The 55846-nt window shown below is 69.5% G+C and carries 54 protein-coding genes, 1 tRNA gene and 3 pseudogenes (2 of these 58 cut by a window edge); 28 read left to right on the plus strand and 30 right to left on the minus strand.

Annotation, left to right across the window (positions count from 1 at the left end):
• The 3 genes and pseudogenes from pstB to EXE45_RS06000 form a co-directional block, all read left to right on the plus strand.
• On the plus strand, positions 1-150 hold the end of the coding sequence (pstB, locus tag EXE45_RS05990) for a phosphate ABC transporter ATP-binding protein PstB (protein WP_092920927.1). 687 nt of this gene lie to the left of the window's left edge; the window shows 150 of its 837 coding nt (coding positions 688-837); its start codon lies beyond the left edge, outside the window; its stop codon occupies positions 148-150.
• Positions 151-852, plus strand: a complete 702-nt coding sequence (phoU, locus tag EXE45_RS05995; RefSeq protein WP_092920928.1) for a phosphate signaling complex protein PhoU — start codon at positions 151-153, stop codon at positions 850-852.
• A gap of 130 nt (positions 853-982) precedes the next feature.
• Positions 983-1267, plus strand: a pseudogene (locus tag EXE45_RS06000) (sodium:calcium antiporter); the annotation flags it as partial.
• Between the two features lie 68 nt (positions 1268-1335).
• On the opposite strand, the gene EXE45_RS06005 reads toward EXE45_RS06000, so the two are convergent.
• Positions 1336-2259, minus strand: a complete 924-nt coding sequence (locus tag EXE45_RS06005; protein ID WP_092920929.1) for a VOC family protein — start codon at positions 2257-2259, stop codon at positions 1336-1338.
• A 130-nt stretch (positions 2260-2389) separates the two neighbouring features.
• Here EXE45_RS06005 and EXE45_RS06010 point away from each other — a divergent pair, with 130 nt between their 5' ends.
• From EXE45_RS06010 to EXE45_RS06020, 3 genes are all read left to right on the plus strand, one after another.
• A complete protein-coding gene (locus tag EXE45_RS06010) occupies positions 2390-2809 on the plus strand; it encodes a cobalamin B12-binding domain-containing protein (protein ID WP_004595202.1) in 420 nt (139 codons plus the stop codon).
• Entirely contained in the window at positions 2810-3988 is a 1179-nt protein-coding gene (gene meaB / locus EXE45_RS06015) for a methylmalonyl Co-A mutase-associated GTPase MeaB (protein WP_137693801.1), read from the plus strand. It begins immediately after the preceding gene.
• A gap of 184 nt (positions 3989-4172) precedes the next feature.
• The gene (locus EXE45_RS06020; RefSeq protein ID WP_092920931.1) at positions 4173-5126 is read left to right on the plus strand and encodes an alpha/beta fold hydrolase; all 954 of its coding nucleotides are present in this window, start codon (positions 4173-4175) and stop codon (positions 5124-5126) included.
• 27 nt (positions 5127-5153) lie between these two features.
• Here EXE45_RS06020 and EXE45_RS06025 read toward each other — a convergent pair whose 3' ends face one another.
• On the minus strand, positions 5154-5672 hold the full coding sequence (locus tag EXE45_RS06025; RefSeq protein ID WP_092920932.1) for a DUF4442 domain-containing protein: 519 nt from the start codon (positions 5670-5672) through the stop codon (positions 5154-5156).
• Between the two features lie 624 nt (positions 5673-6296).
• On the opposite strand from EXE45_RS06025, the gene EXE45_RS06030 reads away from it, so the two are divergent.
• Positions 6297-7307, plus strand: coding sequence for a TIGR00269 family protein (locus EXE45_RS06030; protein WP_092920933.1), 1011 nt, complete (start codon positions 6297-6299; stop codon positions 7305-7307).
• Positions 7308-7371: 64 nt separating this feature from the next.
• Here the strand turns inward: EXE45_RS06030 and ftsZ are convergent, their stop codons facing one another.
• The 3 genes from ftsZ to EXE45_RS06045 all read right to left on the minus strand — a co-directional run bounded on the left by ftsZ (position 7372) and on the right by EXE45_RS06045 (position 9651).
• Positions 7372-8619 carry a cell division protein FtsZ gene (gene ftsZ / locus EXE45_RS06035; RefSeq protein ID WP_092920934.1) on the minus strand — a complete coding sequence of 416 codons (1248 nt, stop codon included), beginning with the start codon at positions 8617-8619 and terminating at the stop codon, positions 7372-7374.
• 4 nt (positions 8620-8623) lie between these two features.
• On the minus strand, positions 8624-8803 hold the full coding sequence (locus EXE45_RS06040) for a ribbon-helix-helix domain-containing protein (RefSeq protein ID WP_004595187.1): 180 nt from the start codon (positions 8801-8803) through the stop codon (positions 8624-8626).
• A gap of 215 nt (positions 8804-9018) precedes the next feature.
• Positions 9019-9651 (minus strand): zinc ribbon domain-containing protein, encoded by a 633-nt coding sequence (locus tag EXE45_RS06045; RefSeq protein ID WP_092920935.1) that lies wholly within the window; start codon positions 9649-9651, stop codon positions 9019-9021.
• A 158-nt stretch (positions 9652-9809) separates the two neighbouring features.
• On the opposite strand from EXE45_RS06045, the gene EXE45_RS06050 reads away from it, so the two are divergent.
• Genes EXE45_RS06050 through EXE45_RS06060 form a run of 3 tightly spaced genes read left to right on the plus strand, consistent with a single transcriptional unit; the run spans position 9810 to position 14917 of the window.
• Positions 9810-10301: a hypothetical protein gene (locus EXE45_RS06050; protein WP_092920936.1), complete on the plus strand. Its 492-nt coding sequence runs from the start codon at positions 9810-9812 to the stop codon at positions 10299-10301.
• A 16-nt stretch (positions 10302-10317) separates the two neighbouring features.
• On the plus strand, positions 10318-13902 hold the full coding sequence (smc, locus tag EXE45_RS06055) for a chromosome segregation protein SMC (RefSeq protein WP_137693802.1): 3585 nt from the start codon (positions 10318-10320) through the stop codon (positions 13900-13902).
• A complete protein-coding gene (locus EXE45_RS06060) occupies positions 13895-14917 on the plus strand; it encodes a ScpA family protein (protein ID WP_137693803.1) in 1023 nt (340 codons plus the stop codon). Before smc ends, EXE45_RS06060 begins: the two co-directional genes overlap by 8 nt.
• A 345-nt stretch (positions 14918-15262) precedes the next feature.
• Here EXE45_RS06060 and mtnP read toward each other — a convergent pair whose 3' ends face one another.
• The 3 genes from mtnP to EXE45_RS20360 form a co-directional block, all read right to left on the minus strand.
• Entirely contained in the window at positions 15263-16144 is an 882-nt protein-coding gene (gene mtnP, locus EXE45_RS06065; protein WP_137693804.1) for an S-methyl-5'-thioadenosine phosphorylase, read from the minus strand.
• A 64-nt stretch (positions 16145-16208) separates the two neighbouring features.
• Entirely contained in the window at positions 16209-17207 is a 999-nt protein-coding gene (locus tag EXE45_RS06070; protein WP_092920940.1) for a YeiH family protein, read from the minus strand.
• The gene (locus EXE45_RS20360) at positions 17204-17365 is read right to left on the minus strand and encodes a hypothetical protein (protein ID WP_199233597.1); all 162 of its coding nucleotides are present in this window, start codon (positions 17363-17365) and stop codon (positions 17204-17206) included. Before EXE45_RS20360 ends, EXE45_RS06070 begins: the two co-directional genes overlap by 4 nt.
• A 124-nt stretch (positions 17366-17489) precedes the next feature.
• Here EXE45_RS20360 and EXE45_RS06075 point away from each other — a divergent pair, with 124 nt between their 5' ends.
• Positions 17490-18914, plus strand: coding sequence for an HD domain-containing protein (locus tag EXE45_RS06075; protein ID WP_092920941.1), 1425 nt, complete (start codon positions 17490-17492; stop codon positions 18912-18914).
• Positions 18915-18971: 57 nt separating this feature from the next.
• Here the strand turns inward: EXE45_RS06075 and EXE45_RS06080 are convergent, their stop codons facing one another.
• The 3 genes from EXE45_RS06080 to EXE45_RS06090 form a co-directional block, all read right to left on the minus strand.
• Positions 18972-20366, minus strand: coding sequence for an FAD-dependent oxidoreductase (locus EXE45_RS06080; protein ID WP_137693805.1), 1395 nt, complete (start codon positions 20364-20366; stop codon positions 18972-18974).
• A gap of 151 nt (positions 20367-20517) precedes the next feature.
• Positions 20518-21807: an MFS transporter gene (locus tag EXE45_RS06085; protein WP_137693806.1), complete on the minus strand. Its 1290-nt coding sequence runs from the start codon at positions 21805-21807 to the stop codon at positions 20518-20520.
• 2 nt (positions 21808-21809) lie between these two features.
• The gene (locus tag EXE45_RS06090) at positions 21810-22922 is read right to left on the minus strand and encodes an MBL fold metallo-hydrolase (RefSeq protein ID WP_092920944.1); all 1113 of its coding nucleotides are present in this window, start codon (positions 22920-22922) and stop codon (positions 21810-21812) included.
• Between the two features lie 87 nt (positions 22923-23009).
• Here EXE45_RS06090 and EXE45_RS06095 point away from each other — a divergent pair, with 87 nt between their 5' ends.
• Both EXE45_RS06095 and EXE45_RS06100 read left to right on the plus strand, forming a co-directional pair.
• Positions 23010-23744: a helix-turn-helix domain-containing protein gene (locus tag EXE45_RS06095; protein ID WP_092920945.1), complete on the plus strand. Its 735-nt coding sequence runs from the start codon at positions 23010-23012 to the stop codon at positions 23742-23744.
• A gap of 132 nt (positions 23745-23876) precedes the next feature.
• Positions 23877-24686 (plus strand): nucleoside phosphorylase, encoded by an 810-nt coding sequence (locus tag EXE45_RS06100; protein WP_137693807.1) that lies wholly within the window; start codon positions 23877-23879, stop codon positions 24684-24686.
• Positions 24687-24688: 2 nt separating this feature from the next.
• Here the strand turns inward: EXE45_RS06100 and EXE45_RS06105 are convergent.
• The 8 genes and pseudogenes from EXE45_RS06105 to EXE45_RS21745 form a co-directional block, all read right to left on the minus strand.
• Positions 24689-25394: pseudogene (locus EXE45_RS06105) on the minus strand (HD family hydrolase).
• 12 nt (positions 25395-25406) lie between these two features.
• A complete protein-coding gene (locus tag EXE45_RS06110; protein WP_137693808.1) occupies positions 25407-26102 on the minus strand; it encodes a phosphoribosyltransferase in 696 nt (231 codons plus the stop codon).
• A gap of 86 nt (positions 26103-26188) precedes the next feature.
• Positions 26189-26809: a hypothetical protein gene (locus EXE45_RS06115; RefSeq protein WP_137693809.1), complete on the minus strand. Its 621-nt coding sequence runs from the start codon at positions 26807-26809 to the stop codon at positions 26189-26191.
• Positions 26749-28230, minus strand: a complete 1482-nt coding sequence (locus tag EXE45_RS06120; protein WP_137693810.1) for a DUF58 domain-containing protein — start codon at positions 28228-28230, stop codon at positions 26749-26751. The genes EXE45_RS06115 and EXE45_RS06120 overlap by 61 nt, the downstream gene beginning before the upstream one ends.
• A complete protein-coding gene (locus tag EXE45_RS06125; RefSeq protein ID WP_137693811.1) occupies positions 28227-28781 on the minus strand; it encodes a hypothetical protein in 555 nt (184 codons plus the stop codon). Before EXE45_RS06125 ends, EXE45_RS06120 begins: the two co-directional genes overlap by 4 nt.
• 52 nt (positions 28782-28833) lie before the next feature.
• On the minus strand, positions 28834-29784 hold the full coding sequence (locus tag EXE45_RS06130; protein ID WP_137693812.1) for a DUF4129 domain-containing protein: 951 nt from the start codon (positions 29782-29784) through the stop codon (positions 28834-28836).
• A 76-nt stretch (positions 29785-29860) separates the two neighbouring features.
• The gene (locus EXE45_RS06135; RefSeq protein ID WP_092920953.1) at positions 29861-30910 is read right to left on the minus strand and encodes an MBL fold metallo-hydrolase; all 1050 of its coding nucleotides are present in this window, start codon (positions 30908-30910) and stop codon (positions 29861-29863) included.
• Positions 30911-30991: 81 nt separating this feature from the next.
• Complete coding sequence (locus tag EXE45_RS21745; RefSeq protein ID WP_137693813.1) at positions 30992-32110, minus strand: ATP-binding protein; 1119 nt, start codon at positions 32108-32110, stop codon at positions 30992-30994.
• Between the two features lie 120 nt (positions 32111-32230).
• Here EXE45_RS21745 and EXE45_RS06145 point away from each other — a divergent pair, with 120 nt between their 5' ends.
• The 3 genes from EXE45_RS06145 (at position 32231) to EXE45_RS06155 (ending at position 36691) form a co-directional block, all read left to right on the plus strand.
• Positions 32231-32608 carry a hypothetical protein gene (locus EXE45_RS06145; protein WP_092920955.1) on the plus strand — a complete coding sequence of 126 codons (378 nt, stop codon included), beginning with the start codon at positions 32231-32233 and terminating at the stop codon, positions 32606-32608.
• Between the two features lie 490 nt (positions 32609-33098).
• Positions 33099-35369 (plus strand): phosphoribosylformylglycinamidine synthase subunit PurL, encoded by a 2271-nt coding sequence (gene purL, locus EXE45_RS06150; RefSeq protein WP_137693814.1) that lies wholly within the window; start codon positions 33099-33101, stop codon positions 35367-35369.
• Positions 35370-35527: 158 nt separating this feature from the next.
• Complete coding sequence (locus EXE45_RS06155) at positions 35528-36691, plus strand: ABC transporter ATP-binding protein (RefSeq protein WP_137693815.1); 1164 nt, start codon at positions 35528-35530, stop codon at positions 36689-36691.
• Between the two features lie 52 nt (positions 36692-36743).
• Here EXE45_RS06155 and EXE45_RS20365 read toward each other — a convergent pair whose 3' ends face one another.
• The gene (locus EXE45_RS20365) at positions 36744-36893 is read right to left on the minus strand and encodes a hypothetical protein (protein WP_167603354.1); all 150 of its coding nucleotides are present in this window, start codon (positions 36891-36893) and stop codon (positions 36744-36746) included.
• 253 nt (positions 36894-37146) lie between these two features.
• Here EXE45_RS20365 and EXE45_RS06160 point away from each other — a divergent pair, with 253 nt between their 5' ends.
• Positions 37147-38859, plus strand: a complete 1713-nt coding sequence (locus EXE45_RS06160) for an L-lactate permease (protein WP_137693816.1) — start codon at positions 37147-37149, stop codon at positions 38857-38859.
• 83 nt (positions 38860-38942) lie between these two features.
• A complete protein-coding gene (locus EXE45_RS06165) occupies positions 38943-39224 on the plus strand; it encodes a hypothetical protein (protein WP_137693817.1) in 282 nt (93 codons plus the stop codon).
• A 160-nt stretch (positions 39225-39384) separates the two neighbouring features.
• Here the strand turns inward: EXE45_RS06165 and EXE45_RS21800 are convergent.
• From EXE45_RS21800 to EXE45_RS06185, 4 genes and pseudogenes are all read right to left on the minus strand, one after another.
• Positions 39385-39884: pseudogene (locus EXE45_RS21800) on the minus strand (DUF3368 domain-containing protein).
• Entirely contained in the window at positions 39881-40171 is a 291-nt protein-coding gene (locus tag EXE45_RS06175; protein WP_137693818.1) for a hypothetical protein, read from the minus strand. The pseudogene EXE45_RS21800 and the gene EXE45_RS06175 overlap by 4 nt, the downstream one beginning before the upstream one ends.
• A 64-nt stretch (positions 40172-40235) precedes the next feature.
• Positions 40236-41042 carry a hypothetical protein gene (locus EXE45_RS06180; RefSeq protein WP_158294250.1) on the minus strand — a complete coding sequence of 269 codons (807 nt, stop codon included), beginning with the start codon at positions 41040-41042 and terminating at the stop codon, positions 40236-40238.
• 153 nt (positions 41043-41195) lie between these two features.
• A complete protein-coding gene (locus tag EXE45_RS06185) occupies positions 41196-41777 on the minus strand; it encodes a hypothetical protein (protein ID WP_137693820.1) in 582 nt (193 codons plus the stop codon).
• A gap of 468 nt (positions 41778-42245) precedes the next feature.
• Here EXE45_RS06185 and EXE45_RS06190 point away from each other — a divergent pair, with 468 nt between their 5' ends.
• From EXE45_RS06190 to EXE45_RS06220, 7 genes are all read left to right on the plus strand, one after another.
• Positions 42246-42848 carry a DUF1102 domain-containing protein gene (locus EXE45_RS06190; protein WP_137693821.1) on the plus strand — a complete coding sequence of 201 codons (603 nt, stop codon included), beginning with the start codon at positions 42246-42248 and terminating at the stop codon, positions 42846-42848.
• A gap of 4 nt (positions 42849-42852) precedes the next feature.
• The gene (locus tag EXE45_RS06195) at positions 42853-44517 is read left to right on the plus strand and encodes a DUF1102 domain-containing protein (protein ID WP_158294251.1); all 1665 of its coding nucleotides are present in this window, start codon (positions 42853-42855) and stop codon (positions 44515-44517) included.
• 138 nt (positions 44518-44655) lie between these two features.
• Positions 44656-45369 (plus strand): hypothetical protein, encoded by a 714-nt coding sequence (locus EXE45_RS06200; RefSeq protein ID WP_137693823.1) that lies wholly within the window; start codon positions 44656-44658, stop codon positions 45367-45369.
• 134 nt (positions 45370-45503) lie between these two features.
• Positions 45504-47036, plus strand: coding sequence for a CARDB domain-containing protein (locus EXE45_RS06205; RefSeq protein ID WP_137693824.1), 1533 nt, complete (start codon positions 45504-45506; stop codon positions 47034-47036).
• 115 nt (positions 47037-47151) lie between these two features.
• Complete coding sequence (locus EXE45_RS06210) at positions 47152-48048, plus strand: hypothetical protein (protein WP_092920962.1); 897 nt, start codon at positions 47152-47154, stop codon at positions 48046-48048.
• A 148-nt stretch (positions 48049-48196) separates the two neighbouring features.
• Entirely contained in the window at positions 48197-49360 is a 1164-nt protein-coding gene (locus tag EXE45_RS06215) for a signal peptidase I (protein WP_137693825.1), read from the plus strand.
• A 2-nt stretch (positions 49361-49362) separates the two neighbouring features.
• Positions 49363-50682: a DUF5305 domain-containing protein gene (locus EXE45_RS06220; protein WP_092920964.1), complete on the plus strand. Its 1320-nt coding sequence runs from the start codon at positions 49363-49365 to the stop codon at positions 50680-50682.
• Between the two features lie 70 nt (positions 50683-50752).
• Here EXE45_RS06220 and EXE45_RS06225 read toward each other — a convergent pair whose 3' ends face one another.
• Positions 50753-50947 carry a heavy-metal-associated domain-containing protein gene (locus EXE45_RS06225; protein ID WP_137693826.1) on the minus strand — a complete coding sequence of 65 codons (195 nt, stop codon included), beginning with the start codon at positions 50945-50947 and terminating at the stop codon, positions 50753-50755.
• Between the two features lie 115 nt (positions 50948-51062).
• On the opposite strand from EXE45_RS06225, the gene EXE45_RS06230 reads away from it, so the two are divergent.
• Complete coding sequence (locus tag EXE45_RS06230) at positions 51063-51653, plus strand: AsnC family transcriptional regulator (protein ID WP_137693827.1); 591 nt, start codon at positions 51063-51065, stop codon at positions 51651-51653.
• Between the two features lie 64 nt (positions 51654-51717).
• A tRNA-Gln gene (locus EXE45_RS06235) sits at positions 51718-51868 on the plus strand.
• A gap of 150 nt (positions 51869-52018) precedes the next feature.
• Here EXE45_RS06235 and EXE45_RS06240 read toward each other — a convergent pair.
• Both EXE45_RS06240 and EXE45_RS06245 read right to left on the minus strand, forming a co-directional pair.
• The gene (locus EXE45_RS06240) at positions 52019-52441 is read right to left on the minus strand and encodes a low molecular weight phosphatase family protein (protein WP_137693828.1); all 423 of its coding nucleotides are present in this window, start codon (positions 52439-52441) and stop codon (positions 52019-52021) included.
• A gap of 90 nt (positions 52442-52531) precedes the next feature.
• Positions 52532-53170, minus strand: coding sequence for a hypothetical protein (locus EXE45_RS06245; RefSeq protein WP_137693829.1), 639 nt, complete (start codon positions 53168-53170; stop codon positions 52532-52534).
• A 100-nt stretch (positions 53171-53270) separates the two neighbouring features.
• Here EXE45_RS06245 and EXE45_RS06250 point away from each other — a divergent pair, with 100 nt between their 5' ends.
• The gene (locus EXE45_RS06250; protein WP_137693830.1) at positions 53271-53774 is read left to right on the plus strand and encodes a hypothetical protein; all 504 of its coding nucleotides are present in this window, start codon (positions 53271-53273) and stop codon (positions 53772-53774) included.
• 435 nt (positions 53775-54209) lie between these two features.
• Here the strand turns inward: EXE45_RS06250 and EXE45_RS06255 are convergent, their stop codons facing one another.
• From EXE45_RS06255 to EXE45_RS06265, 3 genes are all read right to left on the minus strand, one after another.
• A complete protein-coding gene (locus tag EXE45_RS06255; protein WP_092920970.1) occupies positions 54210-55262 on the minus strand; it encodes a hypothetical protein in 1053 nt (350 codons plus the stop codon).
• Positions 55259-55744, minus strand: a complete 486-nt coding sequence (locus EXE45_RS06260) for a FlaD/FlaE family flagellar protein (protein ID WP_137693831.1) — start codon at positions 55742-55744, stop codon at positions 55259-55261. Before EXE45_RS06260 ends, EXE45_RS06255 begins: the two co-directional genes overlap by 4 nt.
• A gap of 96 nt (positions 55745-55840) precedes the next feature.
• Positions 55841-55846, minus strand: partial view of a phosphatase PAP2 family protein gene (locus EXE45_RS06265; RefSeq protein WP_137693832.1) — the final stretch only. It continues 831 nt past the right edge of the window; 6 of the gene's 837 nt are visible here — the last part of the coding sequence; its start codon lies beyond the right edge, outside the window — the gene reads right to left on this strand; the stop codon is at positions 55841-55843.

The raw sequence follows: 55846 nt of genomic DNA on the forward strand, positions 1-55846 counted from the left end.
CACAACATGCAGCAGGCGGCCCGTATCTCCGACCGGACCGCGGTGTTCCTCACCGGTGGCCGGCTCGTCGAGTACGACGACACCACCAAGATATTCGAGGATCCCGAAGAGCAGCGCGTCGAGGACTACATCACGGGGAAGTTCGGGTAGATGCCCCGCGAGAACTACCAGGAGCGGCTCGACGAGCTCCGGGACGGCGTGGTCGCGATGGGCGAGACCGTCTGCGGCCGGCTCGACGACGCGGTCGAGGCGGCGGTCTCGGGCGACGACGAGCTCGCCCGCTCGGTGATCGAGAGCGACCACGAGGTCAACGAGACGTACCTCGCCCTCGAAGACGAGTGTACGGAGCTGCTCGCGCTCCAGCAGCCGGTGGCCGGCGACCTCCGGCTCGTCGCCGCCTCCTTCAAAATCATCACCGACCTCGAACGCGTCGCCGACCTCGCGACGAACCTCGCGGCGTACGGCGGCCCGGAGGGCGGCGTTCACCCCGCGGTCGACGTACGCGACCTCGGCGATGGCGCCCGGGAGATGGTTGCCGACGCGGTCGCCGCCTACGCGGCCCGCGACCCGGACGCCTGTCGCGAGATCGCGGCGAGCGACGACGCGTTCGACGAGCGCTGTCGGGAGGCGAGCGAGGCGGTCGTCCGCGAGCTGCTGGAGGCCGACCGCGCCCGCAACGCGGCCCGAGACGGCGCGGCGCCGACGGACGGCGAGGCGCTCGAAGCCTCCCTCGACGACGTGTCGCAGGCGCTGCTCGCGGTGCGCGACCTCGAACGGATCGCGGACCACGCGGTCAACGTCGCGGCGCGGACGCTGTACATGATCGAGAACGACGACGAGCTGATCTACTGAGCGCGGCTCGCGGTTCGCCCCGGCGCGGGCGGACCGGCTTTCGTCTCGACGCCTTCGGGAGCGCTAATCGACTCCGGCCCCAGTGACCGTACTGTAGGAGCTCGTCGGAGCCCAGTCGCTCGCCGTCTGGATCGCCTTGGGCGCGATTGGGTTCCTGCTGACCTGGAAGGGCGCGAACGTCATCGAGTCGACGACCTCGAAGATCAGCGACCGCTTCGGCGTCTCGCAGGCGGTTCAGGGCGGGCTCATCGTCGCGGCCGCGACGTCGTTCCCAGAGCTCGCGATCATCATTATCTCGGTGGTCGTCCTCGGCGACTTCGGCGTCGGCGCGGGAGCGCTCATCGGGACGGCGGTGTTCAACATACTCGTCATCCCGGCCGCCGTCTCCATCACCACGTTCCTGACCGAGTCGACGCTCCGAACGATCGTCGGGTAAGCGGGCGGTGAGGCGGTTCGGCCCGCGATCGCGTACGAGCCGCTCGGCTACTCCCTCCGAACGCGGACCTCGATGCCGTCGGCGTCGGTGACGGCGATCCCGCCCTCGCGCTCCTCGACGGCGAGCTCGACGCGCCCCTCCTCCGCGACCGCGTCGAGTCGGTCCCGGACCGCGTCCAGCGCGGCCGCGTCGGGCACGACCACCTCGAACCACGCGAGCCCGCGCCCGGCGGCGGGGGTCGTCCGCCCCCGCCACGTGTTCGCGCCGAGGTGGTGGTGGTAGCCGCCGGCCGCGACGAACCGCACGTCCGGGCCGCTCATCCCCACCTCGAAACCGAGGCCGTCGACGTAGACGGCCTCGAACGCCGACAGCGAGGTCACTTCCAGGTGGACGTGCCCCACGTCGGTGCCGGTCGGGGCGCGGTCGACGAGGGCGGCGGAGTCAGCGCCGTTCCCGGTCGCCGCGGCGGCGGCGACCCCCTCGACGTCGAGCGGGTCGGTCGCCATTCGTACCGTTCCGCCGTCGTCGACGGGCCACTCCTCGCGGGGCCGGTCGCGGTATATCTCCACGCCGTTCCCCTCCGGGTCGTCGAGGTACAGCGCCTCGCTGACGAGGTGGTCGGAGGCGCCGTCGAGCCGCCACCGCTCCCGCACGCGCCCCAGCGCCTCGCCGAGCGCGGCCCGCGAGGGAACCCGGAACGCGGTGTGAAAGAGCCCGGCGTCGGTCCGGCTCCGGGCGGGGCGGTCGGCGTCGCGCTCCAGGAGTAACAGCGGCGTCTCGCCCGCCCCGAGCGTCGCGCGCTCGGCGTCGCGGTCGAGGACTGCGAGGCCGACCACGTCTCGGTAGAACGCGGTCGTCTCGTCGAGGTCGGCGACCCGGAGCGCGGCGCGGCCGATCCGCGCCTCGGCCGGGAGTCGGTCGTCGCGGTCGCTCGCGGCCGTGGCGGAGTCGCCCTCGGCGTTATCGGTCATTGGGCGGGGTACGGTCGCCCGCGCGTTCAACGCGTCGGTCGCGGATCCGGCTCGGACGACTCTGCCCCCCTCGCCCGAACCTTCCCCATCGTCCGTTAGAATCAAACCCGCACGCGACCCAGCATGAGGTATGAGCGCCGAACAGCAGGAACGGGCCGTCCGGTGTCTGGTCGCGAAGGTCGGGCTCGACGGCCACGATCGGGGCGCACACGTGATCGCACGGGCGTTCCGCGACGCCGGCTTCGAGGTCGTCTACTCCGGGCTCCACCGGGCGCCGGAGGACATCGTCCAGGCGGCGGTCCAGGAGGACGTCGACGTCCTCGGCATCTCGATCCTCTCGGGCGCGCACAACACGCTCGTCCCGAAGGTGATCGAGGGGCTCAAGGAGTACGACGCGTTCGACGACACCCTCGTCCTCGTCGGCGGGATCATCCCGGACGAGGACGAGGACGAGCTGAAGGAGCTGGGCGTCGCCGAGGTGTTCGGCCCCGGGACGCCGATGGAGGAGACGATCGAGTTCATCCGGAACAACGTCCCGGAGCGCGCGTAGATGGCCGGGCCGGACGCACCCGCGTTCGCGGACGCGCCGTCGCTCTCCGACGCGGACGCCGCGCTCGTCGAGGACCTCCTCTCGGGGAGCCACCGCGCGCTCGCCCGCGTCATCACCAAGATCGAGAACCGAACGCCGGGGTACCGCGCGGTCGTCTCCGCCCTTCACGAGCACACCGGCGGCGCGGACGTGATCGGTATCACGGGCTCGCCGGGCGCCGGGAAGTCGACGCTGGTCGACAAGCTCGCCGCCGCCTACCGCGACCGCGGCGACACGGTCGGGGTGATCGCGGTCGACCCCTCCTCGCCGTACACCGGCGGTGCGGTCCTCGGCGACCGGATCCGGATGGGGTCGAACGTCGGTGACATGGACGTGTTCTTCCGGTCGATGAGCGCGCGCGGCCAGCTCGGCGGCCTCTCGACCGCGACCGCGGACGCCGCGAAGGCGCTCGACGCCTTCGGGAAGGACGTCGTCGTCCTGGAGACCGTCGGCGCCGGACAGAACGAGGTCGACGTGGTCCGCACCGCCGACACGGTCGCGGTGCTGGTCCAGCCCGGCTCCGGCGACGACGTACAGACGCTGAAGGCCGGCATCCTGGAGATCGGCGACGTCTTCGTCGTGAACAAGGCCGACATGGACGGCGCACAGCGGACGGTCGCCGAACTGAAGGAGATGGTTCACCGGCGGGACGGCGGGACGACGGGCCGCGGGGCCGGTCACCACGGACCGACCTCGACGGCCTCGGCCGGTGCCGGCGGATCCGCGGCGGACCACCGGGACGGCGGTCGCGACGCGGATGGTTCCGCGGCCGCCGGGTCCGCCGACGACGGCTCGGACGCAGACGCGTCGTGGACGCCGGACGTGTTAGAGACCGTCGCGAACACCGGCGAGGGCGTCGAGGCACTGATCGAGGCGTTCGACGCGCACGCGACGTACCTCCGCGAGTCCGGCGAGATCGAAGCGACCCACCGCCGTCGGTACGCCGAGGAGATCCGAACGCTCGTGCGGGCCGACGTGGGCGCGCTCGCGACCGCCGAAATCGAGCGTCGCGGCGGGATCGACCGGCTCGCGGAGCGCGTCCGCGACCGCGAGACGGACCCGTACGCGGTCGCGGAGGCGATCGTGGGACCGATCGCCGACTGCGTCGACGAGGTCGCGGACAGCGAGCCCGACGACTGACGCGTCGGTCACCGCCCGGGGTCGCGGCGCCGCCGGGTTCGACCGCGCCCACGGGTTCGACCGCACCCACGGGTTCGACCGCACCCACGGGTTCGACCGCACCCACGAGTTCGACCGCGCCGCCGGACTCGACCGCGCCGCCGCGTCCCACGAGTATAAGTCGCCAGCGAACCAACAGTTTTCCATGAAGCTCAGGAACCTCCTCGGCAGCGCCGTCCTCGGCGTCGGCGCGCTCGCGGCGCTCAACACCGGTCTCCGGTACGAGGGCGAACTGGAGCCCCCGCTCGACGGCGACGACGGCGTCTTCCGTTGGCGCGGGATGGACGTCGCGTACACCGAGGCGGGCGACCCGGACGACCCGGACCTCGTGTTGCTCCACGGGATCAACGCCGCCGCCTCCTCCGGGGAGTGGCGCGCGGTGTTTGACGACCTGGCGGCCGACTACCACGTGATCGCGCCCGACTTCCCGGGGTACGGCCGCTCGGACCGGCCGCCGCTCCGGTACTCCGCCGCCCTGTACGAGGACTTCGTCCACGACTTCCTCACCGAGTTCGACGAGCCGGCCGTCGTCGCCTCCTCGCTGTCGGCGGCGTACGCGGTCGCGGCGGTCGACGACGGCGACGCGGACGGCGGCGTCGAGCTGCGCGGGTTCGTCGCCGTCTGTCCGACCGCGACCGCGGGACCGAGCCCGGCCAAGGGATGGCTCCGCGAGCTGCTCCGCGCGCCCCTCGTCGGGCAGGCGCTGTTCAACGTCATCTCGTCGAAGCCGTCGATCCGGTACTTCAACGCCGACCACGGCTACGACGACCCCGGGAATCCGAGCGCGGAGTGGACCGACTACGAGTGGCGCACCACTCACGCCGAGAACGCGCGGTTCGCGCCCGCCTCGTTCGTCTCGGGGAGCCTCAACAGTGAGGTCGACCTGGCGACCGCGCTCGCGGACCTCGACGTCCCCCCGACAATCGTCTGGGGCCGGGAGGCGACCGTGAGCCCGCTCACCGACGGGCGCGACCTCGCCGACGCGGCCGACGCCCGCCTCGTCGTCTTCGACCGCGCGCGGCTGCTCCCGCACGTCGAACACCCCGACCGCTTCGTCGAGACGGTCGAGGAGGCGCTCGTCGCCGGCAAAGCGGCGTAGGGGCCTTCCGCTCAGCGGCCGCCCCGCTCACGCGTCGCGGCGCACGTACAGCGTCTTCTCGCAGGCCGCGTGGACCGCCCCTTCCTCGTCGACGAGCGAGACGAGGTACTCGCGGTCGGTCGACTCTCTCGGCCCGAGCGCGTCGCGGATCGCCTCCGTCTCCGCGGTCGGCAGGTCGAACTCCGCGTACAGCGCCTCGCGGCCGGGCTCGATGAACTCCAGCGCGGCCGACTTGTCCCAGACCGTGAAGCCGTCCCCGAGGATCCGGCGGAGCATCGTCATGTACACCGGGTCGATCGCGCCGTAGATGCTGCCGCCGAAGATCGTCCCGACCGCGTTTCGGGTACGCCAGTTGAACGGCACCCGGATCCTGACGTAGCGCCAGTCGGCCGCGATGTGGTCGACGCGCGCCCCGGTACCCCGGTACGCGGGCAGAAGGTTGAATCCGAGCCGCCAGAGGCGGGTCCGCCCGCTCTCCGCCGGCGGGTCCTCGCGCAGGGGTCGCGGCTCGGGGTCGCGGTCGACCCCGGTCGGGGAATCGCTCACGGCGATCCGGGACGGCCCGCCGACAAACCGGTGTCGGAACCGGCGACAACCCGCCCGGAGTTGTCGACGTCTAACGCTCGGTTACACGGACACCGTGGCGCGTGCCCGCGAGTGGTCGCCCCCGGCGACCGCGAGACGGCACGCGCGAGGGAGTTAGTCGCCCGAAGCGGAGCGAGGGCGACTAACGAGGCTGGGGAGGCGTGAGGCTGCGGTGCGGTCGCGGTCGGGCGGGACTCAAAGGGGCAGCCGTGAGGACGAAGCACGGCGCAGTAAGCACCGCAGCGAAGGAGCGAGCAACGCGAGCGACTGAGCGAGGCGCGCAACAAGCCGCGCGAGTCCTCACGGCTGGGGCTTTGGAGCTGTTCGCCGTCGATCCAAAGTTGGTCACGTATCGCCGAGCGGCTGGAGCTTTGGAGGCGTTCACAGCCGATCTGCCGGGTGATATCTATAAACGAGCGGCCGGTCTTCGACCGCGTTCGCCGTCGATCCGCCAGCAACCGTTTATTCACCGATAGCCGTCACCTCGGGAGCGTTCGAATCGAGGTCGCTCCCATCCGCCGCCGATACTCCCCTCACGTAGTCGGCCCGAAACGGGTATCCCCGCGCGACCGCAACCCGACACCGATGGAGTGCGACAAGTGCGGAGCCGACGCGATTCACCACGCCGCCTACTCCGGGGCGCACCTCTGTGGCGATCACCTCCGGAAGTCGGTCGAGAAGCGCGTGAAGCGTCGGATCCGCGAGGACGGTCTCCTCGATCCGGACGCGACCCCCGACGACCCCGACCGCTGGGTGATCGGGCTCTCCGGCGGGAAAGACAGCGTCGCCCTGACGCAGATCCTCGACGACGTGTTCGGGAAGGACCCCCGCGTCGAGATGCTCGCCCTGACGATCCACGAGGGGATCGAGGGGTACCGCGACGCGAGCGTCGACGCCACGATCGAGCTGGCCGACGACCTCTCGCTGCGTCACGAACTGGTCTCCTACGAGGAGGAGTTCGACGTGCGGATGGACGACGTCGTCGAGGACGACCCCGAGGACATGGCCGCCTGCGCGTACTGCGGTGTCTTCCGCCGCGATCTGCTCGAGAACTACGCCGCCGAGTTCGACGCCGACAAGCTGCTCACCGGCCACAACCTCGACGACGAGGCGCAGACCGCGATGATGAACTTCCTCGAGGGCGACGTCCGACAGGTGGCGAAACACTTCGACGCCTCGCTCGGTCCCCTCGACGAGCGCGAGGCCACCGACGCGTTCGTCCCGCGCGCCAAGCCGCTCCGCGACGTGCCGGAAAAGGAGATCGCGCTGTACTGTCACGTCCGCGACCTCCCCACGCACATGGCGGAGTGCCCCCACGCCGAGGAGGCGTACCGCGGCGAGATCCAGTCGACGATCCACGAGTTAGAGGAGAACCATCCGGGCGCGCGCCACTCGATCATGGCCGGCTACGAGGAGCTGTCCGCGCTCGCGGCCGACGCCTACCGCGGCGACGCCGGAGCGGGCGGCCCGGGCGACGAAACGGGCGAAAACGACGGGGGAAGCTCCGCGCTCCGCGAGTGCGAGCGCTGCGGCTCGCAGACGAGCCGAGACGTCTGCCGGAAGTGCCGCCTGCTGGAATCGATCGAAGCGGTCTGACGGGACGGCACCCTCGTTCGCAACCCGTCTCGAAAAATGGCGGTCGGCCGTTCCGGGGTTCGACTCAGCGGATGACGTCGAGCCCGTTGTTCTTCTCGATCGGGTCGCTGCCGCCGTCGGACTCCCACGCGTCGCGTTCGGTACCGCCCGAGACCGCCGGCTCGCCCCTGTTGTCCGCGGCGCCCGCGGTCCCCGAGGTCCCGTTCGTCTCGGCCGCCCGGGAGCGCGAGTCGCCGAGGTCGTCGGCGTCGACCGCGGCCCGGGACTTGTCAGCCTGCTTTTGGGTGGAGGGGCCGAGCACCTGCGCGCTCTGGACGCCCGTCATGATCGCCATGACGCGCACCTTCCCCTTGTACTCCTCCTGAATGCGGGCGCCCCAGATCACGTTGGCGCTCGCCTCCAGCCGCTCGGTGATGTTGTTCGCGATTCCCTCGGCCTCCTTCAGCGTGAGGTCTGGGCCGCCCGTGATGTGGACGAGCCCGCCCGAGGCGCCGCGGTAGTCCACGTCGAGCAGCGGGTGGTTCATCGCGTCGTTCACCACCTCTTGGGTCTTGTTCTTGTCCTGGGTCTCGCCGACGAGCATGACCGCGACGCCGCCCTGATTCATGATCGTCGACATGTCGGCGTAGTCGAGGTTGATGAGGCTCGGCTGCGTGATCGTCTCCGAGATCCCCTTCACCGTCTCCGCGATGATCTGGTCCATCACGGAGAACGCCTTCCCGATCGGCAGGTTCGGGACGTAATCGAGCAGTCGGTTGTTGTCGAGGACGATGATCGAGTCGGCCTCGTTGCGGAGCGTCTCTAGCCCCTCCTCGGCCTTCACGGTGCGAGCGCGCTCGACGTTGAACGGCGTCGACACCATCCCGACGACGATGGCGCCCTGCTCTTTGGCGATCTTCGAGATGACCGGCGCCGCGCCGGTTCCCGTGCCGCCGCCCATCCCGGCGGTGACGAAGACGAGGTCCGCGTCGCCGAGCACCTCCTTGATCGTCCCCTGGGCCATCTCGGTGGCGCGTTCGCCCATCTTGGGGTCGCCGCCGGCACCGAGCCCCTGCGTGAGCGACTTGCCCACGAGGATCTTGGTGTCGGCCTCGATCATCTTGAGGTGCTGTTTGTCCGTGTTGATGGCGACGGTGTCGGCGCCGTCGACGCCGATGTTGTACAGTCGGTTGACGGTGTTGTTCCCGGCGCCGCCGGCACCGACGATGACGATCCGGGGGTCCCCGAACTCGTCGTCTCCCATGTCGACGTCGTCCATGTCGCGCTGCTCCGCTTCCGCGTTGTCGAGTGCGTCCTGAACGAGATCTTGCATCAGTTTACACCTTCGCCCAGTTGCGGTTGCGGCCGCGCTCGTCGCGCTCGCCGTCCTGCTCGTTCAACATGTCGCGGACGGCCGACCGGATCGCCTCGCTCCGGTTCGGGAACTCGCCCGTTTCCACCATCTGTTCGACCTCGTCGATCTGCTGTTTCGGGATTCGTAGTGTCACACGCTCCATTGGTATTCCCCCGGTAAGACGGCGAACACGCGACGCGTGTGTCTTACAGCCCGGAACCGCCCGGATGCGGGGCGGCACCCCACATCGGACGCCCGCTGTAAGACGACCGTCTTACGCAACTGAACTCATCGAGCCCACCAATATAAAACTACCGCTGATTGTAAGACATACTGCTAAAAAACCCGATTTTGAGCGTATACGTGCGGTCACGGACCCTATCTGTCTTTCAAAACGTCCGCCGCCGGGGTCCGACGCCCGCAGCCGGGGCAGAACGCCCAGTCGGTTCGGAGCTCGTCACCGCACTCGCAGAACGCTCTGTGCGACTGCTTTTCTCCACAATTTGGGCAGTAGACGTGGTCCCCGGGTACGATCTCTCCGCATCCGTCACAGGCGTTTTCGCGCCTTCGCGCGCCCGGATCGGTTTCGCTCGTCTGTCCGCTCCGCCCCCCCTTCGTCTTACGCCCGTCCGGTTCCGTCTCCCCGGTCGTCTCACGCGTCACACGAACGTCCTCGTCCGATTCGACGGATTCGCCCGTCGGAGCGTCGAGCGTGACGTTTACGTTGATGTCGCCGGCGTTTCCGGGCGCACGTGTCGGCGCCGTCGCACCGCCCGCCGGGCCGAGCCGCTCGTCGAGCGCGGCATCGAGCCGGTCCGCGATCAGTTCGTCGACGCGGTCCGCGAGTGCGTCGTCGACGCTCGCCGTCGACGCGTCGGACGCGTCCTCCGCCCCGTCGACCTCGTCGAGGTGCGTCCGGAGCGCCTCCCGCATCACCTCGCTCTTGGAGGCGTCACACGCTTCCAGCCGGTCGACGAGGTCGTCGTCCGCCCGGAAGGTGATCTTGCTCATACCCGAGTGATTCCTCCGGTCAGTACAAGTATCTTCCCCCGTTGTCTGACACGTTTCACGGCACCGAAACGTTCCGCGGATCGGCGCCGATCCATGCTATTTGATCACACGTGTGTCTGACGCAGATTTATACGCGTCGCGCGAGCAGACGTGTGTATATGAGCAACCGCGTCGAGGACCTCGAACGGCAGGTCGCGGAGCTACAGGCGGCTGTCAACGGGCTCACCGAGGAGCTCGTCGAAATGAAAGAGCGCGTCCGACAGCTGGAAGACGAGCGGTCGGTCGCGGTCGAGGCGGACGCGGCCGAGCCGAACGCGGCCGAGCAGGCTGCGGGTTCCGAGGCGGGCGCAGCGGCGTCGGAGACGGAGGAGCCCGCGACCGAGGAGCCTGCGGCTGGCGACGCCGCGACGCAAGCGGTGTCCGGCGGCGAGCGGACGACCCACTCCGACGACCACGTCGACGTCTTCGAATCCGTCGAGGGATCGGCCGACGCGGCCGGCGAGGACGAGACGACCGCGGACGACGCGGGTGAGGGAGACGACGTCGTCGTGCCCGAGCAGTCCGCGACGACGCCCGACGCGGACGCGTCGACCGACGAGACCGACGACGACGACGGCGAGTCGAGCGACAGCGACATCATCGTCGCGTGAGCGGTCGTCCGACCTAATGCACATCACTGAAGTCGTTCTGGACGGGTTCAAGAGCTTCGGGCGGACGACGAGGATCCCCTTCTACGAGGACTTCACCGTCGTCACGGGACCGAACGGCTCCGGGAAGTCGAACATCATCGACGGGGTGTTGTTCGCGCTCGGACTCGCCCGCACCCGCGGGATCCGCGCCAAGAAGCTCACCGACCTCATCTACAACCCCGGCCACGACGACGGCGAGGCCGCGGACGGGCCGAACGAGGCCTCCGTCACGGTCGTGCTCTCCAACGAGGACGGGACTCTCGACCGGTCGCAGGTGGTCTCCGCCGCCGGCACGGAGAACGTCGGCGACGTCTCCGAGATCACGATCAAGCGCCGGGTGAAGGAGACCGAGGACAACTACTACTCGTACTACTACCTCAACGGGCGCTCGGTGAACCTCTCGGACGTCCAGGACCTGCTCGCGGCGGCGGGCGTCACCCCGGAGGGGTACAACGTGGTGATGCAGGGCGACGTCACCGAGATCATCAACATGACTCCCTACCAGCGCCGGGGGATCGTCGACGAGATCGCCGGCGTCGCGGAGTTCGACGAGAAGAAGGCGGCCGCCTACGAGGAGCTCGATACCGTCGAAGACCGGATCGGCGAGGCCGACCTCCGCATCGGCGAGAAGGAGGACCGGCTCGATCAGCTCGCGGACGAGCGCGAGACCGCCCTCCAGTACCGGGAGCTCCGCGACGAGCTCGAGGAGTACCGGGGGTTCCGGAAGGCCTCCGAGCTCGAGGAGAAGCGCGACGCGCTCGCGGGCGTCGAGGACGACGTCGACGAGGCGGAGGCGGACCTCGCTGACCGCCGCGAAGAGCTCGACGCCAGACAGGGAAGGCTCACGCGCTTAGAGGAGGACTTAGCGGACCTCAACCACGAGATCGAGACGAAGGGAGAAGACGAACAGATCGCGATCCGCTCGGAGATAGAGGAGATCAAAGGCGAGGTCTCGCGGCTGGAGGACAAGATCGAGTCGGCCGAGTCGCGCGCCGAGTCGGCCGAGAACGACCGCCGGCAGGCGTTCGTCCAGATCGACCGGAAGGAGGAGAAAATCGAGGAGTTGGACGGCGAGATCCGCGAGACGAAAGTGGAGAAGGCGTCGGTGAAATCGGAGCTCGCGACGAAGCGCTCCGAGCTGGCCGACGTCGAGGCCGAGATCGAGGGCGCCGACACCGAGTTCGACGAGCTGAAAGCCGAGCTGTCGGAGAAGAAGGAGGCGGTCGAGTCGCTCCGCGAGGAGAAAAACGAGACGCAACGCGAGAAGGACCGGCTGCTCGACGAGGCCCGCCGGCGCTCGAACGCGGTGAGCGAGGCCCGCGAGGAGCTGGAGGACGCCCGGGAGTCGATCCCGGAGCACAAGGCGCGGATCTCCGAGCTGAAAGGCGAGCTCGACAAGGCCGAGAAGAACCGGGAGACGATCGAGGACGCGGTCGCGGACCTCTTCTCGGAGAAGGCCGAGACGGAGGAACGCCTCGAGGAGATCGAGGAGACGCTCCGCGAGAAGCAGAACGAGTACGCCAAGCTGGAGGCGGCCGCCGACGAGCGCGGCGACGCCTCCTGGCCCCGGGCGGTCACCGAGGTGAAGAACGGCGGCATCGACGGCGTCCACGGCGCGGTCGGAGAGCTGGGGTCGGTCGCGGCCGAGTACGCCGAGGCCTGCGAGACCGCCGCGGGGGGCCGCCTGGCGAACGTCGTCGTCGACGACGACGGCGTCGGCTCGACCTGTATCGACTACCTCAAGCGGCGCAACGCGGGCCGGGCGACGTTCCTCCCCATCTCGAAGATGGACGACCGGAGCCTGCCGCGGAAGCCCTCGCTCCCCGGCGTCGTCGACTTCGCGCGCAACCTCGTCGACTACGACGCGGAGTACGAGTCGATCTTCTCGTACGTGCTCGGCTCGACGCTCGTCGTCGAGGACATGTCGACCGCCCGCGAGCTGATGGGTGACTTCCGGATGGTGACGCTCGACGGCGACCTCGTCGAGAAGTCGGGCGCGATGACCGGCGGCTCGGGCGGCGGTTCCCGCTACTCGTTCACGAAGTCCGGCGGCGGCAAGCTCGAGCGGCTCGCGACGGAGATATCGGACCTCGAAGACGAGCGGCAGTCGGTTCAGGCGGAGATCGACGCGCTCGACGACGACATCGAGGACGCGCGCGACCGGAAGGCCGACGCGGCCGAGCGCGTCCGGTCGCTGGAGGCGGACGTCGAGCGCGCAGAGGACGACCTCGCGGACGCGGAAGCCCGGATCGAGGAGCTGGAGGCGGAGCTGGAGGAGCTGGAGGCGGAACGCGAGTCGGTCGACGAGCAGATGACGGCGTTGGACGAGGAGCTCGCGGCGACCGACGCCGAGATCGACGAGCTCGCCGGGGAGATCGACGACATCGAGGCCGAGCTCGCGGACTCGAAGATCCCGGAGCTCTCCGAGCGCGCCGACGAGGTCCGCGCCGAGATCGACGATCTGGAGGACCGGATGGACTCGTTCGACAGCCGGATCAACGAGCTGGAGTTGGAGAAGGGGTACGCCGAGGACGCCCTGGACGACCTCCACGACGACGTCGAGGAGGCGCAGAACGCGAAGGCGGAGGCGGAGGCGGCGATCGCCGAGCACGAGGCCGCGATCGAGGAGAAGGAGGCGGAACTCGACGAGAAGCAGGAGGCGATCGCCGACCTAGAGGCGGAACTCACCGAGCTGAAAAGCGACCGCGAGGAGCTCCGCGAGGAGATCCGCGAGGCGACCCAACAGCGCGACGAGCAGCGGTCGCTCGTCGCCGAGGTGGAGTCGGACCTGTCGGACCTCACCGACCGCCGCGACCGCCTGGAGTGGGAGATCGACGAGCTGGAGTCGCAGGTCGGCGCCTACGACGCCGACGAGATCCCCGACCTCGACGAGGTGGAGTCGCGGATCGAGGAGCTGGAGGCCGAGATGGAGGCGCTAGAGCCCGTGAACATGCTCGCGATCGACGAGTACGAGGAGGTACAGGAGGCGCTGTCCGAGATCCAGGAGCGCCGGGACGTGCTCGTCGAGGAGCGCGACGCCATCGAGGAGCGCATCGAGGGGTACGAGGCCGCGAAGAAGGAGACGTTCATGGAGACGTTCGAGTCGATCAACGATCACTTCGAGGACATCTTCGCGCGGCTCTCGGCGGGTAGCGGGGAGCTCGTCTTGGAGAACCCCGAAGAGCCCTTCGAGGAGGGGCTGACGATGAAGGCCCAGCCCGCGGACAAGCCGGTCCAGCGCCTCGACGCGATGAGCGGCGGCGAGAAGTCGCTCACCGCCCTCTCGTTCATCTTCGCCGTCCAGCGCCACAACCCGGCGCCGTTCTACGCGCTCGACGAGATCGACGCGTTCCTCGACGCGGTCAACGCCGAGCGCGTCGGCGAGATGATCGAGGAGCTGGCCGAGGAGGCCCAGTTCGTCGTCGTCGGCCACCGCTCGGCGCTGTTGGAGCGCTCGGACCGCGCCATCGGCGTCACGATGCAGGGCGACAACCTCTCGGCGGTGACCGGGATGCAGTTCGGCGACGACGCCGACGAGGAGGGGGTGAGCGCGGATGACTGAGGAGGGAAGCGACGGCGCGCCGGGCTCGGACCCCGACGGCGGCGTCCCGGACCTCGACCTGACGAGCGAGCGCGACGGCGCGGATCCGTTCGCTGACGACGGGCCCGACGCGGACGGTCCCGATTCGGCGGACGGCTCCGAGTCGGCAGCCGAATCCTCCCCGGACGGGACCGACGGATCCGCCCCCGACGTGGACGCGTCTCCCCCGGACGGGACCGACGACGACGAGGTCGAGCCCGTCGAACTCCTCGTCCAGCTCGCCGAGGAGGGCGAGATCGAGCCGTGGGACATCGACATCGTCCAGGTGACGGACGCGTTCTTGGAGAAGCTCGACGAGACGGACCTCCGGACGACCGGGCGGGCGCTGTTTTACGCCAGCGTCCTGCTCCGGATGAAGAGCGACGGAATGTTAGCCGACGACGACGAGGACGAGGAGCCCGAGCCGGAGCCGTGGGAGGTCGCGATGGAGGGCGGCGAGCCCGACCCGGCCGCCGACGGCTTCGATCCCGTCGACAAACTCGAAGCGGAGATGGACCGCCGGCTCGACCGCAAGAACACTCGCGGGTCGCCGGAGACGCTCGACGAGCTGGTCCGCGAGCTGCGCGAGGCCGAGCGCGGCTCGTGGTGGAAGGACTCCCGGGAGTACGACACCTCGGAGTCGCCGCACGGCCACGCCCGCGGCACGCAGACGCTCGACTACCGCGACGGCGACGAGTTCCGGGAGGACGGGGAGCCGACCGCGGGCGAGGCGACCGACCGCACCCACGACGAGGACATCGAGGAGGTCATCGTGGAGATCGACAACGCCCTCCGGACCCGCTTCGACCGCGGGCGCACCGAGGTGCTGTTCGCGGAGATAGAATCCGCCGGCGGGCGCCCGTTCATGACGTACCTCGCGCTGCTGTTCATGGCCCACCGCGGCTCGGTCCGGCTCCAGCAGGACGACTTCTTCGGCGACCTGTGGGTGAAGGACCCGGCGGCGATGGCCGGCGAGTCGGAAGCGATCGCGGACTAGGACGCTTTCGGGGTCACAGTCGTCTCCAATGCCGCAGCCGCTCGTTTATAAGTAATTGATTGCGGATCGACGGGAAACACTTCCAAAAGCCCCAGTCGCGAGGACGCCGTACACTCGCTGCGCTTCTCGGTCGCTCACTTCGTTCGCTCCCTGCGGTGCTTACGTCGCCTACGGCGTCCTCGCGACTGCCCCTTTGAGCCCCGCCCGACAGCGACCGCACCGCAGCCTCACACCTCCCCAGCCTCGCCGCTCACGCCCTGCGGGCGTTCGCGGCGTCCCTCGCGCGTGCTGTCTCGCGGCCGCCGAGGGCGGCCGCTCGCAGGCGCGCGCCACCGCCTCGTCTATTTATAAATAATCGCCCAGCAGCGGCTCGACGCGTTCTTTGGTTTCTTCCGGAATCGCCTCGGTCGGCGTGTTGACGGTGCCCTCCAGCGACGTGTGCGCGTCGCACTCCAGATCCTCGGGGAGCGACCGTACGGCCTCCTCGACGGCGGCCTTGATCGCTTTCTGGTTCTTCTCGGCGTTTTCGAGGACCTCTTCGAGCGTCACCTCGCTGTCCGCCTTCCAGACGTCGTAGTCGGTGACGCCGGCGATCGTCGCGTACGCGATCTCGGCCTCGCGGGCCAGCTTCGCCTCCGGGATCGCGGTCATGCCGACGAGGTCCCAGCCCTGGCGCTTGTAGAACTCCGACTCCGCGCGCGTCGAGTACTGCGGCCCCTCGATACAGACGTAGGTACCGCCCTTCACGACCTTCGTGTCGGCGGCGTCCCCGTCGGCGCCCACCGCGGACTCCGCGGCCTCGGTGAGGTGGTCGACGAGTTCTGGACTATAGGGGTCCGCGAACGGCTGGTGGACGACGACCCCGTCGCCGTAGAAGGAGAGCTCGCGGCCCTTCGTCCGGTCGTAGATCTGGTCCGGGACGACGAGCGTCCCCGGCTCGAGCTCCTCCTTCAGGCTCCCCACCGCGTTCGACGCGAACACGTGGGTGACGCCGGCCTTCTTGAGGGCGTACATGTTGGCGCGGTACGGGAGGTCCGTCGGCGAGGCGCCGTGGTCCGAGCCGTGGCGCGGGAGGAACGCCACCTCGCGGCCCGTGTCTGCGAACTCACCGATCGTCACCGCGTCGCTCGGCGCGCCGTAGGGCGTGTCGTACTCGACCTCGCGCACGTCGTTCAGGGGGAGCGCGTCGTAGATGCCGCTGCCGCCGATGAAGCCGATGGTTCCCATACCCGGAGTGCGCCCGCTCGCCACTTATACGGACCGAACCCCGTCGCTCGGGGCCTCGGTCCGCTCACAGCAGCCAGCGCACGGCCGCGAGCGCGACCGCGCTCACGACGAGCAAGTGAACCAACACCGCGCCGACGGGCGCGGGGCCCACCGCGCGCATGTCGTCGATCCGGATCGAGAGCCCGAGGCCGACGAACGCGAGCGCGAACAGCGCGTCCGACACCCGCCCGATCGACGCCAGCGCGGCCGGCGAGAGCAGTCCGCTGTTGGCGACCGCCGCGACGGCGAGGAAGCCGAGGAGGAACTTCGGGAACTCCGCCCACAGCCGTCGCACGCCCGGATCCGCCGCGGAGCGAGCCGTGTACGCGACCGAGTACGCGACCGCGACGCCGCCGAGCAGCGAGTTGCGCGCCAGCTTCGTCACGGTCGCCCACTGGCCCGCCTCGGGGGAGTAGGCGAACCCCGCGGCCGCGACGGGGCCGGTCGAGAACATGCTCACGCCCGCCCAGACGCCGAACTGCCGGCCGGTGAGGCCGAGCCACTCGCCCGCCAGCGGGAACGCGACGAGGGTCACCGCGTCGAACAGGAGGATCGTCGCGGCCGCGAAGGTGATCGAGGCCCCGCGGGCGTCCAGCACCCTCCCGATCGCGACGACCGCGGAGACGCCGCAGATGCTCGCGCCGGCCGCGAGCAGCGAGGAGGTGGGCGATTCGATCCGGAAGAGGACGCGCGCGACGACCTCCGCGAACAGGAGTCCGCCCGCGACGAACGCCACCACGAGACCGAGGACGGTCGGGCCGGCGGCCAGGAACTCCTCGACCGCGACCGCCGCGCCGAGCAGCACGATCCCGGTCTCCAAGAACAGCTTGTCGGCGCCGACGCCCGGCTCCGCGACCTCGGGGATTCCGACCGAGTTCCCGACGCCGACGCCGATCGCGACGGCGACGACGAGCGGTTGGATCCCGGGAACGGCGCCCGCGACGACCGTCGCCGCGACGGCGCCGCCCGCGAGCAGCGCGAGGCCGGGCAGGTACGCCCGGATCGCCGCCGCGATTCCCGTCACAGCGCCTGTCCGACGAGGTGCGCGGCGACGATCCCGAGCCCCAACGCGAGCGCCTGCCAGCCGCGATCGAGCGCGGTCCAGCGATCGACGAGCGAGGAGTCGGCTCCGTCGGTGGCGCCCGACCGCGCGTCCGTTCCGTCGGCGGCGTCCGATTCCATACGCGTGGCTCGGTGCGCTCGCATTTATGCGGTGGGAATCGCGGCGTTCCCGGGGCCGAGGGAGCACGGCGCCGAGCGACGACCGAAAGAGGCAGGACGCGGGAGGCTGTGGTGCCCACAATCGATGCCCACGACCCAGATCAAAGACTCCGTCCACGGCTACATCCAGCTGCCGGACGCGCTCGTCGAGGGCGTCGTCGACACGCGGCCGTTCCAGCGGCTGCGGTACGTCCGACAGCTCTCTGCGACCCACCTCGTCTACCCGGGCGCCAACCACACCCGGTTCGAGCACTCGCTCGGCGTCTACCACCTCGGGCGGACCGTCTTCGAGAACCTCCGCCGACAGTCGTACTTCACCCGGGACGCCGCGGTCGACGAACTCGAGGAGATACAGCGCACGCTGGAGTGCGCCTGCCTGCTCCACGACGTGGGCCACCCGCCCTTCTCGCACCTCTCCGAGGGGTTCCTCGACGAGGGGGCCCTCCGGGAGCGCGTCGCGGAGACCGGCCTGGTCGACGCTTTCGACGCGGCCGGCGTCGGCGGCGCCCCGCTCCGCTCGGCGAACCCGCACGAGCTGCTCGGCTGCGTGATCATCGTCGAGGAGTACGGCGACGCCCTCCGCGCGTTCGACGTCGACCCCTTCGAGGTGTGCGCGTACGTGCTCGGCTACAGCCTCGCGTACGAGCGCGGCGAGCCGTGGCAGTACGGCGTCGGCGCGCAGCTGCTCCACTCCCCCATCGACGTGGACCGGCTGGACTACATCACCCGCGACAACGAGATGACGGGCGCTGGCGTGTTGAGCTTCGACGTCGAGCGCATGGTCGACGCGTACACCGCCCACCCCGAGGAGGGTCTCGCGCTCTCGGAGAAGGCGCTGTCGACCATCGGCAACTACCTCGAAGGGCGGATCGCGTTATACATGTGGGTCACCCAGCACCACAAGTCGGTGTACGCGAACCGGCTCCTCCAGGCGCTGCTGGGGGAGTACGCCGCCGAGACCGGGGAGAGTCCCGTCACGGTCGACGGCATCCTAGACCGCGAGCTCGACGACAACGCGGTGCTCGAACGGCTCCGGGTCGCCGCCCGCGAGAACCCCGACTCGACGCTCGCGTCGATGTACGACCGCTTCCGCGGGCGGCGCTTCCCCGCCACCTGCTGGAAACACCGGATCGCGCTCGCCGACCGGGTCGGCGGCGACCTCGACGACGACCTCCCGGTGGACGGCGACCCGCTCGACGCGTTCACCGACTGGCTCACCGCCGGCGACGACCGCCTGGAGCGACTCCTCGCCGACGCCCTCGACGTGCCGGTCCACGAGGTGTGGATCGACCGCTCGTACGTCCCTGCCTACGACCCCGACGAGCTGGAGGACATCCCCATCGCGTACGGCGGGACGACGCGGTCGGTCGCCGACTGGGGGCTGTACGGCGACCGCGCGTTCGACGTGCCGATCCCCTTCGTGTTCGTTCCCGACGGGACGAAGCGGCGGGCGATCCGCGTGCTCAGGGAGGCGTTCGTGCGAGAGGTCACGGAGGAAGCGCGCGCCTAGAGCCGTGTTCGTTACTCGGACGGATGGCGGCGAAGGACCGGCCGGTCCCCGGACGGATCAGTCGTCGGCCTCGGCGGGGACGCGGTCGTCCGCGTCGGCGGTGGCGTCACCCTCCCCGTCGGGCCGCGGGAAGTTCTCGATAGTCGCGTCGCGGAAGGCGGCCTCGTCGAACTCGTACTCGTCCTCGAAGAAGCCGAGCACGGTCTCGACGTCCGTCATCGCGTTCTTCAGCGCGGTCGACGCGCCGGGCGAGGGGGTGATGTTGAACAGGATGCCGTCCTCGACGATCTTCGCTTCGCCCATGTCCAGCTCCCTGTTCTCGGTGTCGACGATCTGGGGGCGAACGCCGCCGTACCCCTTCGCGCGGTCGATGTCGTCGAGGTCGACGCTCGGAACGACCTTCTGGACGTCCGGCAGGAAGGCGCGCTTGCCGACCACCGGGAGGTCGTACACGAGGTTGCGCACGACGTACGGGAAGAGGATGCGGTCAGAGAGGATGTTGACGTAGCTCAGCACGGAGTCGGGGTTGAACCCGAACACGTCGACAAAGTCGCTCACGGTCGAGAGGTGGCCGCGCTCCAGCGCGGGCACGAGCTTCGCGGTCGGGCCGAACCGGGTGACGCTCCCGTCGTGGACGTCGGCGTCGCCGTGGACCGCCGCGAACGGGAGCTTCTTCATCTGGAGCGTGTACACCTTCCCGTTCAGCAGGTCGTCCGCGAGGAAGAAGCTCCCCGCGACCGGCAGCAGCGACATCCCCTCGCCGTACCCCATCTCCTTGGCGAACTGGAGGCTGTGCGACCCGGCCGCGACGACGACCGCCTCGGCGTCGAACTCGCCGTCGTCGGTGTCGACCGTGAACCCGTCGCCCCGGTCGTCGACGCCCGTCACCGTCGTCCCGAGGTGGACGGAGACGCCGTCCTCCTCGCGGGCGGCGTCGACGAACGACTCCGCGACCGCGCCGTAGTCGACGACGTAGCCGTCGGGCGTCTGGAGCGCCTTCAGATCCGTGTCGGGGTCGCGCCCCTCGACGACCTTCGGCTCCAGCTCGGCGATCTCCTCGCGGCCGATCTCGCGCAGCTTCGGGAACAGGTCGCCGAACCCGTTCTCGCGGTAGCGCTCCTCTAACTTGGCGACCTCCTCGTCGCCGACGCCGAGGACCATCTTGCTCCGCTTGCTGTGCATCTCGCGGTCGGGGTCCGACCCCTCGAGGTAGCCCGCGAGCAGCTCGGCGCCCTCCTTGACCTCCTCCGCCTTCTCCAGGGTGTAGTTCGTCTCGATGTCCCCGAAGTGGAGCGTCTGGGAGTTGTTCGTCCGGTGTGAGTTGATCGCGGCGATCTCCCGTTCCTTCTCGATCAGCGTGACGTCGTCGACGTCGGTGAACTTCGCGACCGTGTACAGAAGCGACGCCCCGCTTATCCCCCCGCCGATGATTACGAGATCGGTGTCAGACATGCGTGGTGAAAGCTCACCTCGTGAGAGGACCTCCCTCGTTAACCCTTTTACCATCCTCGCGCGAAATCGAGGGGTAGAGGGCCTACGAACGTCGATTGTGGGAACGACGATCGTCGAACCCACTCTCGGTCACGCCACCGTCCACCGCCGGCTAGTCCCCTGCGGCCGGTTCGGTCGGCGGCTCCGGCGCTGGAGCGGGCGGCTCGTGGGTCCCGAACTCGGGGTGGGTCTCCTCCATCCAGACGACCACGATCGCGCCGGAGAGGAACATCAGGACGGCGGTCAGGTAGAACGCCGCCTCGGCGTTGACGAACTCCATCGCGAGCCCGATCAGGATCGCGCCGACGGCGTAGCCCGAGTCGCGCCACATTCGGTAGACCCCCATTCCGGCCGACCGCCAGGTCGGGTGGGCCGCGTCGCTCGGGACGGTCATCAGGTTCGGGTATAAAAGCGCCATCCCGAACCCGGAGACGCCGGCCAGCGCGGCCCACGCGAGGTATCCCTCGACGAGGACAATTCCGAGGACGCCCGCGCCGGCCAGGAACATCCCGGCGACGACCGGCGGTCGCCGGCCGATCCGGTCCGCGAGGCCGCCGGTGCCGATCTGGAGGAAGTACATCGCGCTGTGGACGCCGACCACGGCCCCGACCGCCGCGATGTCGAGCCCCTGGTTCAGCAGGTACAGCGGGACGGCGATCCAGAACAGCGTGTCGACGAAGTTCTCGACGTGGCCCGCCTGCGCCGCCGCGAACAGCGTCCGGTCGCCGTAGGTCGCCCGCTTCAGGACCTCGTTGAACGGGAGGTTCGCGTCGCGGTCGTCGTCACCCCCCTCGACCTGCGCGTACTGGACGGTCTCTCTGATCAGGAACACCGAGACGAGGAACGCCAGGACCACGACGACAGCGAGGAAGTAGAACGGCTCCGGCCGGAGGCCCCACCGGCTGGCGATGACGCCCGTCACCCAGGCGCCGACGGCCACGCCGGTGTAGCCGAACGACTCGTCGATGCCGACCGCGAGGCCGCGCTGGTCGGGGCTCGCGAGGTCGATCTTGGCGTTGATCGCCATGCTCCACGTCAGCGCCTGGTTGATCCCCAGCAGGACGTTCCCGACGGTGATCCAGCCCCAGCTCGGGGCGAAGATGAGGATGACCGGCAGCGGGAGCGCCGTGACCCACCCGGCGATGAGCACTGGTCTGCGGCCGTACTCCTCTCCCCACTTCCCGGCGTAGAGGTTGAGGATCGACTTCACGATCCCGAAGGAGACGACGAACGAGCCGATCACGAGGAACGACTCGACGCCGAGTACGTCCTCCCCCAGCGCGGGGACGACGGTGCGCTCGGACCCGATGGTCAGGCCGGTGGCGAACACCAGCAGGACGTGGAGCGAGAACTGCCAGCGGTGTTCGCGGATCCCCTGTTTGATGTCGGTTGCCGTGCTCATCGTCACTCGGCCGCGCAGTTGTTCGGCCCCAGCTCCAGCTCGGCCAGCTCGTCCGCCGGAACCGACTCCTGTCCCACGTTCGTGCGCTTGACGCGCTCGAAGTTCGGGGGGTGGTCCGGGACGTCCGACGCGAGCTCCTCGACGAACGCCTCGCGGTCGCGGCGGAGGTCCGCGTTCCGGCGCTCGACCTCACCGAGCGTCGCGGTCACCGGCGGCTCGGGCGAGCCGGGGTCGTGCGCCGGGAGCACGACCGCGTCGTCCGGCCGGTCCAGCAGCCGCCGGAGGCTCTCGTACAGCGTCGCGGCGTTCCCCTCGACGTCGGCGTCCTCGATCCCGGCCTCGACGCCGAGTTCGACGCGACCGACGCTCTCGTGGAAGAGGGTGTCGCCGGTGAGCAGCGCCGCGCCGCCGACGTCGAACGAGACGCTCCCCTCGCTGTGTCCGGGCGTGTGAACGACCTCGACGTCGAGCCTGCCGACAGCCACGGTCTGCCCGTCCTCGATCGGCGCCGCGTCGAGGGCGAGCGCGTCCTTCGGATGGAGGTAGTAGGAGACGCCGTAGCGGTCGGCGAGTTCCGCCGCGCCGGAGACGTGGTCGGCGTGGGCGTGCGTGTCGAAGACGCCGACCAGATCGGCGTCGTGCTCGTCGAGGATCGCCTCGTACTCGTCGAGGTAGTGCGACGGGTCGAAGACGGCGGCCTCGCCCGCCGAGACGAGGACGTGCGAGAGGCATCCCTTCCCCGGACGCGCGACCTGGACGAGCGTCCCGTCGAGGTCGACCGGGACCTCCGCGTGCCGGTGGACGCGGCTCCAGCCGTTCATTCCGTCCGCGAGCGTCACGGCGTCGTAGCCCAGCTCGCGGAGGACCTCCGTCGCCGTCTGTGAGACGACGCCCGCGGCGCAGACGGTCACGATCTCCGCGTCATCGGGGAGATCGGAGAGGGCCGGCTTGGCGCTGTCGGGGTCCTCGGTCAGTTCGTCGTACACGTCGACGTTGACGCTGCCCGGGATGTGCCACTCCTCGAACTCCGCCTCGTGACGGACGTCGAGGACGAGCGGCCCCTCGTCGTCGTTTCGCAGCTGTTCGCTGAGCGCGTCCGGCGATAGCTCCTGCATCGTACACCGGTATAGCGGGGAGAAGGGGATACGGTCACTGCCGGACATGACCAGCACCGTTAATGGGTGTTAGTTCCAAAATTCCGTATGAGCCTGTACGAGGCCTCGATCCGAGTGAAACACGAGTGTCCGTACCGGGAGATCTCCGAGCGACATCCGGATCTCACCATCCGCGAGTGGCCGCTGAGCGACTGTCAGGTGCTCGAGATCACCGCGGAGACGACGCCGACGGACGCGCTGCTCGACGAGATAGATCAGATCGGAACCGTCCTCCACGAGTCCGCGGACGACGACGGGTACCACGTCGTCACGCAGTCCTGTCTCTGCTCGCTCGAGGAGTCCGTTATCGATCGCTTCGAGAAGCACAACTGCCTGTATCAGTCGCCGACCATCTACCGGCAGGGCTGGGAGCATTACACGGTGGTCGCGTTCGACGGCGCCGACATCCGAGCGCTGCTCGGCGACCTGCGCGCCGACAGGGAGATCGAGCTGCTCTCGAAGACCGAGATCTCGGAGACCCAGATCCCGCACAGCATGCTGGCGCCGGCGAACCAGCTGTTCGAGGACCTCACCGACCGACAGTTGGCGGCGCTCCAGTTGGCCTTGGAGCGCGGCTACTACACCCAGCCGCGCCAGACCTCGCTGCGCGAGCTCGCCGATCAGACGGCGGTCGCCCGCTCGACGTACGAGGAACACCTCCGGAAGGCGGAGAACAAGCTGCTCACGAGCGCGGGACAGTACCTGCGACTCGTCACCGCGACGTCGACGGGCGACCCGCTGGAGGTCGAAGAGACCCGTCGGGCCGAACGGGCCGCGGATTAGTTCGGCGACGGGAAGCGGGACCCTCGGGCGCCGACGAACTCCTCAGGCGCCGACGGAACCGCTTCCGTTCGAGGGCACGGAGTCGTCGAGCGACCGTAACCCCCTTTCGTCGGTTCGGCGAACACGACTCATATGACCGACCCGTCCGACTCGGACGCGTCGCCGCTCTTCGAGGCGAAGGCGTTCGACGAGCCGTCCGTCTTCGATCCGGATGCCCTCCTGAAGAACGCCCGGCGACAGAAGGATCTCCCGGAGCGCCCGGTCCCCGAGATCTGCGTCCTCGACCCGGACGGCGACGTCGTACGCCACCTGACGGCGACCGGAGCGGCGGAGCGAGACGAGACGTGGCCCGGCTACCACACGGACCTCTACCGGTTCGAACGAGACGGCGAGGAGTTCGGGATCGTCGGCCGCGCCGTCGGGGCGTCGTTCGCCGTCCTCGTCGCGGAGCAGCTGTTCGCCGCCGGCTGCGAGTTCCTCGTGAGCGTCACCTCCTCGGGACGGATCGTGCCGAAAGACGACCCGCCGTACTTCGTGCTCGTCGAGCGCGCGCTCCGCGACGAGGGGACGAGCCACCACTACCGGTCGGCCGGCCGCTACGCCTCCGTCGACCCGGAGCTTGTGGACCCGGTCGAACGCGCGTGCGAGGCGGCGTCCAGGCCGGTGTACACCGGGGCGACGTGGACGACGGATGCCCCATTCCGGGAGACGGAGACCGCGATCGAACGCGCCCGGTCCGAGGGGGTCCTCGCGGTCGAGATGGAGGCGGCGGCCCTCTACGCGTTCGCGGCGGTCCGGGACCGCCCGGTCGTCTGCTTCGCGCACGTGACCAACCAGATGGGTCAGACCGAGGAGGAGTTCGAGAAGGGGGACGCGAACGGCAGTCGAGACGCGCTGGAGGTGATCGAGGCGGCCGCGGCGGCGTGGCGGGCGTCGAACTGAACTCACTCTCCGTCCCGAGCGGTCCGATACCGCTCCCGGATCGCCGCGAACAGCGCTCGGCCGGTCTCGGTCCGGAGCCGGGGCTCGCTCGTCGCGAAGAACTCGTCGAGGTCGTCGTACTCGCGGAACGCGTCGGGGTCGCCGCGCTCCGGGTCGTACCGGTCGCCTCGTTCGTAGACAACTGCTTGGAGGCAGGTGTCGAGCAGGTCGCACTCCTTGACGAGAATCGCCTCCGGCGACTCGCGGGCCTCGTACGCCTCCCACGCGTCTCGAAGGCGTTCGGGGAGCGGGCCGGCGAGGTCGCGGATCGCGTCGCGCTCGGCGGCGACCTTCGCCTCGCGGTCGACCGCGTCCGCGGTCGAGTCGGGACGGGTCGCGTCGTCGCCGCGGTCCGCGACGTCGGCGGCCCGAGTCGCCACGTCGCCCGTCTCCGCCTCGGCGACGTCGTGGACGACCGCCAGCCGGAGGGCGCGGTCGAGGTCGACACTCGGGAGGTCCCCGCGGAACCGGTCGCCGAGCGCGACGACGAGGTACGCGACCCCCCCACGAGTGGGCGGCGACGGACTCGGGGTCGTCGACCCCGCGGAGCTGCCAGCCGGTGCGCCGCTCGTCTTTCAGGTCGTACGCGGCGAGCACGGCGTCGAGGGCGTCGTCGCGGCCGTCATCGTCGTCCGCGCCTCCATCGGCCCCGTCGTCTGCGGCGTCCATCGCTCGGACCCGCTACTCGGCAAGCGCCCAGGCGTCATCGCCCGCCCGTTCGGCCACGTCCCGCCGAACCATCTCCTCGATAACCTCGTCGAGGCGGCCGGGCTGGGCGACCTCCATCTCGATCCGGCCGATGCCGTGGTACTCCTCCAGGTAGTGGCGCAGGTCCTCCCGCGAGAACGCCGACTCGTCGGCTCGCTCCATCGCGCCCTCCGTGAGGTCGACCATGTCCTCGAGGAAGTTCCACGGGTAGACGACCCACGTCCACTGTTCGAGCCGCTCGCCAACGAAGTCGGGCTGGAACTCCGAAGTGCCGAGCAGCTGGAGCGTCGCGGTGCGGATCTCTGCGGCGTCCCGCTCCTCGACGTACTCCTCGGCGCGGCGGATCGAGCCGCCGGTGTCGGCGATGTCGTCGATGATGAGTACGTCCTTCCCCTCCACGCTCCCCTCGGGCATCGGGTAGCGGATCTGTGGCCCGCCGCTCTTCTCGGCGGTCCCCACGTAGTGTTCCATCTTGAGGCTGGTGAGGTCGTTGAGCCCGAGGAAGTCGCAGACGCACCGCCCCGCGAACCAGCCGCCGCGGGCCAGGGCGACGACCACGTCCGGCTCGAAGTCGGCCCGCTTCACCGCGTCGGAGACGTTGCGGCAGAGCCCGTAGATGTACTCCCAGTTGGTGAGCGTACAGTCGAAGTCGTCCGGGAGGTCGCTCATACGAGCGTACCTGCCGGCCGCGCGCTGATAAGGGTTTAGCTCCGCCGGCGCGCGCGGCCGCGAGCGCCCCGCGAGTTCGCCCGCCGTCACCGCAGCGCCGAGATCAGCGCGATGCCGCCCGCCAGGAGCAGCGCGAGCGCGGCCACCGGCTGGCCGCCGCCGACCGCGAGCGTCACCCCGTAGACGAGGCCGGCCGCGAGCGCGCCGACGAGCAGGCCCGACCCCGCGTGGACCGCGACGTTCCGCCGCGCTCGGGCGCCCCGACCGACCTGCTCTCCGAGGCCGACGCCGTGGTCGGCGACGTCCCACGCGACCGCGAGGCCGACGGCGGCGACGAGCAGCGCCTCGGGGGGAGCGCCCCGGTACCCCGCGAGCGCGAGTCCGACCACGCCGACGGCCGCGCCCCACGTCAGGACTCGGACCGATCCCCGGAGCGAGCCCCCGAGGAACCCGAGCGCGGCGACGCCGAGCAGCGCGCCGCCGGTCGGGCTCGCGACCGACGCTGCGGTCGCCGCGACCCCCGCCGCCGCGAGGCTCGCGGCGATCGCGACCGTCGGCGGCCGCGCGTCGATCTCGTGGGAGTCGGCGCCGGCGTCGTCGCGGCTCTCTCCGCTCGCTCCGCGTTCCCCGTCTCGAACCGCGTCGCTCATCGCGACCACCGCCTCGTCGCGGCCGCGACCGCCACCGGGAAGGAGTCGTCGCCCCACTCCAGCGCGCGGATCCCCGCCGACCGAAGCGCCCGTAACCGCTGGCGGCGCTCGAAGGTCGTCAGCCGCTGGCCGGCGGTCTCGGTCGTCGTCGGATCCGGCGAGAGCACCGTCACGAGGTGACCGTGCGCGTCGATCCGACGGGCGAGCGACGCCGCGGTGTCGTCGACGAGCGGGGTGAAGAACAGCACCTGCGCGTCGGCGGGGATCCGCCGCCGGAACCGCCGGAGCCACAGCGACCGGTAGAACCGCTCGTCGCTCGGGGTCGGGGCCAGCGCCGGGTCGGTGGCCAGCGTCTCGCGCCCGCGGGCCGCGTGGACGGTTCCGCTCCCCGGCGAGAGCCAGCAGTCCAGCGGCGACAGCGCCGCGATCCCGACTCGGTCGCCGCCGTCGAGCAGCGCGGAAAACGCCTGTCCGGCGGCCGAGACGCTCGCCTCTACCGCCGTCTCGGCGTCGGGATCGGCGGCGGCGTACGCGGACTCGCGGGCGTCGACGAGCAGCACGACGGTGGCGGCGCGCTCCTCGCGCAGTTCGACGGTCGACAGCTCCCCCGTCCGCGCCCGCCGGTTCCAGTCGATCCGCTTGAGCGGGTCGCCCCGGCGGTACTCCCGGGTCGCGTGGAACTCGACGCCGGCCCCGCCCACGTCGGTCGGCACCCTCCCGTGGTGGACGGTCGTCAGCCCGCGAAGCGGGAGGTCCCCGCCGGCGGACAGCTCCGGGGTACAGGCGATCGCCGTCGGCGCGTCGAAGGCCGTCGTGCGCTCGCGCGCACCGGCCGCGTCGCGCGTGATCGCGGTCATCGCTTCCCACTCGTGATCGCCGCGGGCGGCGCGCACGGTGTATTCGAACGTCACCGCCGTTCCCGGCCGCAACGCGGTCCCGACTCGGGCCGGCCCGTCGACGACCGCCAGCCCCGGCGGGACGCCGTCGACGAGCCGGAGGTCCGGGAGCGCACCCTCTCCGACGTTCTCCGCGCGGACGGTGACGCGCACCTCGTCGCCCGGCGCCGGCGTCTCGTCGCTCACCGACCGCGTCACCGCCAGCGTCGGCGTCGGCGCGTCGCCGGCCCGGGCGTAGACGGCGTAGCCGACGCCGACGGCGCCCGCGAGCACCAGCGACGACTGCCGAACGAGCACGCCGAGGCCGACGAGCGCCAGCGCCGCGCCCGCGATCCCCAGCCAGCGATCCGTCTCGATCTCCCGTCGAGACTCCCGATCGGTCGGGGCGCCGGCGGACTCCGCCGCGGCCGCGTCAACGGACTCCGTCGCGTCCGCGTCGCCTTCCGGTCCGGTCGCGTCGCCTTCCGGTCCGCTCGGGTCGCTCTCCCGTCCGGTCGCGTCGTCCGCGCTCGGGTCGCTCTCCCCGTTTCGATCCGACGCGTCCGAATCGGACGCGACGGCCGCTCCCCGCGGATCGCTCACGCGTCACCCCGCGACTCGATCCGTTCTATCTCGTCGATCACGGCCCGGAGCCCGTACCAGTAGTTCGACCGCCCCCGGACCCCGGCGGACAGGCGGACGCGCAGCGGGTACGCGGTCCGCGTGTCGAAGAAGGCGGCGGCGGCGCCGTCGTCGGTCCACGTCCCGTCGTCGACGGCCGCCGCCGCCGCCTCCCGAGAGCAGTTGCGGTCGCGGGCGACGGCGGTGACCGAGACCTCTCGGATCCGGTCGCGGAGGTCCCGGCGGTCCCGATAGCCGCCGGGCGCCGGGCTGGCGGCCCGAGCGATTCGCTCGTCGAGGGCCGCGCCGGGCACCGCGGCCGGCGCGCGGCGCTCCGGGTCTCCGGGATCCGCCGGGACCCGCCGTCGCTCTCGGCGCGCGTTCGCGTACCGAATGCCCTGAACCACGCCGAGGACGCCGATCAGCGTGACGACGGTCGACGTGGGGGAGATCGCCGACGCCACGCCGCGGTCGAGCGCCGCGAGCAGGCCGACGGCGACCGCTAGCACCCCCGCGACGGCGAGGGGGCGCACTACCGGTCACCCCCGTCGGACGCGGCGCCCGCGGCGGCGACCCGACTGCGGCTCACGACTCCCCCCCGTGCCGTTCTTCGATCTCGCGCAGCGCCTCGACGGCGCGGCGCTCGCGGTCGTCCGTCGCGTCCTCGCCGCCGTACCGCACGCGCTCGAACACCTCGGTGAGCGCGGTCACCGGCGCCTCGTCGACCCCGGCGTCGACCGCGGCGGTCGCGAACTCAGCCGGCGTCGACGAGGCCGGGCGGTCGACGTCGAGCGCGTCGGTCATGTCGCGCCACGCGCGGTACACCTCGTTGTCCGCCTCAGACGACTCGATCCGGTCCGCGGCCTCGCCGGCCGTCCGCCCGACCGCGTCGAGGTCCGGCGGTTCCTCGGCCGGTGGATCGGGCCGGCCGCTCCCGTCGCCCCCGGTCCCTTCGTCGTCGCCGCCGGCGAGGAGGAGGGCGGCGACGCTCGCGACGACCGCGACGGCGATGACGACCGCGAACAGGATCTGCGGTGCCGACGCCGCGCCCTCCCCGCTGCCGAGTCCGCTACCGCCGACGGCGCCGGCCGGCAACAGCCCGGTTCCGTTCCCGCCGAGGCCGAGCGCGGCCGAGACGGCTCCCGCGCCCGAACCGCACGTCGACAGCACCCAAAAGAGGAAGCCGACCGGCGTGCCCATCACGCCGGCAACGGTAACGCTCACGAACGCCGACGCGGTGTCGCGGTACGTCACGGCGGCGATCAGTAGCACCCCGAAGACGAGCGCCGCGACGGCCGGTGGCTCCCTGAGGAACGGGAGGCAGATCCCCGAGACCGACACCGTACCCGCCTCGCCCGACGAGGTGAGGATCCCGGGGGTCCCGCTCCCCTCTCCGACGCTCGGGGCGTCCCCGGCGCCTCCGCCGAACCCGCCGCTACCGGTGTCGACGGCGGTGTTCAGCGTCGCTGCCGCGACGCCGAGCGCGACGAGGGCGAGGAGGGCGACGACGACCGCGACGAGGGCGTCCCGCTTCACGTCCCCGAATACGCCGGTCGCCACGAATAGCTTTCGGCGAGCGGCGGGCTGCCCGCGCGCTCGGTCGGGGCGCCCGCTACGCGCCCTCGCTTCCGTCCACGAGGTCGTCGAGCGGCGTGGTCGGGAACAGTGCGCCGACATCGGGGTCAGGGTCGACGAGGCGGTACGCGGTCCCGTCGCGCTCGACGACGCCGGCGGCCGCGAGGTGGTCGAGGTGCGAGAACGCCTCCCCGGGGCCGTGGAGGACGTGGATCTCCTCCAGCGAGCCGAACAGTGCGGCGGAGACCTCCCACGCGGTCGCGGGCCCCGACCCGTCGAGGACCTCGATCACCCGGCGGGTCCGGTGGCGGTGGTGGTCGAGGATCGCCGCCGCGCGTCGGCTCGGGTCGTCGATCCGTCGGCGGTGGCCGGGGTGGGCGGCGTCGAAGTCGCGGGCGACGATCCGCGCGAGGCTCTCGGCGTAGGCGGCGAGCGCCCCCTCGACGCGCACGTCCGCGCCGCCGACGTTCGGGGTGTACTTCGGGAGGAGCGCGTCGCCGGTGAAGGCCTCCTCCGTCGCGTCGTCCCCCGCCACGGGGTCGTGGCCCGGCACCGTTCGCGGGTCGAACGCGAACCCGGAGAGCCCCGCGGTGTGGCCGGGGAGGTGGAGGACCTCGAGCCCGACGCCGCCGGCCCTGATCGCGTCGCCGTCGGAAACCGTCGTCACGTCCGCCGGTCGCCCCGAGAGGTCCGCGCTGACCGCGTCGAAGAAGCCGCTCAGGCGCTCCCGGTCGGCGTCGGGCATCCCCCACCGCTCGAACGTCTCGCGCTGGAGGTCGCGGTCGGCGAACAGCGGCGTCTCGGTCCCGTCGACGAGTGCCGCGTCGGCCTCGTGGACGTACACCTCGGCGCCGCCCGCGGCCTGAATCTCGCCGGCGAGCCCCGCGTGGTCCGGGTGCCAGTGGGTGAGCGCGATCGCGTCGACATCGCGGAACGAGAGCCCGTGCTCCGCGAGACCGTCGACCAACTCCTCGCGTACCGCCGGGAGCGCGACGCCGGTGTCGACGAGCGCGGTCGCCTCGCCGTCGAGGAGGTAGACGTCGTTCGCGCCCTCGAAGACGGTGTTGCCGAGCTGGATCCGTTTCACACGGACCCCTCGCCCGCCGGCCATTTCACGGTTTCCACCGCGGCGCGCGAGTCGCATCGGTGGCCGCCGCCTCGCCGCCGATCACTCGACGTGGACGCCGGTGAACTCGAAGCGCGCCCCGCCGTCGGATCCCGCGGTGACGCTCACGTCCCACCCGTGCGCCTCGGCGACGCGTTTGACGATGGCGAGGCCGAATCCCGTCCCGTCCGGGTCCGTCGTGTGGCCGGCTTCGAGGACCTCCTCGCGTTCGTCCTCGGGAATCCCCGGGCCGTCGTCCGCGACGTAGAACCCGTCCTCGAGGTCACCGACGGTGACGGTGACCGCCGAGCCCCCGTGCGAGACGGCGTTCCGCAGGAGGTTCTCGAGCAGCTGTTTGAGCCGGCTCCGGTCGGCGCGGACCGCCGTCGTCGCCTCCGCGCGCAGGGCCGCGTCCGCGGTGTCGACGCCCGTCCAGCACTCCTCGGTGACCGCGCCGAGGTCGACCGGTTCGAGCGACTCGACGTCGACGCCCTCGCGCGCCAGCGTCAGGAGGTCGTCGATGAGCGTCGCCATGCGGTCGTGGGCCCGCGCGACCGCGTCGAGGTGTTCGGCGTCGCCCTCCTCGCGGGCGAGGTCGAGGTGCCCCCGCGCCACGTCCAGCGGGTTCCGGAGGTCGTGCGAGACGATGCTCGCGAACTCGTCGAGCCGCTCGTTCTGCCGCTCCAACTCCCGCTCTCGGCGCTTCCGCTCGGTGATGTCCCGGATGACGCCCACCCGGCCGAGCTCATCTCGATCGTCGAGGTCGGCCCGGCCGGTGCGGTCGGTTTGGCCGGTTCGGTCGGTTTGGCCGGTGCGGTCGGTTTGGCCGGTTCGGTCGGTTTGGCCGGTTCGGTCGGTTTGGCCGAACCGCATCTCCGCGGGGAACGAGTCGCCGTGTTCGGTCTCGAACTCGTACTCGATCACGCCGGCGTCGCGGCCCTCCTCGCGCATCGCCGCGCGCTCCCGGCGCGCCCGCTCCGCGGTCTCCTCGCTCACCCAGTCGTAGATGTCCGTTCCGAGGAGTTCCTCGCGGTCGACGCCTTTCATCTCCGCGTACCGCTCGTTGACGTAGACGATCGTCCCGTCGGATCGAATCGCGTAGACGGCGTCGTCGAGCGACTCCAGGATCGTCTCGTACCGGCGCAGGTCCCGCGCCTGCCGACCCTCGTCGCGGTCCCCCATCTGTGTTCGCCTCGGACTTCAGGCCGGCCGGTAATAAACCATCGTTGCGGCCGTCCCCGCTTCCCGTCCGCCTCGACCCCGATCCGTTGAGGCTTTGCTTCTCCCGCCCGTTCCGGTGGTATGGAGTACCAACCGGGCGTGTGTAACATCGGACCGACCCAACAGCGACGGCGGCTCCTCCTCGGCGTCGGGTCGCTGGTGGCGGCCGCGGCCTACGTCGCGGCGGTCGTCGCGCTCGCGTGGCCGCGGTGGGCGCTGATCGCCTCCGTGCTCCCGCTGTACGGCGCCGCGATGGGGGCGTTACAGTACCGCGAGCGCTTCTGTATCGGCTTCGCCGGCATGGGCGTCTTCGACGTGGGCGACGGGGCGAACGAGATCCAAAACGAGGAGGCGCTCGCCGCGGACCGCAAGAAGGCGGTCCGGCTCAACGCGAAGGCGGTGGGAGTCGGCGTTGCGGGGACGGTGGTCGTCTTCGCCGCGGTGACGATTTTCCTATAACTGGTCGCGGGAGCGCGAGTCGATCTGTTATAAATTGTCGGTTGCGGATCGGCGGCGAACACCGCCAAAGCCTCAGTCGGGAGGAGATACGACAGTGGTTGTAATAAATAACTGATCGACACGAACAACATCGAAGCCCCAGCCGTGAGGCGGGCGCACACTCGCTGTGCTCCTCGGTCGCTCACTTCGTTCGCTCCCTGCGGTGCTTGCGTCGTCTGCGCCCGCCTCACGGCTGCCCCTTCGAGTCCCACCCGACCGCACCGCACAGCGCCTCACACCTCCCCAGCCTCGTCGCTCGCTTGGGGCTCCCTCCGGTCGCCCGCACCGCTCGCGACTCCCTCGCGCGTGCTCCTCGCGGCCGCCGAGGGCGGCCGCTCGCAGGCACGCGCCACCGCACAGCACCGCGATCCGTGTGTGGTCACGGACGAGGTATCAACACGAACGTGCGTATAGAAAAGCATTAGAACCGGCTCGGTAACCACGTAAGTGAATGAGTCTGTCCGATGCGGACCGCGAGCTCGTGACCGCGGAGCTCGGTCGGGAACCGACGGCGGCCGAGGCCGCGCTGTTCGAGAACCTCTGGAGCGAGCACTGCGCGTACCGCTCCTCGCGGCCCTTGCTGTCGGCGTTCGACAGCGAGGGCGACCAGGTCGTGGTCGGTCCCGGCGACGACGCCGCGGTCCTCGCGCTGCCGGAGCCCGACGCGGCGGACCGTCCCGCGGCCGAGCGCGACGCCGACGACTACGGCGACACCTACGTCACGTTCGGCGTCGAGAGCCACAACCACCCCTCGTTCGTCGACCCGTTCGACGGCGCGGCCACCGGCGTCGGCGGCATCGTCCGCGACACGATGAGCATGGGCGCGTACCCGATCGGACTCCTCGACTCGCTGTACTTCGGCGGCTTCGACCGCGAGCGCTCCCGGTACCTCTTCGAGGGCGTCGTCGAGGGCATCTCCCACTACGGCAACTGTATCGGCGTCCCAACGGTCGGCGGCAGCGTCGCCTTCCACGCCGGCTACGAGGGGAATCCCCTCGTCAACGTCGCCTGCGTCGGCGTCACGGACGAGGACCGGCTCGTCACGGCCACCGCGAACGAGCCGGGCAACAAACTGGTCCTCGTCGGCAACGGCACCGGCCGCGACGGGCTCGGCGGCGCGTCCTTCGCCTCGGAAGACCTCGCGGAGGACGCCGAGACCGAGGACCGCCCCGCGGTACAGGTGGGCGACCCCTACGCCGAGAAGCGACTGATCGAGTGTAACGAGGCCCTCGTGGACGAGGACCTGATCCGCTCGGCCCGCGACCTCGGCGCGGCCGGGCTCGGCGGCGCCTCCTCGGAGCTCGTCGCGAAGGGCGGGCTCGGCGCGCGGATCCACCTCGACCGCGTCCACCAGCGCGAGCCGAACATGAACCCCACCGAGATCCTGCTCGCCGAGAGCCAAGAGCGGATGTGCTACGAGGTCGCGCCCGACGACGTCGACCGCGTCGCCGCGCTCGCGGAGCGGTTCGACCTCGGCTGCTCGGTCATCGGCGAGGTGACCGACGGGAACTACGTCTGCGAGTTCGCGCGCGACGCCGAGGACGACGGCGGCGCGGGCGACCGCGAGGTCGTCGTCGACGCGCCCGCCGAGTTCCTCGCGGACGGCGCCCCGATGAACGACCTCGAGAGCGAGCCCCCGAGCCCGCCCGAGCGCGACCTCCCCGACGACGAGCCCCCGCTCGACGAGGCGGTCGCGGCCGTCCTCGGAGCGCCCTCGACCGCGAGCAAGCGCTGGGTGTACCGGCAGTACGACCACGAGGTCGGGACGCGCACGGCCCTGAAGCCGGGCGACGACGCCGCGCTGCTGGCGGTCCGAGAGACGGAAACGGAGACCGGAGCCGACGAGGCGGGCGACGACCCCGGCGACGGCGTCGGCCTCGCGCTCGCCGCCGGCGCGAACCCGAAGTGGACCGCGGTCGCGCCGTACGAGGGCGCCCGCGCGGTCGCGCTGGAGAACGCGACGAACCTCGCCGCGACCGGCGCGGTCCCGCTCGCCGCGGTCGACTGCCTCAACGGCGGCAACCCCGAGAAGCCGGACGTGTACGGCGCGTTCGAGGGGATCGTCGACGGGCTCGCGGACGCCTGCGCCGCGCTCGACGCGCCCGTCGTCGGCGGTAACGTCTCGCTGTATAACGACAGCGTCGAGGGCCCGATCCCCCCGACGCCGACGCTCGCGGTGCTGGGGACGACGCGGGGCTACGACGCGCCGCCGGCCGCGCTCGACGGCGAGCGCGCGGCCGACTCCGAACTGCTGCTCGTCGGCGCCGGCGGCGACGCGCTCGGCGGTTCCGAGTACCTCGCGCACGCCGGCGGGAGCGACCGGTTCCCGACGCTGCCGGACGAGTCCGGCGCCGCGGACGACCTCGGCGGCCTCGTCGCGTCGCTGGCGGCGGCCGCCCGCCACGAGTCGACGCTCGCCGCTCACGACGTGAGCGAGGGCGGGCTCGCGGTCGCGCTCGCGGAGCTGGTGACCGGCGACGCCGGCGTCGACGCGACGCTTCCCGACCGCGTCGCGGCCTTCGACGAGACGCCCGGACGCCTCCTCGTCCAGACGACCGACCCCGAGGCGGTCGCGGCCGCGGCGGGCGACCTCCCCGTCTTCCGGGTCGGCGAGGTGACGACCGACGGGACGCTCTCGCTCGCGGTCGGTGACGAGTCGGTCGCGCTCCCGGCCGACGCGGTCCGCGACCACCGCGACGTTATCGATCGGGAATTGTCCTGAACCGTCGCGAAGCGACGGACGGGCCCCGCCTGGCCGTGATCGGCTCTCGCGTTCTCCCGACTTCGGCGGCGCGAGAGCGAGCGATACGCTTTTAGGTGCTCCTAAAGTATGTGACGGCAACCGCGGGACGCCGGTCGCCCGGCGCCCGCCCCTCATCGATGGCATCCACGGAACCAGTCGGCACGACGCGCTCGGTCGAGTCGGACGACGCGACGGGCGGTCATCGAACGGACACCGCTTCCGACGACGCGGGCTCGTCGCCCGGAGACCCGGTGTTGTCGCTGTCTGCCGTTACGAAGGCGTTCGGCCCCGAGACCGCCGTCGACGACGTCTCGCTCGACGTCCGGTCCGGCGAACTGCTGACGTTCCTCGGCCCCTCCGGGTGCGGCAAGACGACGACGCTCCGAACCATCGCGGGCCTCGAGGAGCCGACCGAGGGTCGGATCGCCCTCGGTGACGAGGTGGTCGCCGGCGACGGGGCGTTCGTCCCGCCCGAGCAGCGCGACGTGGGCATCGTCTTCCAGAACTTCGCGCTGTTCCCCCACCTCACCGTCCGCGAGAACATCGCGTTCGGCCTGACCGACGCCGACGCCGCCGAGAGCGAGGCGCGCGTCGACGAACTGCTCGAACTGGTCGAGATGGTCGACCACGGCGGGAAGACGCCCGACCAGCTCTCCGGCGGCCAGAAGCAGCGCGTCGCGCTCGCCCGCTCGCTCGCGCCCGAGCCCGAGGTGCTCCTCTTAGACGAGCCGTTCTCGAACCTTGACGTGCGGCTCCGCGTGGAGATGCGCGAGGAGGTGCGCCGTATCCTGAAGGAGGCGGGCGTCACCGCGGTCTCGGTCACCCACGACCAGGAGGAGGCGCTCTCCATCTCCGACCGCGTCGCCGTGATGAACGACGGGACGATCGAGCAGGTCGGCCGCCCCGAGTCAGTCTTCGAGCGCCCCGAGTCGAAGTTCGTCGCCTCCTTCCTCGGGCGGGCGTCGTTCCTGGAGGGCGAGCTCCGCGACGGGAAGGTCGACACCGGGATCGGCCGCTTCGACGCGGTGACGCTGGAGGGGTACGACACCGTCTACGACGGCGCGCCCGTCGACGTCCTCGTGCGCCCCGACGACCTCCGCGCGACGCCGGCGAGCCCCGACCTCGCAGACGGCGTCGTCACCTCGCGGCAGTACGTCGGCCCCTCGTTCGTCTACCGGGTCGAGCTCGACTCCGGCGAGGCGGTCCACTGCCTCCACAACCACGTCGAGGAGTTCGACCTCGACGAGCCCGTCTCCCTGGAGCTCACCGCGGACCACCCGCTCGCCTGGTACCCGCGGTAGTCGCACCGCTACACCGCGTCGGGAACTATTTCACACGCAGCGAACGCTGCGCTCAGAAGGTCGCGAGGAACGGGATCGCGTACGCGATCAGCAGGCCGACGAGCGTGACGGCCGCGCCGATACCGACCTCGCGACTGCCGAACTCCTGCATCGGGGCGGTCACGCGCTTGTCCGGATCGGGCTCGTGCGAGTGGTCGTCCATGGCCGCGGCTCCGGCCGGGAGGCATATAAGCCCACCTGAAGCCGATGGCGGCGGCTCCCTCGGCGCCGGAGCGCCACCGGTCCTCCCGCCACGCGCCGAGAGACCGCGCTGAACGGGCGGGCCGCCGCGCGGTCCGCGACGTCAGTGACGGATCGCGCTATCGCGTCATCGATCCGTGCGGGTAATATCGTCAAAAAAGAAAATTACATATGCTTCGTTGCGGGACGCCAATATACGGTCAATTGACACAACCATGACAAACGTCCTCACGCTAGCGTTCGTCGGTGTCATCCCGATCGCGGTCGCGTTCGTCCTGCTCGCCGGACTCAGGTGGTCGGCCGCCCGGGCGATGGGGGTCGGGTGGCTGCTCGCGACCGGGATCGGGATCACGTACTGGGGCATGGAACTCGACTGGCTGGTCGCGTCGGCCGTCTACGGCGCGTTTCAGGCGGTCGACATCATCCTCATCGTCTTCGGCGCCATCCTCCTGATGAACTACCTCGAGGGAAGCGGCGCCATCGCCACCATCCGGTGGTACTTCGGGCAGATCGAGGAGGACAGGCGCATCCAGGTGCTGCTTATCGGGCTCGGCTTCATGACGATCATCGAGGGCGCGGCCGGGTTCGGGACGCCCGGCGCGCTCGCCGCGCCGCTGTTCATCGGGCTCGGCTTCCCGCCGCTGGCCGCCGCGGTGTTCGGCCTGTTCTTCAACGCGCCGAACCCGCCGTTCGGCGCGGCCGGGACGCCGGTCATCGGCGGGACCGGCGCCGTCATCGAACCGGCGCTGTCGGGCTCGGTGAGCGTCGCCGAGTTCCTCTCGATGGTCTCCGCGTGGTCCGGGGTCGTCACGGGGGTGACGTACGTGTTCTGGGGCCTCCTCGGCGTGTTCTTCCTGACGTACTGGTTCGGCGACGCCGACGGCGGCCGGAGCGTCGGCGGCGCCGTCCGCGACACGCTCCCCATCGCCCCGTTCGCGCTCCTGCTCGGCGCCGTCACCGGCGGGACACAGCTGGCGATCGCGTGGTTCGTCGGCCCCGCGCTCCCCGACATCGCGGCCGGCTTCGTCGTCCTCGGCGTCGGGCTCCTGCTCGCGAACAACGACGTCCTCGTCCCCGACCGCGAGTGGGACTTCCCGAGCGACTCGACGTGGAGCGACACCTGGCTCGGCGGGCTCGACCTCGACGAGATCTCCCGCGACCAGCCGCAAAAGGAGATGTCGGTGCTGCTGGCGTGGACGCCGTACCTGCTCGTCGCGGTCGCGCTGCTCGTCACGCGGTGGCCGAACCTCACCGTCGCCGGCACCGAGGTGCTCGCGTGGATCCAGAGCTTCTCGGTCAGCGTCGACTCGATCCTCGGCACGGAGCTCGGCTACACGCTCCAGTACCTCTACCTCCCGGGGACGATGCCGTTCATCCCCATCGCCGTCCTCACGGGGCTCATCCACAGGATGGACACCGACGAGATGGGGGCCGCGTGGCGGCGCTCGGTCGAGCAGGTCGCGCCCGCCGCGCTCACGCTGATCATCGCGGTGTCGATGACGCAGGTGATGATCCAGTCGCAGACGAACACCGCGGACCTCCTCGGCATGATGGAGGCGCTCAGCCGGGCGCTCGCGATCGGTGCGGGCGGCCTGCTCCCGATGATCTCGCCGTGGATCGGCGCCATCGGCTCCTTCATGACCGGGAGCAACACCTCCTCGAACATCCTCTTCAGCGTGCTCCAGTACAACGCCGCCGAGACGGTCGGCCTCTCCCGGACGATCGTCGTCAGCCTCCAGAACGTCGGCGGCGGCCTCGGCAACATGGTCTCGGTGCTCAACGTCGCCGCCATCTGCGGCGTCGTCGGCATCACCGGCCGCGAGGGCGACCTGCTCCGCAAGGCGATCGTTCCGATGGCCCTGTTCGCGCTGTTCGCCGGACTGTTCGGAATGCTCCTGAGCTACGTCCTCGTCCCCGGGCTGTTCTGACCCGGGACGGAGCGGTTTCGAAGCAATGCTTTCCCGCGACCGGCTCGAAATCTAGGTCGAACGACTCGACGTCGAAGACCGCTATGGGCGACTCACGAACGCCTGAGGAGGGCTCGGCCGGAAGTGACGACGGCGGTCCCGAGCGACCGCCCCGCTACGAGCAGGTGATCCGGTGGGCCGAGTATATTAAAACGCAGCCGCCGGAGGTGTGGGGCCCACAGCAGAACGCGGTTGTAAACGGCCAGATCGAGAGCGCGCAGGCGGTCGACGTGAGCGCCGAGGAGAAGAAGCGAATCCGGGAGTTCGCGGACGAGACGTTGCGGGCCGAAGGTGAGACCGACGGGGAAGATAACAGCGAGGAGTAGATCGACGCCCGAACTCAGCCGTAGAGTATCTCGTCGATGTCCGCCTCGTCGGTCGCGATCCCGGAGCTGACTCGGCCGCGCCGCATTCGTTCCTTTTCCTCCTCCGATAGCGGGAGCGGCGATGCCATACCGAGGACTCTCTCACGAGCCGTAATAGTCGTTACTCGAACGACTCCAACTTTCCGACGATCCTCGTGTACACGTCGGGCGCCACGTACCAGCCGTGATCGATCATCGCGTCGATGGTCTCACGCCCTTTTTCGTTCGACAGCCCCCCGTCCCTCGCGCCGGCGAGGACAATATACGCGATCCCGCGCGTCTCGACGCCCTCGACCGCGGCCGCCGAACGCCACGCGGCCTCGTCCATCACCGCGACCCCATCGCGCGCGCGTCGGCACACGCGAGCATCGCGACATTGGCGTCGCTCAGTCCCGAGTGACGGTCCAGCTGCGTCGCGACCGCGGAGTCGTCGATGTACCCGTCTTCGACCGCCCGCTCGATTCGGCGCGCGTCGTCGTAGCCCGCCTCGATCCCCTCGGTCACGACCTCGCGGTACACCAGTTCGGGGACGAGCCGGGGATCCGAAACCGTCTCGACGACGCTCAGCCGTTCCGCCTCCGTAAGGTAGATCAGCGCGGTCGCGTTGAAGACCCAGGTCACAGGTCGTCGAGGTCGGCTTCTAGGTGGTCGCCCGATACCCACGGGTGGTCAGACTCCTCGACGAGCCGCGCGAACTCCCAAACCGACAGGTCAGCGGGGTCGGCGGCCCCCGCGAGCGAGACCTCGCCCTCCGTGAACCGGTCGAGCGCGCGTTCTCGGCGCCACTCGTCGAGCCCCTCAGAGAGAAGTTTTCTGACCGCCGTGCTCCGGTCGAGCCGTTCCGATTCGAGGTATGCCTCGAGTTCGGCTTCGAGGTCGTCGGGGACGCGAGCGGAGATGGTGGGCATAGCGTTCGCTATGTGTGAACTGTATACCACTGTTCGGATGGACGATCACAGAGTGATACGAACCTTAGAACGGATAGTCCTCGGCGTTACTGACGATGTTCCCTGCTCCGGGATCTGGATTCTTGAAGATGCCGAGTCCGTCAATCCCAACTCCGGCGATCGGCTCCTCGAGATAATCATCTTCGAAATCGTCGATCCACAGCTTCGTGTTTACATGGACCTCTTCGAAGTCCTCGCTTACACTCTCTCCTCCGTCACCGCAGTACAGCTTCGCATCGACGACCCCTTCCATCCCGTTGCCCCCGCCTCCGTTCTCGGTCGTGAGGATACGGACCTTCTTGCCGCCCCCGGCGAATTTCACTCTCTCGACGTGCTCACTCACGTTCTCGTTCGATTCGCCGCTGTCGTCGTCCTCGTCGCACCTGACCGTAAACGTCCGTGTCTTATTTACCGTCGTTCCGGTGTCTACGACCCTGCCCAAGAAGGTGAGTGCGAGGTCCAGCCTTCCACCTCCGTCGCACTCGGCGGTCACGTCGGCGGAATTCCCTGTGCCTATCGTAATGTCGGCACGGTTGTCGGCGTCCGACTCCCCGTCATCCTCGCTACCTTCCTCGTCGCCTTCGTCCGCCTCTCCCTCGATCTCGACCTGAATATCACCGCCGTCTGCTTCGACCACAACCGCTCCAGTCGTTGATTCGAGTTTCGCGGTGACGGTTAGGTCGAGTGTTCCGGCGAACTGGTTCTTGATTCGTACGACTCCATTTTCAATATCCCCGTCAAGCCCCAGATACGCGTTCTCGTCTTCCACGACGTTCACCGACACCTCCCGCTCGGCCGAGACGCTGCTGAACGCGCCGGTCCCGACGCTCATCGCGCCGGAGCTCGCACCGCCGAGCAGTAGGACGAAGTTCCGTCGTTTCATTTGCGATGAGTTCGCACAGTCCGTTCACTCGATCCAACGCGTCCCGACCGTAAGGTTATGCGGCGCCGGAACCGCAGAAAGCGCCGCTTGAAACCGCTCGCCTTACCTCAGTTCCGGGGGTTCCTCGGGTTCGCCGACCTTCATCTCCGCGGTGTAGTACTTGTGCGTGATCGCGGAGAACGCGAACGCCACGACGATGGCGACCGTCCACGCCATGTCGGGAAGGAGGACGAACGGCCACGCGTCCAGCGCCACCGCGCCGGTGAGCGCGGTGGCGACGCCCGAGAGCCCCAGGTAGTAGGTGCTCCACGGGATCTCCTTCCCCTCGACGACGTCCATGTAGAGGTCGACGTTCTGGATCGCTTCCGTGGGCTCGACGATCCCCCGGTCCTTGTTGAACTCGACGACGCCCGCGTCGTCCATCTTCGGCAGGTGGGACTGCTGGAGCGCGGTGTACACGCGCTTGCGCTCGTTGCCGGTGATCTCGGCCGTGTCGATCCCGTTCTCCCACGCCGCGATCTGCTCGGCCATGTCGCCGATCTCGAACCGCTCCTTCTCCTCCCGCTTCAGCAGGTGAACCGCGAACCGCCGCCGCTGGTTCGCCAGCACGTCGAACAGCTCGTCCTCGGACACCTCCGTCGCCGGTTCTGCCCCCTCCCCGTCAATCTGCTGTACCGACGCCATTTCTGTCAGACATATATGAACACGCCAACATAAATCCAGTGGTTATGATAATCTGGTAAACTTTCTCTCCGTTCTAACAGCCGGTCCTGAAGATCGGCTATACAACTGTTTCAAGGCCTATAAACCCGAATAAACGCATTTATTCGAGTTACATTCACAGCCGTTTTTTTCTATTTATTGGATCCTATCACATCAGATAGCATCTCAACAGGAACGATTGCCGCTTCAGGGCGAGCCTGAACGGTCCCCGAGAGGGGTCTCAGGTCGGGCCTGAACCGACCGAATCGGGATTCAAGCGGGGGCAGAACCGGCCGGCCGGGGGTTCAGCTCCGCCCGGAACTGGTTCTGGAAATTCATAACGATATGGGATAGACCCCATGGGTGTCGTAGAGCGACCCCGGGTGACGCGGGATGTCCCGCGTTGGCGGCCCGTGGGTCGTATCGGTCAACACGAGGTCAACGATAATAATGGCAAACCGACGAAAATTCATTACTGGTCTCGGTGCACTGGCTGTAGGGAGTGCAGCTGCAGTAGGTACGGGGGCGTTCACAAGTGTGACAGCGGAGCGTACAGTCGAAGTAAATGTTGCCGGTGACAAGAGCGCGTATCTCGGGTTAGAACCGGTTAGTAGCAGTCCCAACTCGGATTTCGTGGAAGTAAACAGCAAAGAGGTCAGCCTCGATTTCAGCAGCAGCAACTCGAACGTTGACGGGAACGGATTCAATCCCGACGCGACGACGCGGATCAACGACCTGCTGCGGGTCAAGAACCAGGGCACTCAGAGTGTGAACTTCTGGGTCAATATTGAGAACCTGGGCGCGGGGAGCGACTTCGTGACCATCGAGGCGAGCGGGTTCCCGACGTTCGATTCCAGATTCGGGAGTACGACCGGCGCGAGCTCGCAGCTCGCCTTCGACGGCGGGAACGCCGGCAGCGTGCGTCCGTACACCCTCGGCACGGGCGAGGACATCTACCTCCACCTAGTCGTCGACGCGGTCGGGGAATCGGCCAACAGCTTCAGCGGTTCAGTGACGTTCGTCGCCGAAAATGACGGGACGCCGGGTAACTAATCATATGAAACGACGCAACCTCATCATCGGAATGGGATCGTTCGCTGCTGCTGGGGGCGCCGCAGTCGGTACCGGGGCGTTCTCGACAGCCGAAGCCACTCGGGATGTATCCGTCCGGGTGGCGAACGAGAACAACGCGTACCTGTCGATCAAGCCCTCGAACACCGCGAACGGGCAGTTCGCCACCCAGGGATCGTCTAACCAGATCGGACTGGACTTCTCCGGGAGCGGCAACAGCGGTAGCGGTGTCGGCCAGGATTCCGTGTACAATTTCGACGACGTGTTCCGGATCTCAAATCAGGGTACTCAGACGATCTACGTCTGGTCGAGGCTCTCCGGTGGGTCGAAGTTTGACGATAATAACCTCTACTTCTACCCGAACGATTCGCGGGCGACGGAACTGAACGATAGTTCGAACAGCGTGCTTACCCTCAGCCCGGGCGAGGGCGCGAAGGTCGGTGTCCACGTTGATACCGAAAGCGTCTCGACCGGCTCCGACACCATCACGGCGACGATCCGGGCCGACGTTAACAAGCCCGAGAATTCCGGATCCGTCGGTCCGGATGGTGACCAAGCGCTGGTCGTTAGTCAGGACGGGGACACCGGAGACTTCAGCTCAATCCAGAGCGCCATCGACAGCGCCGACGGGACCGACATCATCGTCCAGCCCGGAACGTACGAAGAACGGCCGGTGATCCCGGGCAGTGCGAGTGGCCTTACTCTACGTGGTGCCGGGGAAGGAGAGGTCACCATCGACGCGAGTGACGATAGTCAGTTCTCCAACCGATACGGTCTTGAGATTGAAGCCGGCGCCGAGGATGTCACGTTGAGGGACTTCACGCTCAAGGGCCCCGTCAGTACCGGGGGAGGATATCCGAGTGGTTATTTCGGCCTGAAAATTTACGGCGTGACAGGGCTCGAAGTGAGGAACGTCACCGTCAAGGGATCGTCACTCTCCGAAGTCGATCTCAACGGCGTAACTGATGCGGTGCTCGCAAACGTTACGGCCGACGGGGAGAACCCGAACGCATCTTCAACGAGCGGAACCGGGCTATTCCTCACGAACTGTCGGAACATCACAGTCAAGAATATTAAGACCCGGAACAACGACTGGGGCGGTATCGGCATCTCCGCGTGGGATCAAGGTGGGGATGACGGGGAGGCCGGTCAGGAGGTCGGCGCGGATCCGGCGGCACGAGGGATTAGTCTTGTCGGCACCAACAACGAGATTGAGGAAGACCTGCCCCTCTACACTGAAGAGGAACCCGGTGGTACCGATTTCCACCAGCAGAATCGTAACTCCGAGGTTGATACTGATGGAGACAGCGACTGGGACGTGTTCTTCCCGATCGCTGGCGACTCCAGCGCAGGGTCTGATCACGACGTAACCGTTGGAACAGTTGATCCTGGCAGCGGAGTCAGCAATAGCCTCTCGCACACCGTTACACTCAAGCGATACCCTGTCGTGGTGACCGATGACGAAGACGCCCCGAACGAAGTGGGCTCGGCGGGCCTGATCACTGAGCAGTACTTCGTCTCTTCGAGTGAGCGGGAGAGCGTGATTAATTCGCCGCGAGTTGCCGATTCGTGGAACGCAGGTGGTGATCTGAACGAGGTGGAGTTTAGCGGCGGCTTCGTCTACCAAATTGAGCGTAAAGACAACGTATAGAACTCGACCGGACGAGTAGCTCACTCGCCGTGTCGGGTCTTCATTCACCCACGCCGGTGCGAGGCAACCCCTCCGCTTGATCGGGGGGACGCCTTAGCGGTTCGACTCCGCCGGTGGGCTTCAATAAAAGGACCGAATATGAACCGACGAAAACTCCTCGCCACGCTCGGCGTGGCGGCGACAGGCACCTCCGCGGCGGTCGGCACCGGCGCGTTCACCAGCGTGGGCGCTGACCGAACTGTATCGGTGAACGTGGCTGGGGATGAGCAGGCGTACCTGGGGTTAGAGCCGGCTTCAGGTCCGAATGGAGATTACGCGCGAACGGAGAACGGGCAGCTCGCGGTTCACCTCGACAGGGTGAACGACGACGCGCTAACCCGTGTTGAGGACATATTCGTCGTCCGGAACCAGGGGACGCAAAAGGTCGGATTCCGGATCGACAAGACCGGTGAGTACACCGAGGCTGTCACGTTCATTATCGGGCGGGAACACGTCAAATCCGGTCAGGATAATCCTCCCGCAACGTACGTGCCTCGCGGAAACGGTGTCTTCAGCCTCGCCAACGGCGGGACGGTTGGCCTCGAAGTCGGCGAGGACGTTCCGATCGGGGTCCGCATCGACACTAGGGACGGCGACGCAGCAGAGGCGACTGACGAGCGCCACCCGCGCCCCGCGAACGACGGCGTCCTCGAGGCCGACATCTCCGCCGGTGATACGCTTCTCGATTCGATCACTATCGTTGCCAAGGACAGTATCGGCGGGGGCGTCAACGACGACAATAGCGTTACCCCAGCGAACAACCCTAACTCACGCCGCAAGGACGGAAACAGCTTACAGGCGAACGGGAATTAATCCATGAGAGGCTTATCAAAATATCCGGAGTCAAATAGTGTATTCGACTGACTCATCGGCTTCAATCTGAGCCAGAACGTTTTCAGATACAGCATAACCAAGCTAGTAGAGTATATACTGTAGAATAACCACCGATGCCCACCGCCCGCCGCACCCTGACCCTCGCCCTCCTCCTCGTAGCCGCAGGGTCGCTCGCGTTCGCCACGGGTGCGGCGGTGATCGACGGCGACGCGGACACCGTCGCCGACGGCGACCTCGCGATCCAGCCGGCCGACGGCCCGAACGGGCGGTACGCGTATTTAAATGACGACGACGAGATCGCGATCGACGTCTCGGCGTCGAACCCGAACATCAAGGACCCCTCCTTCGAGGGCGTCAACGTCGGGGCGACCGGGACGATCGACGACGTGTTCACGATCACGTACACGGCTGACGAGTACGCGCACGTCTGGATCGAGTACGCGAGCGAGAACGTCACCTTCGTCGCCGACGGCGACTCGATCGAGGGCGAGGCGAACAACGTCACGCTCGCGCCGAACGAGACGGTCGCGGTCGGCCTCGCGCTCGACACGCGCGGGAAGGCCGCCGGGACGCAGCTGGGCGCCGACGAGTTCTCGATCGAGGCGAAGATCGCGGAGCCGGACAAGGTGACGACCCAAGCGATGGGCGCGTCGACCCAGCAAATCGGCGACGGCGGCCCGACTACGACGGTCGTCTCCCCGAGCGCGGACCGCCGCGGGTTCGTCGCGAGCGGTATCGAGTCCGGCGAGGAGGTCCGGTTCCTGGCCGACGGCATGGAAATCGACGGCGAGAACGTCACCCTCGAGGGGATCGACCTGATGGGCGTCCGGACCGAGCGCGTCGAACTGGACGCCGCGGGGAGCTCGGACCCCTTCGCGAACGGGAGCGCGCTGACCGCGCCGACGCGTCCCCGCCCGGTCGGGTACCTCTCGCTCGACTACGACTTCGCACCCGACGCGGTCGACGCGATGACGATCCGCTTCAGCGCGGACCCGGCGTACCTCAACGCGACCGGGACCGACCCCGAGGACGTGGCGCTCTACCGGCGGACGGACGCGGGCGACTGGGAGGCGAAGCCCGTGGCGGTCGTCGACGAGGCGGTCGTCGATATCCTCGGGCTCCCCGAGGACCGCGTCCACTTCCGCGCGACGACCGAACCGTCCTCGACGTTCGCGGTCGCGGCGCACGCCCCCCGGTACGACGTGACCGAGGCGACGGTCGCGCCCGGGGCGGTCGACCCCGGCGAGAACGTCACGGTCCGGACGACCCTGCGGAACGGGGGCGGCGCGCCCGGCGAGCGCACGGTGACGCTGACGGCGAACGGCACCCCGATCGCGAACGAGACGGTGACGCTCGCGCCGAACGAGACGGCGACGGTCGCGTTCGACGCGACCTTCGAGACCGCCGGCGCCTACGACCTCGCGGTCGACGGGACTCGGGTCGGCACCCTGCTCGTCGGCGACCCAGCGAGCGACGACGCGGGGGGATCGGGCGACGAGTCGAATGTCGGCACTGACGAGTCCGCCACTGTTACCGGGCCCTCGGAAGAGCCGTTCGGGATCGATCCGGCCGACCTCGCCGGTCCGCTCGCGCTCATGATAATCTCTCTTGCCACCCTCGCGCTCGTCCGGCGGATGCCGCGATGACTGGTCGGTCGGCGGGGGTGGCTCTCGTCCGGACCGCCCTCTCGGGCATCGATTTTGCGGCGGTGAGTCGCGCGCCGACAGTTCTTAACCGCTGGTCGCCGACCTCGGACCCGTGATGACGTCCGCGACCGACGGGGGGGACCGCGCTGCCAACGCCGCCGACCGGCGCGCGGACCGCGCGTTCCGCCGGGAGCTGTTCGCGAGCGTCCGCGCGGTCGACCTGCTCGCGCTGCTCGCGGTGCCGGCGGTCCTGCTCGCGGTGTTCACGCTGCCGGAAGCGACCCGGCGCTCGCTCGCGTTCGCGTACACCGACCCGACGCTGCCGTCGGCGTTCACGGCACACTACGTCCACCTCGGCGCCGACCACCTCCTCGGGAACCTCGTCGGGTACGGGCTCCTCGCCGGCGTCGGCTACGCGCTCGCGGTCCTGAGCGGGCGCCGCCGCCTCTTTTTCACGGCGTTCGTCACCTACCTCGGCGCGTTTCCGTTCGCGCTGTCCGCGCTGAACCTCGCCGTCCCGCGGGACGCGATCGGGTTCGGCTTCTCCGGCGTCAACATGGCGCTCGCGGGACTGCTCCCGATCCTGTGGTACTGTTACGCCCGCGAGCAGTTCGCGCCCGCGGCCTCCGTCGCCGCGCTGCCGGCGGTCTTCTTCGCGCTCGTCGGATGGATCGCGCTCCTCGCGCTCCCCGTCTCGACGGAGGGAATCGGGCTCGCGGGGCCGGCGATCGGCCTCGCGGGCGCGCTCCTCGCGGTGCTGTACGCGGCCGGCAGCGGGGTGCGGTTCCCGCGCCCGATCCGGACACACGCGAAATCGGTCGCGTCGCGCCCCGGCTACGGCGACCTGCTTGCCGTCGGCGCGGTGGTGGCGGTCGGGTACCCCGTGGTCGGCTTCCCGTCGAACCCCGCCGGCGGGGGGAGCGTCGTGAACCTCTACGTCCACTTCCTCGGGTTCTGTCTCGGCTTCATCGCCCCGTTCGCGCTGCTCGCGGGCGGCGCCTTCGACGGCTAGGGCCGTCCGCAACCGTCCGGACTCGCCTCCACCCACGAACTTATTAGGACACGCCGCCCTTCAGCGATCGACGGCTACCTGACGCTCGCGCGACAGGAACCCGATTCCGACGGTCGTCCGCGAGCCCGTCCCGCTCGAGTCCGACACAATGTCCATCAAACGAACGCTGTCCGTGGCCCTCCAGGTGGCCGCGGTGCTGGTCGTCCTCTCGCTCGTCGTCGGGCAGTTCCTCGGCCAACCGATCCTCCTCAGCTACGTCGAGACGGGGAGCATGCAGCCGACGCTCGACCCGGGCGACGGGTTCGTGGCGATCCCGGCCCAGATCGCGGGCGATATCAGGCCGGGGGACGTCGTGACCTTCGAGGCTCAAGAGATCCAGGGCGGCGGCCTCACGACCCACCGAGTCGTCGAGGAGACCGAACGCGGGTACATCACCCGCGGGGACAACAACCCCTTCACCGATCAGGACGGGGGTGAGCCGGTCGTTCAGGACGCGCAGATCGTCGCGAAGGCGCTCCAGATCGGCGGTGGCGTCGTCGTGATCCCTCATCTGGGTACCGCCGCCATGGGCTTCCAGTCCGCGCTCGGCGCCGTCCAGACGCGGTTGGCGGTCACGTTCGGTGCTCGAGCGTTCCTGGGAACGCAGGGGCTGGCATACATCGTCTTCGGGCTGTCGATGGTCGCGTACGCGGTCGACTGGTACCTCCACGCCGGCACGCGCGACCGCGGCTCGCGCGACCGCTCCCGCGACGACGGCACCTCCATGCTGGCGATCCTCGGCGTGTTGGCGCTGGTGCTGATGGCGACGGCGACGGCCGCGATGGTCGTCCCCGCCGGGACACAGGAGTACGGCGTCGTGAGCGCCGAGTTCGAGTCCGAGAACCCGACCGTCATCGAGCGCGGCACGAGCCAGGAGATCGAGTACGTCGTCCCCAACTCGGGGCTCGTCCCCGTGTACGCGTACGTCACGCCGGCCAGCCCGGGCGTCGACGTCGACCCGCAGCGGCTCTCGGTCGGCAGTCGCGGCGAGGCGTCGACGACGGTGACGCTGTCCGCGCCCGACGAGACCGGGTACTACCGGCTCTTCGTCGTCGAACACCGCTACCTCGCCGTGTTGCCGCCCGGTATCGTCGACGAGCTGTACGGGGTCCACCCCTGGGCGCCGCTCGTCGCGATAAACGGGCTTCTCGGCGGCGGTATCGTCGGAATCGGGTTGGTGCTGTTGCGCGGCGAGCCCGCCCGGATCCGGTCGCGCGACTCCCGCGAGCGGCCCCCCCTCCACAGGCGACTCCTCCGCGAGTTCTACAGGTGACCATGGCTTCAGACCCAAACGAAACCCGTCTCCGACTCCGCGCCGTTTTGAACGCACAGTCCACGGCGATACTCGTCGTCTGCCTCCTCCTGGTCGCGGTCGGCGCGGGGCTCGCGTACACGACGCACGTCGATCCCGGCACGGAGACGCAGACGCGGACGGTCTCCTCGCTCACCGTCGAAAGCGAGTACCGGCACAGCGCGACCGTGACGGAGCCGAACGCCGTCTTCGAGACCGGCGCGGTGCTCGACGAGCGAAGCACGTACTTCACGCGGATCGCTCCCGAACTCGACGTGAGCGTGGCGACGAGCTACGCGGCGTCGACCGCCGAGAACGTGACCGTCGAACTGGCTTCCGCCCTCGTGATTCGCAACGTCGGTGAGCAGGGGACCGTCTACTGGCGCGAGACGGAGCCGCTCGCGTCGGAGACCGTCTCGAACGTCGCCCCCGGCGAGCCCGTGAACGCCTCGTTCACGCTCAACAGCACCGCGATCGACGGGCGAGTGGCGGCGATCGAAGAGGGGCTCGGCGCCTCGCCCGGACAGACAGAGACGTTCGTCAGGACCGAGGTCGCCGTCGACGGGTCGATCGGTGGCGTCCCCACGACGTCGACGCAGACGCTCGACATGACGATATCCCACGACGGCGCCACCTACTCCGTCTCCGATCCCGGCGTCCAGTCCGCCACAACGGAGCGGACCGTGTCGGAGACCGTCGAGCGGGAGTACGGCGTGCTCCGGTCGTTCGGCGGCCCGCTCCTCCTGTTCGTCGGCCTCGTCGGCGCCGGCGGGATCGGCTACGCGACCCGGGAGTACGACCTCGCGCTCACGCCCGCGGAGCGCGAGTATCTCTCGTACCGCGACGACCGCTCGGAGTTCGACGAGTGGATCACGACGTTCCGGCTCCCGGGATCCGTTCACGAGCGCCCCACCGCCGAGGCGGGTTCGCTCCGGGACCTCGTCGACTTCGCGATAGACAACGACACCGGCGTCGTGAAGGACCCCGAGACGGGGGCCTTCCACGCCGTTTCCGGGGAGTTCATCTACACCTACCGCCCGCCCGCGCCGGGCAGCGCCGCCGACGAGGAGACTGCCGACGGTGCGGAGGTCGGCGGCGGCGCAGATTCGGGGGCGACCGCGCCGGAGGGCACGGGCTCGGCCGCGACCGCCTCGCCCCCGTCCGAGGACGGCGACTCGCCGGACGGCGGGACCGACGACGCCGGCGTCGACGTGCCGGAGGAAGCGGACGTCTGGGGGACTGACGCCCGCTCGACCGACGACGACGCGGACGGGATGGATGGTCAGAGCGACGACCGGGCCTGATCCGTCCCGGCCGCGACCGGTTCCTCCGACCGCCGTTCAGTCGCCTCCGCTCTCGGTTCGCGCTGGCCGCCTACGTCGACGCCTCGTAGCCGGCGTCCTCGATCGCGGCCACGACCGCGTCGAGGTCGGCGTCGCCCTCGACGGTCGCGGTGCCCGCCTCGTGGTCGGCGCTCGCGGACTCGACTTCCGGCAGCTCGCCGAGCGCGTCGGTCACGTTGTCCTCGCAGCCCGTACACGACATACCGTCGATGTCTATCGTCGTCATGGGCAGCCGTTGGCGCCGCGGGCACAATTGCCTTTCCGTCGCCCCCGAGGCCGACCGGTTTCCCGGACGCCCGACGCCCGGACGCCTTTTGCCCGCGCCGGTCGAACGCCCGGCCATGCGCACGCTCGACGAGACGGACCGAGAGATCATCCGGCTGCTGCTGGCCGACGCCAGGCGCCCGTACAGCGACATCGCCGAGCGCGTGGACCTGTCGGCGCCCGCGGTGTCGGACCGCGTCGACCGGCTCCGCGAGATAGGGGTGATCGAGGGGTTCACGCTCCGGATCGACGGCGACGCGCTCTCCGACGGGCTGCGAGTCCTCGCGACGCTTTCCGTCGCGCCCGCGCACGCCGACCGCGTCCACGAGGCGGTCGCGGGCCACGAGCGCGTCGAACACGCGTTCCTCACCGCCGACGGCGAGGTGACGGTCGTCGCGCGCGTCGAGGAGGGGACCGCCCGCGACCTCGTCGACGACGCGGTCGGGTTAGAGACCGTGACCGAGCTGTCGGTGCGGCCGCTCGACGCCCACGAGTGGTCGCCCGCGGTCGGCGACGCGGACCTCGCGGTCGACTGCGTCGAGTGCGGCAACACCGTCACCGCCGAGGGGGAGTCGGCCCGGATCGACGGGACGCTGTACCACTTCTGTTGCGGCTCCTGTCGGGAGAACTTCGAGGAGCGGTTCGACCGGATCGAGGAAGGGGCGTAGTCGGGGGGTCTCCGGCGCCGAGGAGAGTAACGTACTTGAGTGCCCGCCGGTTAGCCGGAGTCGCAGTCCCGTGGTGTAGTGGCCAATCATAATGGCCTTTGGAGGGAATCCGTCCGCGTTCGTGACGCAAACGCGGCCGTTGGGCGTTCCGGCAAGGACGCTCGTCGGGTGCCCGAAGTCAGCCATTGACGGCGGTTCGAATCCGCCCGGGACTATTCTCCGAACGAAGTGAGGACGAATAGTCCCGACCACGGGTTCGAAGCAGGGAACGGAGCGAAGCGGAGTGACTGAGGTTCGAATCCGCCCGGGACTACTTCCGCCGCGAGCAACGACGCGAGCCGAAGGTATCCTCGGTCTGGAGCCGCCTACGCCTCGTCGAAGAACTCGTCGAAGAGGTCTCGGACGCGCCCCTCGATCTCGTCGCGGATATCCCGAACGCGCTCGATGTCCTGCCCGTGCGGGTCGTCTAAGGCCCAGTCTCGTCCCTCGACGCCGTCGGCGAGCGTCAGCGTCGAACAGCCCATCGTGGCGACCACGTCGCACGCGTCGAGTTCCGCGGTCGAGACCTCGCGGGGGACACGGTCAGAGAGGTCGACGTCCACCTCTCGCATCGCCTCTACGACCTCGGGGTGAACCTCGTCGGCCGGGTGCGTGCCGCCGGTCACGATCTCGACGCGGTCGTCGAGGCCGCGCTCGCGGCGCTCGCGCTCCGCGAACGCGGCCGACATCTGGCTGCGACCGGCGTTCTGGACGCAGACGAACCCGAACGTGACGACGTCGTCGCTCATACGGGACCGTTCCGACGGGTCCGGATAACGGTTGCTATGAGGAGTATAGAGCGGTACGTAGTCCGCGTGACGCGGTCCGATGGCCGCCGCTCACTCCAGCACGACCGAGAACCCCCACGTCGTCGACGACTCCGGTTCGGCGTCGGCGGTAACGGTCGAAATCGTCGTCTCGAAGCGGTACTCGCCGACCGGGAGGCAGGCGTCCTCACCGGGCGTCGCGTACAGGTCGACGAGCCGCTCGCTCGACTTGCCGGCGGCGATCCCGAACGTCCGGTACTCCTCCGTGACCGCGATCTGGTCGGTGAGCCGCCAGCAGTCGGGTTCGGCGGGGTACTCCTCGCCGCCGGGAAGGAGCACGAGCGCGTCGTCTTCGTCGTAGACGTACTCGAAGTGGACGGCCCGCCCGTCGCCGACGCGCACCCGCTCGTCGCCCGCGTTCGTCAGCGTCGTCCGGAGCTGCGGCGGGCGGTCCTCCGTCGCGGCCTCGTAGGAGACTTCCACGCTCGGCTGGACTCCAACGTCCACGTCGCCGTCGGTGGCGACGATCGAGACGCCCGGGCCGCCGGTCCCCTCCGGACGCGTGCCGCCGGCGTCGCCGCCGTTCCCGTCCGACCCCGGCGGCCCGTCGGAGTCGTTCCCGTCGCCGCCGGTCGACGCGCAGCCGGCGAGAGCGGCCAGCCCGCCCGCGCCCCCGACCGCCCGGATGTACCGCCGTCGCGTCCGCGTCATAATAGGCCCGAGAGCACCGGCGCACGTATAGCCTTACTGTCGGGGCGCTCCCCCGCGGATCGTGTGTGTCATTTTTTACCATGTGGGTCGTTGGGGTCGTATGGACATCAGCGATTACCGGGACGCGGTCGCGGCGAACCGACGCGCACACGGCTTCGAGGCGGTCGAGGCGGGGACGGACGCGTTCGAGCGGCTGTGGGCGGCCCGCGAGACGGACGACACGCTCGGCGACGTGGCGGTGTTGGCGACGCTCGTGGGGGCGGACGAGAGCGAGACGGACGGGGTCGACGCGGAGACGCTCGTCGGCGTCGCGGCGTCGTTCCGCGAGGTGCTCGCCGACCGGATCGACCCCCGACCGGGGCGCGCGGACGGCGGCGAGGCCCCGACGCCGATCGGCTACGTGACGTTCGCGGTCCCGGATCCGGACGCGTCGCTGCTCGACGCGATGTCCGGGTTCACGGTCGCGAAGCGGCGGACGAACGTCTTCCCGCTCGTGTACGACACCCGGGCGGAGCGGCTCCACCGCCACGAGGTGCCGCGGCTGAAGGGGCGGGGCATCTACCGCCGGCAGGCGGACGACGCCGAGCGGCTTTACGACGTATAAGCAGTGGTGTTCGGATCGGAGAGACCCGTCGCTGACGTGTCGGATGACTGCTCATGCATAACTGACTGAAGCTCGACGGAGAACACCTCCAAAGCCCCAGCCGGGAGGCGGGCGCACGCTCGCTGCGGTCCTCCGTCGCTCGCTCCGCTCGCTCCTTGCGGTCCTTGCTTCGCCTGCGCCCGCCTCCCGGCTGCCCCTTTGAGCCCCGCCCCGTACAGCGACCGCACCTCACGCCTCCCCAGCCTCGCGGTTCGTTCGGGACTCCCTACGGTCGCCCCTCACTCACCGCGTCCCTCGCGCGTGCTCCTCGCGGCCTCCGCTTCGCTCCGGCCGCTCGCAGGCACGCGCCACCGCAGTAGTCTCGATACGCATAGCGCGGACCGGTCGCTGTGGGGTTCGAAAATAATAGAGCCGAACTGGCCGCTCGCGCGCCGCTCAGACCAGCCGTTCCGCGATGCGCGCCGCGCCCTCCGCGGCCGCGGTGGCGGGCTCGTCGGGCGAGACGACCTCGACGTCGCGGTCGAGCGCCTCGGTGAGCCGCTTCTCGAACTCCTCGGTGAGTCCGGGGATACACGCCATGCCGCCGGTGGCGGCGACGGGGCGGCCCAGGGCGAGCTGGTAGGGTTTCATGTGGTCGTTGGCGAGTTCGGGGAGGAACTCGTTGGCGACGACGTCGACGACCTCGTCGATGTACCGGTCGACCGGCTCGCGCACGCCGCGGTCGACGGTGAACTCGTGGCTCCCGCCCCCGGGCTGCTGGATCACGTCGGTGAACGGCTCGAAGTCGTACACGTCGGCGTGTTCCTCCTTGTACTCCCGGGCGGTCGTCCGGTCGATGTGGACGCGGCCCTGGCTCTCCTCCTCGACGGCGGCGACGATCCGGCGGTCGACCTCGTTGCCCGTCACCGAGCCGGTCGAGAACGGCGAGAGCTGCTCGCCGCGCCGGTAGGCGCACGCCTCCATCGTCGTCGAGCCGAGGTTGATCGAGACGAACACCTCGTCGATCGCGTCGAGCTCGTCGCCGTACGCGGGGATCGCCCCGCACAGCGACTCGGGGTAGCTCCGCGTCTCGACCTGGCCGATGGAGGAGCCCTCGATCACCGACTTGAGGTTCTCGACGCCCGCCTCGTTGTCGATGGTCGGCACCGCGTAGACGACCGCGCTGTCCTCGGGCACGTCGTGGGCGTCCACGACCGCCTCGAAGAAGCGCTCCGCGTCCGCGACGCTGTCGTCGTCCTCGGGGAGTCCCGAGCGCAGCATGAAGCGCACGCGGTCGGGGTACTCGACCGCGGCCTCCTCGCCGAACAGCACCTTCTCCTCGCCGGTGATGGCGTCCTCGTAGGTCGCCAGACAGGTCAGCACCGAGTGGCGCTCGCGCCCGCCCCGCCCGTCGGGGACGTCGAGCACCGTTCGGGTGCTGCCTAATTTCACGCCGACCGCCGCCGATTCGTCCGTTTCGTTGATGTCCGTGGATTCGTCGTCGCTCATTGGTCACTCGCACACGAAGCGATCCGGACGATGGAGACGAGGCTGATCCGGTGGTCCGCGGGCGTGAACGGCCGGTCGCGCGTCGGGGCGTCGAACCCCTCGAGTCGGCGCGTCAGCGCCGCGACCGCGTCGTCGCCGACCCAGTCGAGCTCGCCGTAGTAGGACAGCGCGTCCCGGCTCCGCAGGTGGCCGCCGATGTCGACGAGGTAGCCGAGCCACTCACCGATCTCGCGTTCCGCCGCGGGCGACGCCGGGATCGCCGTCAGGTACGGCCGATCCGCGCTCTCGCCGCCGTTCAACCGCTTCCCACGCTGACGCTGGAGCAGCTCCGTGAACGCGGCCGAGCGCGCCGCCTGCTCGGCCCGGTTCCGGTTCGGCCGCCGGAGCGCCCGCTCCCGAGGCGCTCCGTCCGCACCGTCTCGCGGCGCGTCCGCGATCCGGCGCAGCTCCCGTACGTCGTATCGTCGTGGATTCAGACTCATGTTCCGTCCGTCGTTCGCGTCCGTGCCCGATCCGTCGCGACGGGGTTATATGATAGTTGGCTCGCAGTTATCAGAGATGAGAAACTACGCCCCCGATCAACC

Source organism: Halorubrum sp. SP9, from assembly GCF_005435015.1.
GTDB classification, from domain to species: domain Archaea; phylum Halobacteriota; class Halobacteria; order Halobacteriales; family Haloferacaceae; genus Halorubrum; species Halorubrum sodomense.

Excerpts from the sequence above, each read along its gene's own strand:
- phoU (WP_092920928.1), top strand. The coding sequence starts at position 151 with ATGCCCCGCGAGAACTACCAGGAGCGGCTCGACGAGCTCCGGGACGGC.
- EXE45_RS06005 (WP_092920929.1), bottom strand. The coding sequence starts at position 2,259 with ATGACCGATAACGCCGAGGGCGACTCCGCCACGGCCGCGAGCGACCGC.
- EXE45_RS06010 (WP_004595202.1), top strand. The coding sequence starts at position 2,390 with ATGAGCGCCGAACAGCAGGAACGGGCCGTCCGGTGTCTGGTCGCGAAG.
- meaB (WP_137693801.1), top strand. The coding sequence starts at position 2,810 with ATGGCCGGGCCGGACGCACCCGCGTTCGCGGACGCGCCGTCGCTCTCC.
- EXE45_RS06020 (WP_092920931.1), top strand. The coding sequence starts at position 4,173 with ATGAAGCTCAGGAACCTCCTCGGCAGCGCCGTCCTCGGCGTCGGCGCG.
- EXE45_RS06030 (WP_092920933.1), top strand. The coding sequence starts at position 6,297 with ATGGAGTGCGACAAGTGCGGAGCCGACGCGATTCACCACGCCGCCTAC.
- ftsZ (WP_092920934.1), bottom strand. The coding sequence starts at position 8,619 with ATGCAAGATCTCGTTCAGGACGCACTCGACAACGCGGAAGCGGAGCAG.
- EXE45_RS06040 (WP_004595187.1), bottom strand. The coding sequence starts at position 8,803 with ATGGAGCGTGTGACACTACGAATCCCGAAACAGCAGATCGACGAGGTC.
- EXE45_RS06045 (WP_092920935.1), bottom strand. The coding sequence starts at position 9,651 with ATGAGCAAGATCACCTTCCGGGCGGACGACGACCTCGTCGACCGGCTG.
- EXE45_RS06050 (WP_092920936.1), top strand. The coding sequence starts at position 9,810 with ATGAGCAACCGCGTCGAGGACCTCGAACGGCAGGTCGCGGAGCTACAG.
- smc (WP_137693802.1), top strand. The coding sequence starts at position 10,318 with ATGCACATCACTGAAGTCGTTCTGGACGGGTTCAAGAGCTTCGGGCGG.
- EXE45_RS06060 (WP_137693803.1), top strand. The coding sequence starts at position 13,895 with ATGACTGAGGAGGGAAGCGACGGCGCGCCGGGCTCGGACCCCGACGGC.
- mtnP (WP_137693804.1), bottom strand. The coding sequence starts at position 16,144 with ATGGGAACCATCGGCTTCATCGGCGGCAGCGGCATCTACGACGCGCTC.
- EXE45_RS20360 (WP_199233597.1), bottom strand. The coding sequence starts at position 17,365 with ATGGAATCGGACGCCGCCGACGGAACGGACGCGCGGTCGGGCGCCACC.
- EXE45_RS06075 (WP_092920941.1), top strand. The coding sequence starts at position 17,490 with ATGCCCACGACCCAGATCAAAGACTCCGTCCACGGCTACATCCAGCTG.
- EXE45_RS06080 (WP_137693805.1), bottom strand. The coding sequence starts at position 20,366 with ATGTCTGACACCGATCTCGTAATCATCGGCGGGGGGATAAGCGGGGCG.
- EXE45_RS06085 (WP_137693806.1), bottom strand. The coding sequence starts at position 21,807 with ATGAGCACGGCAACCGACATCAAACAGGGGATCCGCGAACACCGCTGG.
- EXE45_RS06090 (WP_092920944.1), bottom strand. The coding sequence starts at position 22,922 with ATGCAGGAGCTATCGCCGGACGCGCTCAGCGAACAGCTGCGAAACGAC.
- EXE45_RS06095 (WP_092920945.1), top strand. The coding sequence starts at position 23,010 with ATGAGCCTGTACGAGGCCTCGATCCGAGTGAAACACGAGTGTCCGTAC.
- EXE45_RS06100 (WP_137693807.1), top strand. The coding sequence starts at position 23,877 with ATGACCGACCCGTCCGACTCGGACGCGTCGCCGCTCTTCGAGGCGAAG.
- EXE45_RS06110 (WP_137693808.1), bottom strand. The coding sequence starts at position 26,102 with ATGAGCGACCTCCCGGACGACTTCGACTGTACGCTCACCAACTGGGAG.
- EXE45_RS21745 (WP_137693813.1), bottom strand. The coding sequence starts at position 32,110 with ATGGGGGACCGCGACGAGGGTCGGCAGGCGCGGGACCTGCGCCGGTAC.
- EXE45_RS06145 (WP_092920955.1), top strand. The coding sequence starts at position 32,231 with ATGGAGTACCAACCGGGCGTGTGTAACATCGGACCGACCCAACAGCGA.
- purL (WP_137693814.1), top strand. The coding sequence starts at position 33,099 with ATGAGTCTGTCCGATGCGGACCGCGAGCTCGTGACCGCGGAGCTCGGT.
- EXE45_RS06155 (WP_137693815.1), top strand. The coding sequence starts at position 35,528 with ATGGCATCCACGGAACCAGTCGGCACGACGCGCTCGGTCGAGTCGGAC.
- EXE45_RS20365 (WP_167603354.1), bottom strand. The coding sequence starts at position 36,893 with ATGGACGACCACTCGCACGAGCCCGATCCGGACAAGCGCGTGACCGCC.
- EXE45_RS06160 (WP_137693816.1), top strand. The coding sequence starts at position 37,147 with ATGACAAACGTCCTCACGCTAGCGTTCGTCGGTGTCATCCCGATCGCG.
- EXE45_RS06165 (WP_137693817.1), top strand. The coding sequence starts at position 38,943 with ATGGGCGACTCACGAACGCCTGAGGAGGGCTCGGCCGGAAGTGACGAC.
- EXE45_RS06175 (WP_137693818.1), bottom strand. The coding sequence starts at position 40,171 with ATGCCCACCATCTCCGCTCGCGTCCCCGACGACCTCGAAGCCGAACTC.
- EXE45_RS06180 (WP_158294250.1), bottom strand. The coding sequence starts at position 41,042 with ATGAGCGTCGGGACCGGCGCGTTCAGCAGCGTCTCGGCCGAGCGGGAG.
- EXE45_RS06185 (WP_137693820.1), bottom strand. The coding sequence starts at position 41,777 with ATGGCGTCGGTACAGCAGATTGACGGGGAGGGGGCAGAACCGGCGACG.
- EXE45_RS06190 (WP_137693821.1), top strand. The coding sequence starts at position 42,246 with ATGGCAAACCGACGAAAATTCATTACTGGTCTCGGTGCACTGGCTGTA.
- EXE45_RS06195 (WP_158294251.1), top strand. The coding sequence starts at position 42,853 with ATGAAACGACGCAACCTCATCATCGGAATGGGATCGTTCGCTGCTGCT.
- EXE45_RS06200 (WP_137693823.1), top strand. The coding sequence starts at position 44,656 with ATGAACCGACGAAAACTCCTCGCCACGCTCGGCGTGGCGGCGACAGGC.
- EXE45_RS06205 (WP_137693824.1), top strand. The coding sequence starts at position 45,504 with ATGCCCACCGCCCGCCGCACCCTGACCCTCGCCCTCCTCCTCGTAGCC.
- EXE45_RS06210 (WP_092920962.1), top strand. The coding sequence starts at position 47,152 with ATGACGTCCGCGACCGACGGGGGGGACCGCGCTGCCAACGCCGCCGAC.
- EXE45_RS06215 (WP_137693825.1), top strand. The coding sequence starts at position 48,197 with ATGTCCATCAAACGAACGCTGTCCGTGGCCCTCCAGGTGGCCGCGGTG.
- EXE45_RS06220 (WP_092920964.1), top strand. The coding sequence starts at position 49,363 with ATGGCTTCAGACCCAAACGAAACCCGTCTCCGACTCCGCGCCGTTTTG.
- EXE45_RS06225 (WP_137693826.1), bottom strand. The coding sequence starts at position 50,947 with ATGACGACGATAGACATCGACGGTATGTCGTGTACGGGCTGCGAGGAC.
- EXE45_RS06230 (WP_137693827.1), top strand. The coding sequence starts at position 51,063 with ATGCGCACGCTCGACGAGACGGACCGAGAGATCATCCGGCTGCTGCTG.
- EXE45_RS06240 (WP_137693828.1), bottom strand. The coding sequence starts at position 52,441 with ATGAGCGACGACGTCGTCACGTTCGGGTTCGTCTGCGTCCAGAACGCC.
- EXE45_RS06245 (WP_137693829.1), bottom strand. The coding sequence starts at position 53,170 with ATGACGCGGACGCGACGGCGGTACATCCGGGCGGTCGGGGGCGCGGGC.
- EXE45_RS06250 (WP_137693830.1), top strand. The coding sequence starts at position 53,271 with ATGGACATCAGCGATTACCGGGACGCGGTCGCGGCGAACCGACGCGCA.
- EXE45_RS06255 (WP_092920970.1), bottom strand. The coding sequence starts at position 55,262 with ATGAGCGACGACGAATCCACGGACATCAACGAAACGGACGAATCGGCG.
- EXE45_RS06260 (WP_137693831.1), bottom strand. The coding sequence starts at position 55,744 with ATGAGTCTGAATCCACGACGATACGACGTACGGGAGCTGCGCCGGATC.